At 61.9% G+C, this 54,970-nt stretch carries 50 protein-coding genes and 1 tRNA gene; 17 read left to right on the forward strand and 34 right to left on the reverse strand.

What is annotated here, in order from left to right:
- Positions 1–27: 27 nt before the first annotated feature.
- Both ACMLHZ_RS08340 and ACMLHZ_RS08345 read right to left on the reverse strand, forming a co-directional pair.
- Positions 28–816, reverse strand: coding sequence for a tyrosine-protein phosphatase (locus ACMLHZ_RS08340; RefSeq protein WP_418667293.1), 789 nt, complete (start codon positions 814–816; stop codon positions 28–30).
- A gap of 18 nt (positions 817–834) precedes the next feature.
- The gene (locus ACMLHZ_RS08345; RefSeq protein WP_418667294.1) at positions 835–2,817 is read right to left on the reverse strand and encodes a fructose-1,6-bisphosphatase; all 1,983 of its coding nucleotides are present in this window, start codon (positions 2,815–2,817) and stop codon (positions 835–837) included.
- A gap of 136 nt (positions 2,818–2,953) precedes the next feature.
- Between ACMLHZ_RS08345 and ACMLHZ_RS08350 the strand changes: the two genes are divergently transcribed.
- Both ACMLHZ_RS08350 and ACMLHZ_RS08355 read left to right on the forward strand, forming a co-directional pair.
- Positions 2,954–3,847, forward strand: coding sequence for a radical SAM protein (locus ACMLHZ_RS08350; protein WP_418667295.1), 894 nt, complete (start codon positions 2,954–2,956; stop codon positions 3,845–3,847).
- Position 3,848: 1 nt separating this feature from the next.
- Entirely contained in the window at positions 3,849–5,732 is a 1,884-nt protein-coding gene (locus ACMLHZ_RS08355) for a hypothetical protein (RefSeq protein ID WP_418667296.1), read from the forward strand.
- Positions 5,733–5,815: 83 nt separating this feature from the next.
- Here ACMLHZ_RS08355 and ACMLHZ_RS08360 read toward each other — a convergent pair whose 3' ends face one another.
- The 3 genes from ACMLHZ_RS08360 to ACMLHZ_RS08370 form a co-directional block, all read right to left on the reverse strand.
- The gene (locus tag ACMLHZ_RS08360) at positions 5,816–6,259 is read right to left on the reverse strand and encodes a DUF3788 domain-containing protein (protein ID WP_418667297.1); all 444 of its coding nucleotides are present in this window, start codon (positions 6,257–6,259) and stop codon (positions 5,816–5,818) included.
- A 35-nt stretch (positions 6,260–6,294) separates the two neighbouring features.
- Entirely contained in the window at positions 6,295–7,404 is a 1,110-nt protein-coding gene (locus ACMLHZ_RS08365; protein ID WP_418667298.1) for a THUMP domain-containing class I SAM-dependent RNA methyltransferase, read from the reverse strand.
- 201 nt (positions 7,405–7,605) lie between these two features.
- Positions 7,606–8,007, reverse strand: coding sequence for a helix-turn-helix domain-containing protein (locus tag ACMLHZ_RS08370; RefSeq protein WP_418667299.1), 402 nt, complete (start codon positions 8,005–8,007; stop codon positions 7,606–7,608).
- Between the two features lie 300 nt (positions 8,008–8,307).
- On the opposite strand from ACMLHZ_RS08370, the gene ACMLHZ_RS08375 reads away from it, so the two are divergent.
- Together ACMLHZ_RS08375 and ACMLHZ_RS08380 are read left to right on the forward strand one after the other, a co-directional pair.
- Positions 8,308–8,703 carry a BlaI/MecI/CopY family transcriptional regulator gene (locus ACMLHZ_RS08375; protein ID WP_418667300.1) on the forward strand — a complete coding sequence of 132 codons (396 nt, stop codon included), beginning with the start codon at positions 8,308–8,310 and terminating at the stop codon, positions 8,701–8,703.
- A complete protein-coding gene (locus ACMLHZ_RS08380; protein ID WP_418667301.1) occupies positions 8,696–11,035 on the forward strand; it encodes a M56 family metallopeptidase in 2,340 nt (779 codons plus the stop codon). Before ACMLHZ_RS08375 ends, ACMLHZ_RS08380 begins: the two co-directional genes overlap by 8 nt.
- A gap of 120 nt (positions 11,036–11,155) precedes the next feature.
- On the opposite strand, the gene ACMLHZ_RS08385 is transcribed toward ACMLHZ_RS08380, so the two are convergent.
- The 21 genes from ACMLHZ_RS08385 to ispF form a co-directional block, all read right to left on the reverse strand.
- Complete coding sequence (locus ACMLHZ_RS08385) at positions 11,156–12,136, reverse strand: Gfo/Idh/MocA family protein (RefSeq protein WP_418667302.1); 981 nt, start codon at positions 12,134–12,136, stop codon at positions 11,156–11,158.
- A gap of 120 nt (positions 12,137–12,256) precedes the next feature.
- Positions 12,257–12,775, reverse strand: a complete 519-nt coding sequence (hpf, locus tag ACMLHZ_RS08390) for a ribosome hibernation-promoting factor, HPF/YfiA family (RefSeq protein WP_418667303.1) — start codon at positions 12,773–12,775, stop codon at positions 12,257–12,259.
- A gap of 222 nt (positions 12,776–12,997) precedes the next feature.
- Entirely contained in the window at positions 12,998–13,459 is a 462-nt protein-coding gene (locus ACMLHZ_RS08395) for a S1 RNA-binding domain-containing protein (protein ID WP_418667336.1), read from the reverse strand.
- A gap of 156 nt (positions 13,460–13,615) precedes the next feature.
- Positions 13,616–13,915, reverse strand: coding sequence for an FtsB family cell division protein (locus ACMLHZ_RS08400; protein ID WP_418667304.1), 300 nt, complete (start codon positions 13,913–13,915; stop codon positions 13,616–13,618).
- A 48-nt stretch (positions 13,916–13,963) separates the two neighbouring features.
- A complete protein-coding gene (yabQ, locus tag ACMLHZ_RS08405; RefSeq protein WP_418667305.1) occupies positions 13,964–14,401 on the reverse strand; it encodes a spore cortex biosynthesis protein YabQ in 438 nt (145 codons plus the stop codon).
- Between the two features lie 42 nt (positions 14,402–14,443).
- Positions 14,444–14,752 (reverse strand): YabP/YqfC family sporulation protein, encoded by a 309-nt coding sequence (locus ACMLHZ_RS08410; RefSeq protein WP_418667306.1) that lies wholly within the window; start codon positions 14,750–14,752, stop codon positions 14,444–14,446.
- A 106-nt stretch (positions 14,753–14,858) separates the two neighbouring features.
- Positions 14,859–15,107, reverse strand: coding sequence for an RNA-binding S4 domain-containing protein (locus ACMLHZ_RS08415; protein ID WP_177565582.1), 249 nt, complete (start codon positions 15,105–15,107; stop codon positions 14,859–14,861).
- 101 nt (positions 15,108–15,208) lie between these two features.
- Positions 15,209–15,484, reverse strand: coding sequence for an HU family DNA-binding protein (locus ACMLHZ_RS08420; protein WP_177565584.1), 276 nt, complete (start codon positions 15,482–15,484; stop codon positions 15,209–15,211).
- Between the two features lie 41 nt (positions 15,485–15,525).
- Positions 15,526–16,335 carry a nucleoside triphosphate pyrophosphohydrolase gene (gene mazG / locus ACMLHZ_RS08425; protein WP_418667307.1) on the reverse strand — a complete coding sequence of 270 codons (810 nt, stop codon included), beginning with the start codon at positions 16,333–16,335 and terminating at the stop codon, positions 15,526–15,528.
- 253 nt (positions 16,336–16,588) lie between these two features.
- On the reverse strand, positions 16,589–17,011 hold the full coding sequence (locus tag ACMLHZ_RS08430; RefSeq protein WP_418667308.1) for a zinc-ribbon domain-containing protein: 423 nt from the start codon (positions 17,009–17,011) through the stop codon (positions 16,589–16,591).
- A gap of 115 nt (positions 17,012–17,126) precedes the next feature.
- Positions 17,127–18,053, reverse strand: coding sequence for a nucleoside kinase (locus ACMLHZ_RS08435; protein WP_177565588.1), 927 nt, complete (start codon positions 18,051–18,053; stop codon positions 17,127–17,129).
- The gene (hemZ, locus tag ACMLHZ_RS08440) at positions 18,019–19,461 is read right to left on the reverse strand and encodes a coproporphyrinogen dehydrogenase HemZ (RefSeq protein ID WP_418667309.1); all 1,443 of its coding nucleotides are present in this window, start codon (positions 19,459–19,461) and stop codon (positions 18,019–18,021) included. The genes ACMLHZ_RS08435 and hemZ overlap by 35 nt, the downstream gene beginning before the upstream one ends.
- 9 nt (positions 19,462–19,470) lie before the next feature.
- Complete coding sequence (locus tag ACMLHZ_RS08445; RefSeq protein ID WP_418667310.1) at positions 19,471–20,061, reverse strand: MBL fold metallo-hydrolase; 591 nt, start codon at positions 20,059–20,061, stop codon at positions 19,471–19,473.
- A 26-nt stretch (positions 20,062–20,087) separates the two neighbouring features.
- Positions 20,088–20,537, reverse strand: a complete 450-nt coding sequence (gene dtd / locus ACMLHZ_RS08450) for a D-aminoacyl-tRNA deacylase (protein ID WP_418667311.1) — start codon at positions 20,535–20,537, stop codon at positions 20,088–20,090.
- A gap of 27 nt (positions 20,538–20,564) precedes the next feature.
- Positions 20,565–22,730 (reverse strand): RelA/SpoT family protein, encoded by a 2,166-nt coding sequence (locus ACMLHZ_RS08455; RefSeq protein WP_418454254.1) that lies wholly within the window; start codon positions 22,728–22,730, stop codon positions 20,565–20,567.
- A gap of 6 nt (positions 22,731–22,736) precedes the next feature.
- On the reverse strand, positions 22,737–24,770 hold the full coding sequence (gene recJ / locus ACMLHZ_RS08460; protein WP_418667312.1) for a single-stranded-DNA-specific exonuclease RecJ: 2,034 nt from the start codon (positions 24,768–24,770) through the stop codon (positions 22,737–22,739).
- A gap of 7 nt (positions 24,771–24,777) precedes the next feature.
- Positions 24,778–26,064, reverse strand: coding sequence for a hypothetical protein (locus ACMLHZ_RS08465; protein WP_418667313.1), 1,287 nt, complete (start codon positions 26,062–26,064; stop codon positions 24,778–24,780).
- A gap of 52 nt (positions 26,065–26,116) precedes the next feature.
- Positions 26,117–27,709 (reverse strand): NAD(P)/FAD-dependent oxidoreductase, encoded by a 1,593-nt coding sequence (locus tag ACMLHZ_RS08470; protein ID WP_418667314.1) that lies wholly within the window; start codon positions 27,707–27,709, stop codon positions 26,117–26,119.
- Positions 27,709–29,007 (reverse strand): YbbR-like domain-containing protein, encoded by a 1,299-nt coding sequence (locus ACMLHZ_RS08475; protein WP_418667315.1) that lies wholly within the window; start codon positions 29,005–29,007, stop codon positions 27,709–27,711. The genes ACMLHZ_RS08470 and ACMLHZ_RS08475 overlap by 1 nt, the downstream gene beginning before the upstream one ends.
- Positions 28,982–29,875, reverse strand: a complete 894-nt coding sequence (cdaA, locus tag ACMLHZ_RS08480; protein ID WP_418667316.1) for a diadenylate cyclase CdaA — start codon at positions 29,873–29,875, stop codon at positions 28,982–28,984. Before cdaA ends, ACMLHZ_RS08475 begins: the two co-directional genes overlap by 26 nt.
- Positions 29,876–30,039: 164 nt before the next feature.
- Positions 30,040–31,152, reverse strand: a complete 1,113-nt coding sequence (ispF, locus tag ACMLHZ_RS08485; RefSeq protein ID WP_418667317.1) for a 2-C-methyl-D-erythritol 2,4-cyclodiphosphate synthase — start codon at positions 31,150–31,152, stop codon at positions 30,040–30,042.
- A gap of 198 nt (positions 31,153–31,350) precedes the next feature.
- On the opposite strand from ispF, the gene ACMLHZ_RS08490 reads away from it, so the two are divergent.
- Positions 31,351–32,544: a DNA glycosylase AlkZ-like family protein gene (locus tag ACMLHZ_RS08490; protein WP_418667318.1), complete on the forward strand. Its 1,194-nt coding sequence runs from the start codon at positions 31,351–31,353 to the stop codon at positions 32,542–32,544.
- Between the two features lie 85 nt (positions 32,545–32,629).
- On the opposite strand, the gene ACMLHZ_RS08495 is transcribed toward ACMLHZ_RS08490, so the two are convergent.
- Positions 32,630–32,989: a sporulation initiation factor Spo0A C-terminal domain-containing protein gene (locus ACMLHZ_RS08495; protein WP_418667319.1), complete on the reverse strand. Its 360-nt coding sequence runs from the start codon at positions 32,987–32,989 to the stop codon at positions 32,630–32,632.
- 143 nt (positions 32,990–33,132) lie between these two features.
- On the opposite strand from ACMLHZ_RS08495, the gene ACMLHZ_RS08500 reads away from it, so the two are divergent.
- Positions 33,133–33,327, forward strand: coding sequence for a hypothetical protein (locus ACMLHZ_RS08500; RefSeq protein WP_418667320.1), 195 nt, complete (start codon positions 33,133–33,135; stop codon positions 33,325–33,327).
- 55 nt (positions 33,328–33,382) lie between these two features.
- Here ACMLHZ_RS08500 and ACMLHZ_RS08505 read toward each other — a convergent pair whose 3' ends face one another.
- Positions 33,383–33,829 (reverse strand): sigma factor-like helix-turn-helix DNA-binding protein, encoded by a 447-nt coding sequence (locus ACMLHZ_RS08505; protein ID WP_418667321.1) that lies wholly within the window; start codon positions 33,827–33,829, stop codon positions 33,383–33,385.
- 204 nt (positions 33,830–34,033) lie between these two features.
- Between ACMLHZ_RS08505 and ACMLHZ_RS08510 the strand changes: the two genes are divergently transcribed.
- Positions 34,034–34,213: a CopG family transcriptional regulator gene (locus ACMLHZ_RS08510; RefSeq protein WP_177565611.1), complete on the forward strand. Its 180-nt coding sequence runs from the start codon at positions 34,034–34,036 to the stop codon at positions 34,211–34,213.
- A gap of 120 nt (positions 34,214–34,333) precedes the next feature.
- Here the strand turns inward: ACMLHZ_RS08510 and ACMLHZ_RS08515 are convergent, their stop codons facing one another.
- From ACMLHZ_RS08515 to spoIVB, 3 genes are all read right to left on the reverse strand, one after another.
- Positions 34,334–34,891 carry a hypothetical protein gene (locus ACMLHZ_RS08515; protein ID WP_418667322.1) on the reverse strand — a complete coding sequence of 186 codons (558 nt, stop codon included), beginning with the start codon at positions 34,889–34,891 and terminating at the stop codon, positions 34,334–34,336.
- Positions 34,892–35,060: 169 nt separating this feature from the next.
- A complete protein-coding gene (spo0A, locus tag ACMLHZ_RS08520; RefSeq protein WP_418667323.1) occupies positions 35,061–35,801 on the reverse strand; it encodes a sporulation transcription factor Spo0A in 741 nt (246 codons plus the stop codon).
- 193 nt (positions 35,802–35,994) lie between these two features.
- On the reverse strand, positions 35,995–37,215 hold the full coding sequence (gene spoIVB / locus ACMLHZ_RS08525; RefSeq protein ID WP_418667324.1) for a SpoIVB peptidase: 1,221 nt from the start codon (positions 37,213–37,215) through the stop codon (positions 35,995–35,997).
- Positions 37,216–37,410: 195 nt separating this feature from the next.
- Here spoIVB and ACMLHZ_RS08530 point away from each other — a divergent pair.
- The 4 genes from ACMLHZ_RS08530 to ACMLHZ_RS08545 all read left to right on the forward strand — a co-directional run bounded on the left by ACMLHZ_RS08530 (position 37,411) and on the right by ACMLHZ_RS08545 (position 41,771).
- Positions 37,411–37,493: transfer RNA gene (locus ACMLHZ_RS08530), tRNA-Leu, on the forward strand.
- An 854-nt stretch (positions 37,494–38,347) separates the two neighbouring features.
- On the forward strand, positions 38,348–39,874 hold the full coding sequence (locus ACMLHZ_RS08535; protein WP_418667325.1) for an AAA family ATPase: 1,527 nt from the start codon (positions 38,348–38,350) through the stop codon (positions 39,872–39,874).
- Positions 39,871–40,710: an HNH endonuclease gene (locus tag ACMLHZ_RS08540; RefSeq protein ID WP_418667326.1), complete on the forward strand. Its 840-nt coding sequence runs from the start codon at positions 39,871–39,873 to the stop codon at positions 40,708–40,710. The genes ACMLHZ_RS08535 and ACMLHZ_RS08540 overlap by 4 nt, the downstream gene beginning before the upstream one ends.
- 119 nt (positions 40,711–40,829) lie before the next feature.
- Positions 40,830–41,771 (forward strand): hypothetical protein, encoded by a 942-nt coding sequence (locus ACMLHZ_RS08545; protein ID WP_418667327.1) that lies wholly within the window; start codon positions 40,830–40,832, stop codon positions 41,769–41,771.
- 188 nt (positions 41,772–41,959) lie between these two features.
- On the opposite strand, the gene ACMLHZ_RS08550 is transcribed toward ACMLHZ_RS08545, so the two are convergent.
- Positions 41,960–42,829, reverse strand: a complete 870-nt coding sequence (locus ACMLHZ_RS08550) for a GyrI-like domain-containing protein (RefSeq protein WP_418667328.1) — start codon at positions 42,827–42,829, stop codon at positions 41,960–41,962.
- Positions 42,830–43,049: 220 nt separating this feature from the next.
- On the opposite strand from ACMLHZ_RS08550, the gene ACMLHZ_RS08555 reads away from it, so the two are divergent.
- Positions 43,050–45,293: an ATP-binding cassette domain-containing protein gene (locus ACMLHZ_RS08555; protein ID WP_418667329.1), complete on the forward strand. Its 2,244-nt coding sequence runs from the start codon at positions 43,050–43,052 to the stop codon at positions 45,291–45,293.
- 147 nt (positions 45,294–45,440) lie between these two features.
- Here ACMLHZ_RS08555 and ACMLHZ_RS08560 read toward each other — a convergent pair whose 3' ends face one another.
- Both ACMLHZ_RS08560 and ACMLHZ_RS08565 read right to left on the reverse strand, forming a co-directional pair.
- Positions 45,441–46,874: a M20/M25/M40 family metallo-hydrolase gene (locus ACMLHZ_RS08560; protein WP_418667330.1), complete on the reverse strand. Its 1,434-nt coding sequence runs from the start codon at positions 46,872–46,874 to the stop codon at positions 45,441–45,443.
- A 152-nt stretch (positions 46,875–47,026) separates the two neighbouring features.
- Positions 47,027–47,452: a metal-dependent transcriptional regulator gene (locus tag ACMLHZ_RS08565; RefSeq protein ID WP_418667331.1), complete on the reverse strand. Its 426-nt coding sequence runs from the start codon at positions 47,450–47,452 to the stop codon at positions 47,027–47,029.
- Positions 47,453–47,555: 103 nt separating this feature from the next.
- On the opposite strand from ACMLHZ_RS08565, the gene ACMLHZ_RS08570 reads away from it, so the two are divergent.
- From ACMLHZ_RS08570 to ACMLHZ_RS08590, 5 genes are all read left to right on the forward strand, one after another.
- Complete coding sequence (locus tag ACMLHZ_RS08570) at positions 47,556–47,792, forward strand: FeoA family protein (RefSeq protein WP_418667332.1); 237 nt, start codon at positions 47,556–47,558, stop codon at positions 47,790–47,792.
- Positions 47,793–47,810: 18 nt separating this feature from the next.
- Positions 47,811–49,961 carry a ferrous iron transport protein B gene (feoB, locus tag ACMLHZ_RS08575; protein ID WP_418667333.1) on the forward strand — a complete coding sequence of 717 codons (2,151 nt, stop codon included), beginning with the start codon at positions 47,811–47,813 and terminating at the stop codon, positions 49,959–49,961.
- Positions 49,962–50,112: 151 nt separating this feature from the next.
- Positions 50,113–53,040, forward strand: a complete 2,928-nt coding sequence (locus ACMLHZ_RS08580) for an EAL domain-containing protein (protein ID WP_418667334.1) — start codon at positions 50,113–50,115, stop codon at positions 53,038–53,040.
- Between the two features lie 97 nt (positions 53,041–53,137).
- Entirely contained in the window at positions 53,138–53,293 is a 156-nt protein-coding gene (locus ACMLHZ_RS08585; protein WP_177565640.1) for a DUF1540 domain-containing protein, read from the forward strand.
- Positions 53,294–53,485: 192 nt separating this feature from the next.
- On the forward strand, positions 53,486–54,910 hold the full coding sequence (locus ACMLHZ_RS08590) for a DUF6056 family protein (RefSeq protein WP_418667335.1): 1,425 nt from the start codon (positions 53,486–53,488) through the stop codon (positions 54,908–54,910).
- Positions 54,911–54,970 lie beyond the last annotated feature (60 nt).

Below are 54,970 nucleotides of genomic sequence, written 5' to 3' on the forward strand. Positions count from 1 at the left end.
TTTTTGATTTTTCAAAACAGCGGGCGGTCACTCAAGGCACGCCGCGCGCATGGCCGCAAGGTCGGCAGGGGTCATGCCCAGCTCGGCCTCAAAATACGCTTCCAGGCACGGGTAGCGGGCGTCGATGGCGTCCAGCGCCCGGGCAAGATTCGCCTCGTCCACCCCGCCCATCGCGCCCAGATACGGTTTTAACTCCGGGTACTGCCGCACCAGCGCGCCGTAGCTCGCCTCATATTCGGCCGCGGCCCGGGGCCGGCAGGTGTTGGTGATGAGAAAATCCTGCATCACGGTCTCGCGGGTGGCGCCCAGCGCCAGCAGGATCAGCGCCGCCGCCACGCCGGTGCGGTCCTTGCCCGCCGAGCAGTGGAACAGCAGCGGCAGCTGCCCCGCCCGGATCTCGGCGAACATGGCCCGGTAGGCGGCGTTGCCAAAGGGCAGCCGGGCATAAAATTCGCCCAGCATGCGGCCCAGGGTTTCCAGTGCTGCCCGGTCCATCTTCAAAAAGGAATGGGGGTCGAAGTTCACCTCACGGCCCTCCTCGTCCAGAATGGCCGAAATATCGTGCCTGCGCACCCCGGCAAAGGCCGGGTCCGGCTGGGCCGTGCGCTCGCCGGTGGAGCGCAGGTCGCAGATGACCCTTATCCCGAGAGCCCCGAACGCCTCCAGGTCCTCCTTGCTCTCCAGCTCGCACAAAGCGCCGCAGCGAAAGAAAAGGCCGTGCTTTACAGTTTTGCCGCCCGCGGCGGGCCAGCCGCCCAGCTCGCGGAAATTTTCGGCTTTGGAAAAGGGCAGTACCCTGCCCGGTTCAATGTGCATGGGTAAAATCTCTCCTTTTTAATTCTTTTCTTTTACCAGGCCCATCCGGTAGGCGGCCACCAGCAGCTTCAGATCCTGCACATTCCCCGCAAGCCTTCGGCCCTCGTCCGTGTCGGCCACCAGCATGCGCTTTTCGGTGGTCTCGAACACGTCCACGCTGGACACGATGTCCAGGTTTTCGCGGATGGCTTTTTCCATGGTCTCAAAAGGCTGATGCGCCCGCAGCGAAAGGCCACGGCTGTTGTAAACCAGGGTGTAGCCCGCAATGCCCGTTTTTTCGTGGTAGGCGCGGCAGAAGCCGCCGTCGATGCGGATCATACGGCCCGCCCCCTTCAGGGGGGTCTCCCCCTCTATCGCGCGCACCGGCACATGGCCGTTCACGATATGGCAGTGGGTCTGGTCCAGGCCAAACTCGGCCAGGATCGCCCGGTCCATCCGGGTATCGTTCACAAAGCGGTAGTAGGGGTTGCTCTGTTCGGTATGGGTCGCCGGATCGGCCACAAAAAGCCGCTCAAAGGTGGTCATTTTATCCCGCCCGTACAAAGGCGAGAGCCGCCCGCACCACAAATACCACAAAAAGTCGCAGCCGGACCGGCGCGCCTCGCTGCCCTCGGGGGCAAAAAAGGCCCTCCGCGCCCGCTCATCGCAGTAGTCCATCAGTGCGCGGCCCGCGTAGCCGTGCTTTTCAAAGGTAGCCACCGCAAAGCCGCCGCTCTCGGTCAGGGGCACGGCGCCGTGGAACAGCAGGTTGCCGTTTTCCATGTGGTAGATGCCGCCCTTGGCGTATAAAAAGCGCACATGCCGCTGCAGCTTTTCACTCTCGGTAAAGCTGCGGCACAAGGCGTCCATCACCTCCTGCTCGGCCGGGGTCATCCGGGCGGGGTCCGCGGGGTCCACGGTGGGAAAATCGTCGTCCAAAAGGGGGTAGCGCTTGCCCTCCACCAGCACCGTGCCCGCCCCGTAGTCAATGCGGCGCAGAAAGTCGCGTCCCTCCAGCTCAAAATCCGGGTTGCGGTCGATGACCCGGCATTCCAGCTTGAGCATCAGCAGGGTGATCGCCTTGTGCATGCGGGCCACCCGGGCCAGCTCCCCCCGGTGGTAAGGGCCGCGGCTCTCGTCCACATGGGGGTAAAAGTGGTGCACGTCACAGTCTTTATACTCGCTCTCGGCAAACAGGGCCAGCGGCCGCAGGTTGATGCCGTAGCCGTCCTCCAGCGCTTCCAGGTTGTTGTAGGCCAGGGTAGTGCGCAGCACGGTGGCGATGCACAGCGGGCTGCCCGCCGCCGCTCCCATCCACACCACGTCGTGGTTGCCCCACTGGATATCCACCGAATGGTGGGCCATCAGCTGCTCCAGGATCAGGTCGGGCCGGGGGCCCCGGTCAAAGATGTCCCCCAGCAGGTGCAGCTTGAACACGGCCAGGTTCTTGATCAGCGCGCACAGCGCCTCGATAAAATCGTCCGCCCGGCCAATGTCGATGATGCTGGCCAGGATCTGGTCGTAATAAAACTCCTTGTCGTGGTCCTCAAAATGGGCGTGCAGCAGCTCGTCCAGAATATAGGCGTAATCCCGGGGCAGGCGCTTGCGCACAAAGCTGCGGGTGTGCTTGCTGGACACCACCCTGCACACATCGATCAGCCGGTACAGGGTCTGGCGGTACCAGCCGTCCAGGTCGGTCTGGCGGGCCTTCAGCTCATCCAGCTTGCGGGCCGGGTAATAGATCAGGGTGGCAAACTCCGCCCGCTGCGCCTCGGGCACCGCCGGGCCCAGCACCCGGTCCACCTTTTCCTTGATCACGCCGGAGGCGTTGTTCATGATGTGGGTAAAGGCCTCGGCCTCGCCGTGCAGATCGCTCATGAAATGCTCGGTGCCCTTGGGCAGCTTCAGAATGGCCTGCAGGTTGATGATCTCGCTGCTGGCGCTGGCAATGTTGGGGAATTCCCGGGCCAGCAGGGTGAGATATTTCAGGTCGCGGCGCACCTCGTCGGCGGCGTATTGCATGGGCGGCGTCCCTCCTTTTGGCTTTTCGGCTTCAAAGGTTGCACGATCGGCAAAGCAACATCATTATAGCACACTCCCGCGGAAATATGGTACAATATCCACAGAAAATTTCCGAGGGCAAAAGGAGGCGAACGGCATGGAACTTCCGGCACACTGCGGGCTGTGCCCGCGGCGCTGCGGCGCCGACCGACGCGCCGGCACGGGCTTTTGCGGGGCGGGGGCAACCCTGAAAGCGGCCCGCGCTGCCCTGCATTTCTGGGAGGAGCCCTGCATCAGCGGCCGGCGGGGCAGCGGCACGGTGTTTTTTACCGGCTGTGCGCTGCGCTGCTGCTACTGCCAAAATTTTGCGGTGAGCCAGCAGGGCCTGGGCAAGGAGCTCAGCTTCCACCGCCTGGCCGAAATTTTTTTGGAGCTGCAGCAAAAGGGCGCGGCCAACCTGAACCTGGTCACCGCCACCCAGTGGCTGCCCTGGGTTACCGCCGCGCTGGACGAGGCGCGGGCGGCGGGCCTTCGCCTGCCGGTGGTGTGGAACACGGGCGGCTACGAAACGGTGGAAACCGTGCGCGCGCTGGCCGGGTACGTGGATGTTTGGCTGGCAGACGTAAAATATGTCTCGCCCGCCCTGGCGCAGGAATACTCGGCCGCGCCGGACTATTTTGAAGTATGCCGCGCCGCGGTGGCCCAAATGCTGGCCCAGGCCGGGCCGCCGGTGTACGATGACGCCGGCTACCTGACGCGCGGGGTGATCCTGCGGCATCTGGCGCTGCCCGGCGCCCTGGCCGACAGCCTGGCCGTGCTGGATTATATGGCCGGTCTGCCCAGGGGCGGCTTTGTGCCCAGCCTGATGAGCCAGTACACCCCTTTTTACCGCGCGGCGCAGCACAAATCCCTGGGCCGCCGCATCTCCACCTGGGAATACCGGCAGGTGGTAAACCGGGCGGTGGACCTTGGCCTCACCGCGGGCTACATGCAGGAAAAGAGCAGTGCGAGGGAGGAGTATACGCCCCCCTTCGATCTGGAGGGCGTGTGATATGCTTGGGAACCTTTTGAGCGTTTTATACCTGGCGGTCTTTCTGGCGGCCGGTCTTTTGCTGGCGCGGCGGCTGGCCCCCGGCCTGCCGCCCGAGGGCACGCTGGTGCTGGCGGCCGCGCTGGGCCTTGCCCTGCTGGCCGCCCTGCCGGCGCTGGCCGCGCTGGCGCTGGGCTTCACCCTGGCGGCGGCGCTGCTGGCCCTTGCCGCCGCGGGCGCCGTTCTGGGGGGCTGCCTTTGGGCCGAGGCCCGCGTGCCCCGGGCGCAAAAAAGCGGTGGCGCGCCCCTGGGCTGGCCCTTCTGGCTCTGCGTGCTGCCTCTGCTGGCGCTTGCGGTCTGGCTGCTGTTCACCCACACGCTGTATTTAAAGGGCGGCGCCTACTGGTGCGGCCAAAGCACCTACGGCGACCTGCCCATGCACCTGGCCTTCATCCAGTCCATTGCCCAGCAGGGCGATTTTCCGCCCCGCTATCCCCTGCTGGCCGGCGAAGGGGCTTACGGCTACCCGTTTTTGTGCGAAACGGTATCCAGCGTGTTCCTCTTGCTGGGCGCGGGGCTCAAATTCGCATGCCTTCTCCCCCAGTGCCTGGCGCTGCTGGCGGTGTTCGGCGGGGGCTGGCTGCTGGCCCACGCCCTCTTGGGCGGGCGGGGCGCCGCAAGCCTTGCCTATTGGCTGTTTTTCATGGGCAGCGGTTTTGGCTTCGCCTATTTCCTGGGGGGCGATAAGGGCAACTTTACCCGGATTTTCACCGCTTTTTACGAAACCCCCACCAACTACGTGCAGGAAAACGTGCGCTGGGTCAACCCGGTGGTGGATCTGCTGATCCCCCAGCGGGCCACCCTGATGGGCTGGGCGCTGCTTTTCCCCGCGTTGTTCCTGCTGGCAAGGTTTGCCCTGCAGGAGGAAAAGCATCTGTGGAAGGCGCTGGTGCTGCTGGCCGCCCCCCTGCCCCTTGTGCACACCCACTCGGCGCTTGCCCTGGTGCTGGTGTGCGCCGTGCTGTTTTTGCGCCAACTGGTCTGCGGGCCGCGCACCAAGGCCTCGCTGGGGCCCTGGCTTGCCTTTGCGGGCCTTGCGGCGGCCGCCTGGCTGCCCCAGATGCTCACCCAGGTGCTGCCCGCCACACAGGAGGGCGCGGGCTTTTTGCGCTGGCACTTCAACTGGGCGAACGAGGGCGACGGCTACTTTTGGTTTTACATCAAAAACATCGGGCTGGTCTATCTGCTGCTGGTGCCCGCCTTTTTGTGGGCGGGGCGCTCGCTGCGCTGGATGTACGGCGGGGGGCTTCTGATCCTGCTGGTGAGCGAGCTTGTGGTGTTCCAGCCCAACAACTACGACAACAACAAACTCCTGTTCGTCTGGCACCTTCTGGGCTGCATCCTGGTGGCAAACCTCTTGGTGGACCTTGCCCGCCGGGTGAGCAAAAAAAGCGTGCGCGTCTGCCTGGCGGCGCTGTGCATCGCGGCGGCCACCCTGGGCAGCGTGCTCACAGTGGGGCGCGAAGCGGTGAGCGGCTACGAACAGTTCAGCGCCGATGCCATCGCCGCCGCCCGGTATGCAAAAGAGCAAACGGACCCCCATGCGCTGTTTCTTACCGGCACCCAGCATGTAAACGCCATAGCCAGCCTTGCGGGGCGCAGCGTTTTGTGCGGCAGCCCCAGCTATGTGTTCTACCATGGCCGCAATTATACCGCCCAGCAAGCAGCCGTGCAGGAGCTGTACGAAACCCCCTCCGCCGAGGCGCTGGCCTGCTGGGGCGTGGAGTATGTGGCTGTTTCGGGCTGGGAGCAGGGTGCTTTTGCAGTAAACGAAGCCTGGTACCGGCAAAACTGTGAGCTCGTGTTCCAGCAGGGAGGTTACTCCATTTACCGCACACCCGGCTGAACCGCTTTTTCCCACGCATCACAAAGAACGCCCGCTTTCAAAAGCGGGCGTTCTTTGTGATGCGTGCCTGGCACAGCGCGCTTTTATTGCTGTGGGCTCTGCGTTTTTTTGCCGCTCTTCACCGGTACCCGCAAAGCCAGCAGCTGCTTTACGTCCCGCAGAACGGCCGGGCTTGCAACCTCGATCATGAGCCAGCGGGTGCCGCACAGCATGCCCGCATTCCAATAGGTTTTCTGCACGCTGGCGTCAAAGCTGCCCAGCAGGGCCTCGGCAGCCGGGGCAAGCTTTTGGCTCACCGCCACCAGTGCCGTAAAGCGGCCCTCGCCCGGGTAAAGGGTGCACAGGGCCTTGCCGCCCTTTTTGTACTTTACGTTCCAGCCCGGGGCGCCGGAGCATTTGCTGTACTCCACGCTGGGCTGCACGCCGTATGCGGCTTCAATGTAGCCGCACAACTCGTTCCAGAGCGGGCTTTTTATCCGCTCGCCGATCTCCTGAAAGGTGGGCTGCCGGGCATTTAGTTCGCTCATACAAAAGCTTCCTTTCTTTTTGTTGCACGCTCCCCTCAAAAATACATGTATACCTGGCAGGGGATCATGCCGTTGTACAGCTTGCGGCGGCGGTTGGCCTTTTTGCCGAAATGCTTTTCAAAATCCGCGTCGGCGGTGATGATATAGGCCCCGCTCACCGGGTGCTTTTCCAGTGCCGCACCCAATTCGCCAGCCAGGCGCGCGGCGGCGGCAAGATCGCCCAGCCGTTCGCCGTACGGGGGGTTCGCCAGCACGATCTGCTCCGGCGCCGGGGCAAAATCCTTCACCTCGGCCGCCTCAAAGCGGCAGCGGTCGCCCACCCCCGCCAGGCGCGCGTTCTGGGCGGCCAGCTCCACGGCCTGCGGGTCGATGTCGTAACCCACCCCTTCAAATGCGGCGTCCTTTTTCACCTCGGCCAGGGCCTTTTCCCGCTGGGCCGCCCACACCGCGGGCGGGCAGAAGCTGTAGTGCTCGGCTGCAAAGCGCCGCCGCAGGCCGGGCGCAATATTCATGGCCTTTTGTGCGGCCTCGATCACCAGCGTGCCGCTGCCGCAGAACGGGTCGGCCACCCGGCTGTCGCGCCGCACGCGGCCCAGGTCGGCAATGGCGGCGGCCAGGGTCTCCTTGATGGGGGCCCCGGTGGCATTGCGGCGGTACCCCCGCTTGTGCAGGCCGTCGCCGCTGGTGTCCAGCATGATTTCCACCTGGTTTTTGCGGATGGAAAAGCGGATCTTGTAAAGCGCGCCGGTCTCGGGCAGCATCACCACCCTGTGTCCCTTTTTCAGCCGCTCCACCACCGCCTTTTTCACAATGCTCTGGCAGGCGGGCACGCTGGAAAGAACGCTGGAAAGGCTGGATCCCTTCACGGGGAACTGGGCGTCGGCGGGCAGCAGCTCCTCCCAGGGAATGGCAGCCACCCCGTCGAACAGCTCGTCAAAGGTAAAGGCCCCATAGCTTTTCAGCAGCACCAGCACCCGCTCGGCGCAGCGCAGGTTCAGGTTCGCAGCGGCGATCAATTCGGCCCCGCCGCAAAAGGCAATGCGGCCGTCGGTCACCTGCACGTTTTCGGCCCCCAGCCGGCGCACCTCAAAGGCGGCGGTGCTCTCGGTTCCGAAATAGCAGGGGGCGATCAGATCAAATTTCATAAAAGGCAAACTCCTTTTTGCGCGGCGCGGCTCCCCTACGCCACGCCGGTGTAAATGTTCGTACCGCAATCATACCACGCTGTGCCCCGCGCCTGCAAGTAATTTAAGCGCGTCGCTTTTCCAAACGCGTTCACGCATCCATCAATTGTATCCCATAGCGCCGCTGCCCGCGGCTACAGGCCCGGCTGGTTTTACCGGCTGCTATCTTTTCATTCTCCATAGCCATTCTACTTCAGGTAACAGCAGATGTGCGATAAAGCTTATAAGCAGAGCCGCGATGATAAAAAATCCTGCAGCACACGCTATTTTCAAAAATTTGTTGACGTTGCTTTTTAATTTTTCAGTATCGCTGAACATTAAAGCGACCTTTTCATCCGTTAAAGTTTTTTCCCTCACTTCTTGGACATCCACATCTTTTATCAATTCGTCCACTGTCGTGCCAAAATAATCGCTCAAAATTACTAGTTTCTGAAAATCCGGATAAGATTGCCCTGCTTCCCACTTTGAAATGGTCTGTCGCGAGACCTGCAGCTCCATTCCCAATTCTTCTTGCGAAAGTCCTTTCTTTTTTCTCATGGACAAAAGTTTTTCGTGAAATTTCATTGTGATCCTCTTCCCATTAAAATTTGTTTTTTGTATCCCTTATCGTCTGTGTGGCCACAGCCCAAGTATAGCAGCAAAAAGGCGATCTTCTCAAGCAATCTCTCTTGGCAATCTGTCAATCGGCAGCAACATTTGGCAAAGGAAAGCCGGATGCCTGCCCTCTCCGCCGCTTTTGCCGCCGGTCTCGCGGCAGCGGTTTTACCAATCTCCCCCGGCAAACTTTGTGCGTCGCGTCTCTTGCTTTTCTTATTATGCAGTCGTATAATAATATTCACAAAGATAATAAAGAAGGAATGCGCCATGAAACAACAGGTAAAAAAGCTGGGCGACGCCGAGCTGGACATCATGCTGGCCATCTGGCAGGCCCCCGGGCCGGTCACCTCCACCTGGCTGCAGGAGCAGCTGCGGGGCAAGCGGGACTGGCCGCTCTCGGCCCTCATGACCACCCTGGCCCGCCTGGCGGACAAGGGGTTCGTTCTCTGCGACCGGTCCACCCGCACCAATTACTACAGCGCGCTGGTCAGCGAGGCGGAGTACAAAACGCGCGAGAGCCGCAGCTTTTTGCAGCGGCTGCACGCCGGCAGCCTGCCCAGCCTGGTGGCCGGGCTTTACGGCAGCCAGGCCATCGGCGACGCGGACCTGGAAGAGCTGCGCGCGCTGATCGACGCGCTGGAGGGGGGCAAAGCAGATGGCTGACGCCTTTTTGGCGGCGCTGGGCGTCTCGGCCACAGTGGGCCTGGTGGCGCTGGCGCTCGCCCTTTTAAGCCGTCCCATGAACCGGCATGTGGCGGCCCGCTGGAAATACTGGGTGTGGCTGGTGCTGGCGCTCCGCCTGCTGCTGCCCTTCGATCTGGCGCTGCCCGCCTCCCCCGCCCGGGTCGAGCTGCCGGCGGTGGTACAGCGGCCCCTGGACCTGGGCGGGCAGCCGCAGGCCGCCCCATCGGTCGCCCTGCCCGGCAAGGATGCGCCGCAGGCGCCCGCCGGGCAGGCAGCACAGCCCCTTCCCGCCGCGCCCGGGCCGGTCTCCACCCGTGATCTGCTGGGCGCGCTGGCGCTGGCGTGGCTGGCGGGCGCGGTACTGTGCGGGGCTTGGCAGCTGGGTTCCAGCCTGCGCTTTTACCGCCGGGCGGTCCGCTGGGCGCGCCCGCCTGCAGGCGAAAAGACCCGGCAGGCCTGGCAGCGCTGCGTCCAGTCTCTCGGCCTGCCGCGCGCCCGGCTGCTGGTGAACCCCGCGGCGCCCTGCCCCCTGGCGGCCGGCCTTTTGCGCCCCACCGTGCTGCTGCCCACCGAAGATGTGCCGCCGGCCGACCTGGACTGTGTGCTGCGTCACGAGCTCACTCATTTAAAGCGCGGCGATCTTTGGTACCGCCTTGTCTTGCTGGCGGCGGCCTGCCTGCACTGGTTCAATCCCCTGGTGTGGCTCATGCTGCGCCAGGCCTGGGCGGACCTGGAGCTCCGCTGCGACGACGAGGTGCTGCGCGGCGCGCCGCCCGCCGAGCGCCGCGCCTACAGCGAGGCCATCCTGGCCTGCATCCATCGGGGGCAGGGCCGCGCGCCCGCGCTGACCACCTATTTTCGCGGCGGCAAGGGCAGCCTTGCCCGCCGGTTCGCCAACATCCTTGCCCCGGGCAAAAAGCGGGGCGGTGCGCTGGCGCTGGCCGCGACCCTGGCCGCCACCGGCCTGCTGGGGGCGCTGGTGGGCTGCAGCGTGGCGGCCCCTTCCAAGCCCGCGGGCTCCGCCTTCCCTTCCCAAAGCCCCGCTCCCCCGGCGGGCTACACCCAAATCACGGTAAATTTCAGCGAAAACAAGGAGGCCAGCGCCCAGTTTTCCCGGCCGGGCGGCGATCTGCCCCAGGGCATCGTCTGCACCGTGCCGGACGGGCCGGATGTCTGGCACGAGGAAGAACCCACCCTCCGGCTCACCATGCAGCTGCCCGGGGGCTGGTCCGCCCGCCCCGCCGCAGCTGGCGAAGCCTGTTGGGGCAGCATGCTCAGCGCCCCCTTCAACCTGTACAACGAGGCCGGAGACCTTGCGGGCACCCTGGGCTTCGGCACCTATTTCGAGGGGCAGATCAATGGCGGCGACGATTTCTACGGCCACGGCTACAAAGCCCGCTATTACTGGATCATGAGCGGCTTTGTAAACTGGAACAACGCCTACACCCCCGTGGCCCAGAGCGAATTTACCGAGAACGCGCTGTGCCGGGTGAGCTATTCCGCCGAAGTCTCGCCCACCGGCACCCCCTTTGAAAACGACGGCATCCTGGCCTGGGACGACCGGCTCATGCGCTACGCGGCCCTGGAGCTGGCAAGCGGCGCGGCCACGCCGGAGCAGCTTGCCGCCATGGCCTCCAGCCTGACCCTGCTGGAGGACCCGCTGCCCGCCACCACCCCCGCGGCGGACCCGGCGCCCGTGGTGCCCGAGGGCTTTGCCCGCCACAGCATCACCATGCCCGCCTACGGCGGCTGGCAGACCCCCTACAACGGCTCTGTCTACAACGTCGATCCCTTCGTGGTTACCCTGGCCCTGCCCGAGGGCTTTGCCTTTCAGGTCCCCGCCGACGCGGCCGGGGTCGATGAGGCGGTCGAGGACTCCGCCCTCTGGGGCAAGGTTCCCATCGTGAAGGAAGGCAGGGCCGTGGGCGCGCTGCTCTACGATGTGTATGAACCGCTGCCCCCCGGGGAGCGCACGGATAACCCCCGCGAGGTGTACGCCATGATCATGGTGCCCAACCACATGGGCTGGGAGTTTGAATACACCGAGGTCAGCCGCACCGCCACGGCCAGCAGCGCCACCTGCCTCGCGGGCTTCCACTCCCCGGTGCTGCCCGCCCCCGCCGACCCGGACACTTATTTGTGGCAGAGCGGCGGCGAAAGCGGCTGGGACATGTGGTATAAAAAGGGCGTTCTGAGCCATGAAGACACCCTGGGCGTCTTCATCGCCATGTATTTTGACTACAACGCCCTCACCGACGGCGAGCTGGCAGCCATTGCCAAAAGCGTTCTTCTCGCCCCCGCCGCCCACTGAAACCGGAAAAAGCGGATCACACAAAAAGGCGCCCTTGAAACTGGCTTTCCCGCCGGCTCCAAGGGCGCTTTTTGCGCGGATCTTTTCCCGCAAGCTATTTTGCGGCAGTTCCCCTTTCTCTCACAGGGCTTCTCCCGGGTATTGCAGGCCCCACTCCCGGCGCAGGGCGGTCATCAGGGCCATCACGTCGGTGGTCAAATCCAGCCGCATGGCCGCCGCCCCGCCGGTCAGGATCGCCCGCTCCATGGCCTCCACCTCGTATTGCAGCGCGCGGGCAGCTTCGCCCGCCGTGAGCACCTGCCGCGCCCCGGTGGCCGCGTCCACCACCAGCGCCCGGTCGGCCCGGGGGTAGTCCAGGATCTCGATATAGCCCTTTTCGCAGCTGATCACCGCCCGCTTTGGCTGTTTTGCGTGCAGGCTCAGCGCCAGCGCCGCCATCTGCCCCTGGCCGTTCATCAAAAGGATGCCCGCCTGCTCGTCCACCCCGGTGGGGGCGGGGCGCATCTGGCTCAGCACCCGGTCCGGCTGGCTCTCCATAAAACTGCGGGCCAGGCTCAGCGCGTAGACCCCGATGTCCAGCAGCGCGCCGCCCGCAAGCTCCGGGGCAAAAAAGCGGCTTTGCATGTCGTATTCCTTAAAGCTGCCGAAGCTCAGGGTGATCATCTGCACCCGGCCCAGCTCCCCCCCGCCCACCATGCGCCGCAGCTCCTTATAAAGCGGCATGTGCCAGATGGTCATGGCCTCGGCCAGCACCAGGCCCTTCTCCCCCGCCAGGCGGGCCGCGCGCTCCAGCTCGCGGCTGTTCAGTGCGATCGCCTTTTCGCACAGCACGTGCTTGCCGCCCGCCAGCGCTTCTTCCAAAAAAGCGGCATGGGTGTTGTGGGGGGTGGCGATGTAGACCACGTCCACCGCCGGGTCGGCAAACATTTCCCGGCAGTCGGCATACACCTTTTGCGCGCCGTGCGCCCTGCCAAACGCCGCGGTCTTTTCAGGGCTGCGGCCGCCCACCGCGTACAGCGCCCGGCCCGCGGCCTTCAGGGCATGGGCCATCTCATTTGCGATCGCGCCCGCGCCCAGCACCGCCCAGTTCAGTTCCCTCATTTTTTCCTCCCCCTTTTCCTCCCCGTTCCTCCCCTTTTGGGGCGCGTACCTGCCGCCCCTTTTGCTCATTATAACACCAAAAGGGCCGCCCGGAAACCCGGGCGGCCCGAGGCCGATTTTTCAGTTCAGGGGTACCAGCACGCCGTACCCGCCGTCAGCCCGGCGGTACACCACCTGGATCTGGTCGTTCTCCACGCTGCGGTACAAAAAGAAGCTGTGCCCCAGCAGGTTCATCTGCAAAATGGCTTCCTCGGTGCTGCAGGGCTTCACGGCAAAGCGCTTTTCCCGAATGACGTCGTACACCTCTTCCTGCTCCGGCTCGGCGGCCCCCTCCACCTCAGCGGCGCGGGTCAGCTTGTCGCCCAGGCGCTTGCGGTTTTTCACCACCCGGCGGGTCAGCACCTCCACCGCGTCGTCCAGCGCGTCCTCCATGCGGTCAGCCGTCTTTTCGGCCCGCACGGTCAGCGCTGTGTCCCGCACGGTGACCTCGACCGTCTGGCGCGCCTTGTCCACCGTGACGGTGACCTGCGCCTGCGCTTCGCCGGGGAAAAACTTGTCCAGCTTGGAGAGTCTGGCCTCCGCCTTTTCCACAAAGCTGGGCTTCAGTGAGACCCTGCGGCCGGTACATGTGACCTTCATAAAACCATTGCCTCCTTTGGGCGGGCGCACAGCACAGGCTTTTGTACCTTGCGGCCAGCAGCCCGCCGTTTCATTGCTTTTATTATAGCAAATTTGCACAAAAAATACCAGGGGAAAAGCCACCCAAACTCGTAAACTTTTTGTGTTGCATCTGTTACAAAACCTGACAAGCAAAAAGAGGTCCGGGCAAATGCCCGGACCTCCCTGCCGCTTCACTTTGTCTCAGCGCCGGCGGGAATAACCGCCGCCGCGGCGGTTCTCGGTGACCTTTTTCAGGTCCGAGATCTTTTCCTCGCTCTGGCTTTTAAACCGGGACATCATGTCCTCAAAGCTCAGATCCCCCTGCTGCTGCGGCTGGGCCTTGCCCTGCCAAACACGGGGCGTGTCGCTGCGGCCGCGCCCGCCGCGGGGGCCGCCGGGCCGCGGCCCGCCCTGCTGCCGGGGCTGGGGGGGCAGCGTGCGCTTGATGGAAAGGGCGATCTTGCCGTCCTCGCCGATGCTGAGCACCTTTACCTTGACCTCCTGGCCCTCGGTGAGGACCGTGGAAAGGTCCTCGATAAAGCTGTTGGAAACTTCGGAAATGTGCACCATGCCGGTCTTGCCCTCAGGCAGCGCCACAAACGCACCGAACTTTTTCACGCCGGTGACTTTTCCCTCAAGAATCGCTCCTACCTCTAACTGCAACGCCATGTAACCCCTTTTACTATAAAAAAATATCGTTTCAATTGCTGCGCAACGAAAACCAAATGTTTGTGTGCGGCCCGCGCCGGGCCGCCGTACAGGGGGCCCGCAGGCCCGGCTGCCGCACGCCGGGCGTCCCCCGCCTTTTTCCGTCTTTGCCTATTTGCCCGTCACGTCCACAAAAACGCGCTCGTTGGGCTTTGCATAGCCCAGCTTGTCGCGGGCTACCCGCTCAATGATCTCCAGGTCGGTGCCGGATTCCAGCACGCGCGAAAGCTCATCGTTCTGCTGCTGCTGGCTTTCCAGCTGCGCCTGCACCGCTTCCAGCTCCTGGCGCTTGGAAGAGATCTGCACCTGATTGAACACCAGGCCGGCCACCAGGTACCCGCCCACCAAAACAAGACCCGCCTGCACCAGCACCTTGGGCAGAACAGGCGGACGCTTTTGCCGCTTTGCCACAAAGCAGGCCTCCTTTCGGTAAAAACGGGCGCAGTTTGCCCCCGCGCTCTAGTTATTTGAATTATACAACACCTGGGCTTTGCTTTTCAACTGTTTTTTCCGGCGTTTTTTGGCGCCTGCGCGCATTTTTTGCCCGGTAAGCCTCCAAAGCCTCCGCCACAGGCGCCCAAAAGGCCGCAGCGCCACCAGCCACAGCAGCACAAAGGGGCGGCTCAGCACCCATTTAATGGCTGTTTGCAGCGCCCGGGTGGCCGGGGCCAGCACAAAGAAATACCCCGCCAGGCCCGCCAGCAGGGCCGCCGCCATGTACCAGCGCACCACCCCGCTGTAGCTGCGGGAGGCGGCAAAGCTGTACAGCAGCACCGCCGCCGCAAGATACGCCCCCAAATCCAGCACAAAGCAAACCGGTTTGGAGCTGCCCAAAAAGAACCGGGCCAGATCGTAGACGGCCGCAAGCAAAAAGCCCAGCCCCAGGCAGCAGAGCATATCCGCTACCACATAGGGCGGGGCTGCAAGGGCGACCACAGGCTACCGGGCCAGGCGGCGGAAAAAGCCGCCCGCCGACTGGGTGGGCTCGGAATATTGCAGATATTCGATCTGGCCGAAGATTTTCAGCTCGCCCGTCTGGATCGACAGCTCGCTCACCTGTATCCCCTTGCCCCCAATAACCAGGGTGCCCTGCTGGGTTTCCAGCGTGGCGCTGAATTCGTCGTAACTCACGATGCGGGTGATGCCGGTGGCGGTGACCGACCGGCGGTTTTCCACAATGATGTTATGGGGCAGCCCGGCGGCTGCTTCGGCCGCGGGCTGCGCGGCTTCCATGCTTTTTGCCTGCATCCTTTTACACCTGCCTTTTTTGTAGCAGTATATGCGGGGTGCTGCAAAAGAATGCGCCGTGCGGCCCCCGGCTTTTGCGGGGCGCCGCACGGCGTTCTGCCCTGTGTTATTGTTCTTCCAGCACGCGGTACATTTCCCGCGCAACATCCTTGCCCGAGGGCGCCTCGGTGGAAAGCACCTCCACCCGGACCGGCTTGTTGCCGAAGGTGATCTCAATAAGATCGCCCTCTTTCACCGCATAGCTGGCCTTGGCTGGCTTGCCGTTCACCAAAATGCGGCCTGCGTCCGCCACCTCGTTGGCCACGGTGCGCCGTTTGATGAGCCGGCTTACCTTAAGGTATTTATCAATGCGCATGGGCCTGTTTCCTCTCTTTCTCCTGGGCCGCAAAAAAGCGGCCGGCGCCGCGCACCTGAAAGGCACGCGCAGACCCGGCCGCCTGCAATTGCACGCTCTGCTTACTTCGCCACAGCGTCCTTCAGGGCCTGGCCGGCCTTGAAAGCGGGAACGGTGGCGGCAGCGATCTGGATGGTCTCCTTGGTGCGGGGGTTGCGGCCGGCGTGGGCGGCACGCTCACGGGTCTCAAAGGTGCCAAAGCCCACCAGGGCAACCTTCTCGCCGTTGGCCAGGGCCTTGGTAATGGCCTCCACGGTGGCATTAACAGCCTTTTCGGCGTCCTTTTTGGTGATCTCAGCGGCCTCAGCAACGGCGGCGATCAATTCAGTTTTAGTCATATTCTTTTTTACCTCCAGAAATTTTTATCAGTACAAAGGAGTTAACCCTTTGATGACTGCTCTTCAAGTTTTGCCCGCTCCCAGCAGGCGGCCCGCTCCGGGCCGGTAAGTTCTTCCAGCCCGCTGCCGCGCCCGGCCGCCATGCGCTCACAGGCCTTGACCCGCTCTTTAAAGCGGCCCGTGGCCCCGCTCAGCGCAAGCTCGGGTTCCGCGCCCAGGGTCCGCGCAAGGCCTGCGGCGGCAAACAGCACGTCGCCCAGCTCCGCTTCGGGGTCCTGCCCCGCGGCAAGCGCGGCCTTCAGCTCGGCCAGCTCCGCCTCCACGTCCGCCAGGGCCGCGGCCGGGTCGGTGCAGCCGAAGCCATAGGGTACGGCGCGCTTTTGCGTTTTGGCGGCCCGCATCAGGGCGGGCAGGCTGGCGGGAACGCTGTCCAGCCGGCTGGCGGCGGTGGCGCGGCCCTTTTCCGTATTTTTAAGCTGTTCCCAATTGCGCAGCGCCTCGTCCGGGGTGGCTGCGGCCACATCGCCAAACACGTGGGGGTGGCGGTAGAGGAGCTTTTGGCAGATGCCGTTACACACTTCGTCAAAATCAAAGGCGCCCCGCTCGGCTTCCATCTGGCAGTGCAGCGCCACCTGCAGCAGCACGTCGCCCAGCTCTTCCTGCAGAAGCTCCGCATCGCCCAGGTCAATGGCCTCCACAGCCTCGTAGGTTTCCTCGATGAAGTTCTGGCGGATGGAGGCGTGGGTCTGCGCTTTATCCCAGGGGCACCCGCCCTCGGGCTGGCGCAGCAGCGCCACGATCCGCACCAGATCCTGTGCCGTATAGCGCGGTTTTTGCACAAACTCCACCATGGCCTATCACCTCGTGTAACTTTACCTATTTTACATTACACAAAGCGGCTTTGCAACCCCTTTTCCCCTATTTTTGCCACGGTGCATGTGTTTTCATTCGGCCTGTGCAAAAAAGTTTTTCTGCGGGGTGCAGAACCGTTCAAAACGCTGACAAAAGGCGCCCTGAAAGGGCGCCTTTTGTCAGCGTTTTCATTGTTTTTCGGGTTTTTGCAGGGTAAAGACCACCGCTTGCCCGGCTCCCTTTTCGCCCAGCTTAAAGCTGTGCCCCGCAGCCATTACAAAAAAGGGCATCCTCTTCCACCTCGGCGCCGCACTGGGGGCAGGTCTTTTTGGCGGTTTCGGCGCACGCTTCCGGCGCGGCCGGCGCTTCGGTTTCAGCCGGCGCTTCGCAGGGCTGCTCCTCTGCGGGAACCTCTTTCCGCAGCTCCTCGATGTCGGCCTCAATCGCAGCGATGGCGTCGATGTATTTCTTCACCAGCAGCTCGTTTTCCTCGCCGTTTTTGGCCAGGCTGTAAACCAGAGCGCCCAGCTGCCGCTCGGCCTTGCTCTTTTTCGCCTGGGCGTCCAGCAGATCCACCTGCTTTTTGCCCCTCTGGGCCAGCTCCACCGCGGTCTTTTTGGCGCTGTCCACTACCTTGGCGCCGGTTTCCAAAATCTTATCCACGTCGATATTCATTGATATGCACCTCTTTCTCATGGCCCCGCGTGGCGGGGAAAGTTTGGTTCCCCCGCTCAAATGCGGGTAACTACTCTCATTATAGCGCACCGCCGGGCGCGGCGCAACCCGCATATTAGCCCAAAAACTCGCGCAGCATGCTGTTTTCGGGCACCAGCGCCTCCGGAATCGGGTCTGCCAGCGCAAACCGCCCCGCCAGGCTGTTAAGCTGCTCGCACTGGGGGTGGGTCTCGGGCAGGCTGCCCGCCAGCGGCGCCATAAAGGGCGCCAGCAGGCAGATCTCATAACTGAACGAGGTATCCAGCAAAAGGTCGGCCTCGGCCTTGAACACCTTGATGAACTTGTCCTCGCCCATGCACACCCCGCCCCACATGGACAGCGTTTTTTCCAGGCTGTGGCCGCGGAACTTGCAGTCCCGCATCATGCGGCGCGCAAGGCGGATGTCCCGTGTGGGGATGACCCGCTGGCCCCGGTAGCTGTACTCCTCGCGCAGGCCGGCGTAAATTTTGTAAACGCTGCCCCGGGGCAGGCCGCTGGTAAGCTGGGGGTTCAGGGCGTGGATGCCCTCCACAATGCACACCCCGCCGGGCAGCGACAGGTGGGTGGTCTCGGCCCGGCGCATCTCGGTCACGAAATCGAACTCGGGCAGGTCGGTTTCCCCCGTTTCCAGCAGCTCGGAAAGGCAGCGCTCAATTTCGGCAAGGTCCAGGGCGGTGATGTTCTCGTAATCCTTGCTGCCGTCCGGCAGGCGGGGGTAGTCGTCGAGGTTTTTGTAAAAGTTGTCCAGGCTCACCACCCGCGAGGGGCAGCCCCGGCTGCGCAGGGCCGCGGCCAGCTTGTTGGCCGTGGTTGTCTTGCCGCTGGCCGAGGGGCCGGTGAGCATCACAATGTGGCATCGGCTGGCCAGCACCTCGCTGGCCGCCGCGTGGATGCGGCCCTCGTATTCCATTTCACAGTGGCGCACAAAGCTTGCCGCGCTCTCGGCGGCGGTGTTGATCAGGCTGATTTCAACCAGTCGTTTGGGGATCCAGATAGCCGGCATAAAATCTGCTCACTCCTTCCTTTCGTTTTAGGATGGTATCAAACCCGGTGATGTATTCGGCGGGATACTTGTAATTGAAAATGCGCTGAATGCGGCTGCCGCCGGGCTGGCACAGCTTGGTGGAGCCCCCCGCCCCGGCCGACAGGATCGAGTGCACCTCCTCCATGATGTAAATGTTGTAGCAGCCCTCGTAGCCGGGCTTGCACCAGCCGGTGTTTTCCAGGTTTTGCAGGGTGTTTTTCTGGCGGTACAGGTAGTAGGGCCGGTAACCGGCGCCGGCCAGGGCACAGCACTTTTCCAGCATGGCGGCCACGTCGGCATAGCCGCCCTCCTCGCTTTGGATGACCAGGTTGGAGGCGCGCTTCAGGGTCAGGGTGTGCACGGTGATGTTCTCGGGCGAAAGGGCAATCGCGGCGGCAAGGCTTTGCGCAAACCCCTCCACCGTGTCGCCGGGCAGCCCCGCGATCAGGTCCATGTTGATGTTTTGGTGCCCCGCGGCCCGCGCCTCGCGGTAGCAGCGCAGGATGTCGGCCGCGGTGTGCCTGCGGCCGATGCGCGCCAGCACCGCGTCGCTGAAGGTCTGGGGGTTGATGGAAATGCGGGTGGCCCCGTATTCCTTCAGCACGGCCAGCTTTTCCGCGTCGGTGCAGTCCGGGCGGCCGGCCTCCACGGTATACTCCTCCAGGCCGGAAAGGTCAAAGCACTCCCGCACGGTGCCCATCAGCTGGCGCAGCTGCGCAGCCGCCAGGGCCGTGGGCGTGCCTCCCCCTATGTAAATGGTCTTGAGGGCAAGCCCGCAGGCCGCGGCCTCCTTGCGCATGGCCTCCACCTCGCGGCACAAGGCGTCCACATAGGGCTGCATAAGCTTTGTTTCCCGCTCGGTGGAAAGGGACACAAAACTGCAATAGCTGCACCGCGAGGGGCAGAACGGAATGCCGATGTAAAGGCTGTAGTCCAGCGGTTTTGCCCGGGCAAGGATCGGGCGCTGCAGGTCTGCAATGCCCCTTGCCAGCTCAAACTTTTCGCGGGTGCAGTCGTAATGGTCCACAAACAGCTCTTCAATGCCCGCCTCGGTATTGCCGGCGGCCCGCTGGTCGTGAATGATGCGCACCGGGCGCACGCCGGTCAGCTTGCCCCAGGGCGGCCGGATGCCGGTCACCGCCCGCAAAAGCTCGTACACCAGGGCGGCCAGGGCGCACTCCCGCTCCTTTTCCCCTGTGGGGGCGGGGGCAAAGCGCAGGGTGCACACGCCGTTCAGGCGCACCCCCGCGGCCAGGCGCCGCCCCGCCCGGGCCAGCACCGCGTCGCCCCGGCCCAAAGCCTTTTCCAGCCGGGCGCCGGGGAAGAACATGCGGGCGATGTTTTCGGGCTCGTAAACCGAAGCCACACCCTTGATCACGATCTGCATACTCGCTCCTTACAATGCAAGATAGGGGTTTGTGTCCTTTTCCTCCCCCAGGGTGGAAAAGGGGCCGTGCCCGGGCAGCACCCGGGTTTCCTCCTGCAGGGGCAGGGCCCGGATTTTTGCAAGGCTCGCCCGCTGTGCGCCGGCGTCGCCGCCGGCAAGGTCGGTGCGGCCCACGCTGCCTGCAAAAAGGGTGTCGCCGCAGAACAAAAGGTCCTCGCAGCCCAGCAGCCAACTGCCGGGGGTATGCCCCGGTGTGTGCCAGGCGGTAAAGGTCAGTTCGTCCACCCGGATCCGCCCGCCCTCCGCATAAGGCAGGGTGGGCAGGCCAACCGGGTACAGCGGGGTGTCGCCCGCGTCCGCCGGGTCCATGTACACCTGGCAGGGCTGGGCCCCGCACAGCGCCCCCAGGCTGTACACATGGTCAAAATGGCCGTGGGTGAGCAGGATATGGGTGAGCTTTGCGCTGTGCTTTTGCAGCAGCTCTTCAATCTGCTCGGGCGGCGCCGCCGGGTCCACAACAACGCCGCTGCCCCCCTCGGTAATCAGTACAAAGCAGTTTGTAAAATAGGGCGCGGGGCCGGTGAGATGATAAACGGGCATACCTGCCTCCTTAAAAGCTCTTGAATTTACCATTCATCTGTGTCCAAAAGAATGGTGACCGGGCCGTCGTTCACCAAGGAAACCTGCATGTCGGCCCCAAATTCACCGTGCTTGACCTCCTTCAGGCCCTGCTTTTCCAGCTCGGCCAAAAACAGCTCGTAGGCGTCCACGGCAAGGGGCGGCTTTGCCGCCGCGATAAAGCTGGGCCGCTTGCCCTTTTTGGTGTTCGCATACAGGGTGAAATTGCTCACCACCAGGGCGGAATATCCAAGCTCCGCCGCGCTGCGGTTCAATTTTCCTTCCTCGTCGGCAAAAATGCGCAGGTGCGCGCATTTTTCAGCCAGCTTCGGCACAAGGTCCAAGGTGTCGGTGTCCTTTATGCCCACCAGCAGCGCCAGCCCCGGGCCAATAGCCCGCGCCTCACCGCTGTTCACGGTGACCGAAGCCCCGGCCACCCGCTGTAAAACCACTCGCATGGGGTGTATCTCCTTGTAACTCTATTATTAAATGCGGGTCACCGTGATCATGTCCTTCACCTTGCGCAATTTTGCCACCACGCTGTTCAGATGTTCGGTGCTGGAAATGCCCAGGGTGGCGCTCATGCTGGCGCGGCCATTGTCGGCCGAGCGGGCGGTGAGCGCGTAAATGGGCACCCGCAGCTCGCCCAGGGCCACCGCCACGTCGCCCACCAGGCCGTCCCGGTCCATGGCCACCATCTCGAGGGTGGCCTTGTAATTTTCCTGCACCTGCTCTTCCCAGTGGGCGTTGACCCACCGTTCCCGGTTCTCGGGGTTCGCCATGCTGGCCTGCGCGTTCTCGCAGTCCTTTTTGTGGATCGACACGCCGAACCCCCGGGTGATAAAACCCACGATCTCGTCGCCCGGCAGGGGGCTGCAGCACTTGGCAAACTTGACCAGGCAGTTGTCGATGCCCTCTACCACCACGCCGTCGGTGCCCTTGTGCTGGCGCAGCGGAATGTCCCCCAGCACCGCGGGCCTGGGCTGGGCGGCCCGCATTTTTGCGTATTCGTCCTTGATCTTGCCCATCAGCCGGCTCAGCTGCAGGCCGCCGTATCCCAGGGCGGCGTACATCTCCTCGGCGGTGTTGAGCCGCTGGCGGCGGGCGATCTCGGCCATAAAGCCGTCCCACTGGTCGTCCGGAATGTTCACCAGGTTGCGGCGCATCTCTTTTTCCAGCGCCTCGCGGCCCTGCTGGATGTTTTCTTCCTTGCGCTCTTTTTTGAACCAGTTGCGGATCTTGTTGCGTGCCTCGCTGGTGGTCACGATCTTAAGCCAGTCGCGGCTGGGGCCCTTGTCGGCCGGGCCGGTGATCACCTCAATGATCTCGCCGGTGGCCACCTTGTGGTCAATGGGCACAATGCGCCCGTTCACCTTGGCGCCCATCATGCGGTTGCCCACCGCCGAGTGGATGGCATAGGCAAAGTCGATGGCGGTGGCGCCGGCGGGCAGGTTGATCACGTCCCCCTTGGGGGTAAAGGCGAACACCTCCTCGGGCAAAAGGTCGCCCTTGATGTCCTGCAGAAGGCTGCCCGCGTCGTCGCTCTCGCGCTGGCTCTCCAGCAGCTGGCGCACCCAGGCCAGGCGCTCGTCCAGCTTGTCCGACCCCTGCACCCCCGCCTTGTACTTCCAGTGGGCGGCCACGCCGTACTCGGCCATCTGGTCCATCTCTTTGGTGCGGATCTGCACCTCAAAGGGGATGCCCTCGTGCCCGATCACGGTGGTGTGCAGCGATTGGTACATGTTGGGTTTCGGGGTGGAGATATAATCCTTGAAGCGGTTCGGGATGGGGTGGTACATATCGTGGATCACGCCCAGGGCGTTGTAGCACTCGGCCACCGTGTCCAGAATGATGCGCACGGCGTAAACGTCGTAGATCTCCTCAAAGTCCCGGTCCTGAATGAACATTTTCCGGTACACGCCGTACACGCTTTTCACCCGGCTTTTCATCACCGCGTTCGGCATGCCGTTTTCCGCCAGGCGCTCCTCGATCACGCTGGCAACGCCGGTCACGAACGCCTCGCCGCCGCTGCCCGCCAAAAGATCCTGGATCTCCTGGTAGCCCACGGGGTCCAGGTAGCGCAGGCTCCGGTCCTCCAGCTCTTCCTTGATGTTGCTGATGCCCAGCCGGTGGGCAATGGGCGCGTAGACCTCCATGGTTTCCAGGGCCTTGTCGCGCCGTTTCTGCTCGGGCCAGGCGTCGCCGGTGCGCATGTTGTGCAGCCGGTCGCACAGCTTGATGATCATCACCCGCACGTCCTGGCTCATGGCCAGCAGCATCTTGCGCAGGTTCTCGGCCTGCTGCTCCTCCACGCTGGAAAACTGGATCTTGGTGAGTTTGGTCACCCCGTCCACCAGGCGCGCCACGTCCGGCCCGAACGAGGCGCTGATCTCGTCCAGTCGCACGTGGGTATCCTCCACCACGTCGTGCATCAGGGCGGCGGCCAGGCTCTCGGTATCCATGCCCAGCTCCACCAGCAGCAGCGCCACGTTCAGGGGGTGGCAGATATAAGGCTCGCCCGAGCGCCGGTTCTGGCCCGCGTGGGCCTTGTCGGCCAGGGCATACGCCTTGTCCAGCATCTGTATGTCATAGGGGCGGCCGGTGTCGGCCACCGCTTTTTTCAGGTCTTCATAGGTCATATAATTCGCCATGTGTCGTTATGCCTCCAGCGCCTTCAGGATCGGGGCGGAAAAAAGATCCTTTTTGCCCGCCACGGGTGTGGGCGCAAATTTTTTGGCCCCGCCTGCCTCGCTGATCTCGATCAGGCCGAGCTGGGTCAGGGCCACAAGGCCCGCAAGGGTCTTGCCGGTCCGGTCGGCGCCAAGCTGCGCAAACAGGGGCTGCAGATCCCCCGCAAACACGCCCCCCTGCCGGATCAGCCGGTACAGCGCGGCAATGTGCCCGCGGTCGGGCAAAAGCAGTTGTTTTTGCCCGGCGGTAAGGGCTGCCCCCCGCTCAAAGGCGGTGAACAGCGCCGCCTGGGCCGGGGCTTCTGCGGGCAGGCCCGCGGGGCGCAGCTCCTTGATCCGGCCTGAAAGCTGGGCTCCGTTTTTTCCCTCGTAGACCGACAGGGTAAGCGCCGCGTCCACATGCTGGCCAATGGCATAGGGCAGCTCGGCGGGCGCCAGGCCAAAATACGCCGCGTACAGGCTGCCGCCTCCCTGGCGCAGCCGCACCCGGGTATGCCGCCCCTCGCTCACGGGGTAAACCCCCTCCACCACCGCGTCCCGCAGCAAAAACAGCGGCGCGGGGTTTCCGTTGCCGCAGGGGGCAAGGTAGCAAAGGCCCTGCACGTCCCCCACGGTCAGCTGATCCAGCCTTACCTCCACGTCCAGCTCCAGGGGCGGGGCCTCCGGCACCGGGTATTCCCGGGCCGCGAACTCGTTCAGCGCCTTTTGCAGCGCCGGAATGTTCTTTTCTTCCACCGACAGGCCCGCCGCCTGGGCGTGCCCCCCAAAGCGCACCAGCAGCGGCGCGCAGGCCGCAATGGCGCTGTGCAGGTTAAAGCCGGGCACGCTGCGGCCGGAGCCCTTGCCCTCGCCGTTCTGCACGCTGATCACCATGGCCGGGCGGCCGTAGCGCTCCACCAAACGGCTGGCCACAATGCCGATGACCCCCTGGTGAAACCCCTCTCCCCAAACCAGGATCACCGGGTCGTTCTGGCGCGCCGGGTCGGCGGCAAGCTGTGCCTCGGCCTCGGCCATGATCTGCTGCTCGGCCTCCTGCCGGGCGGTGTTGGCCGCCAGCAGCCGCTCGGTAAGCTGTTCGGCCTTTTCAAAATCCTCGCACAGCAAAAGCTGCAGCGCGGTAACGGCGGAATCCATGCGGCCCGCCGCGTTGATGCGGGGGGCCAGCGCAAAGCTGATGTTCTCGGCCGTGACCGGCTTCTCCGAAAGGCCGCAGGCCTCCAGCAGCGCCAGCAGGCCCGGCCGCTCGCTGTTTTGCAGCGCCGCCAGCCCGTGCCGCACGATGGTGCGGTTCTCCCCTGTCAGGGGCATCACGTCCGCCACCGTGCCAACGGCCGCAAGGTCGCCCGCAAAGTCCAGCAGGTCCTCGGGGGCGCAGCCGTCCAGCGCGGCGCACAGCTTGAACGCCACCCCCGCGCCCGAAAGCGCCTTGAACGGGCTCTCGTCGTCCGGCCGGGCGGGGTCCACCACCGCAGCCGCGGCGGGCAGCGTTTCCAGGGGCAGGTGGTGGTCGGTAATCACCATATCCAGCCCCAGCTCGGCCGCACGGGCGGCCTCGGCCAGCGAGGTGATGCCGTTGTCCACCGTGATCAGCAGCTTGAAGCCCTTTTCAGCCAGCGCTTCCACTGCGGGCACGGTCAGGCCGTAGCCGTCCTCCTCACGGCTGGGCAGCTTACACCGCACATTGGCGCCCATGCCCCGCAAATGGCTGTAGAGCAGGGCGGTGGCGGTCACGCCGTCCACGTCGTAATCGCCAAAAATAACAATGGGTTCTTCCTCGTTCACCGCCCGCTGGATGCGCTGCACCGCCTTGTCCATGTCGCGCAGGGCAAAGGGGTCGCCCAGGGGCGCGTCCTCCTGCAAAAAGGCCAGCGCGCCGGCAGGGTCGCAGATGCCCCGCGCGGTCAGGATGCGCGCCAGCAGCAGGGGCGCGCCGATGGCCCCGGCCAAGCGGGCCGCGGCTTTTTCATCAGGCTGCTTTACTTGCCAGGCGCGGTAGTTCATACGCAAATTACTCCTTGGAGATAAAATTTTCTGCCGACAGGCCGTCCTGCGCCAGCATGGTCTGCATGGCGCTGATCTCGCTGGAAACGTCCAGCGCGGTGTCGCTCAGCAGGTCCGCCTGCAAATTGTCAAAGGCGGTGTTCAGTGTGCTCAAAATGCCGCCGATGTCCTGCCGGATGCCGCTTGCAACGTCGCTCTGCTGGCCCTTCACGTCGTCGTAGGTGCGCAGCAGCTTCAGGGTGGTGGGCATGTAATAGCGCGCAAAGCGGCGCACCTTGCCCGCGCTTTGGGGGTGCGCGGCCACCCAGCTCATAATATCGCCCGCGGTGGTGCGCATGTGCTCAAGCTGGCCGCACACCTCAGGCTCGGCCCCGGTCGCCCGGATGTGCTCGTCCAGCAGGGTGATAAAATCCCTGCCCTGCTGCATCAGCTCGTCCAGCTCGTCCTGCGGGGCCTTGGGGGTGTCCTTGCCCGCGGCGGCGCGGGCCGCGGCCTCCTGCTTGCGCTGCAGGGCGCGGTATTCCTCGGCGTGGATGAAGAACACGTCCTCCTGGTCGTCCAGATAAGCGTTGGGCAGCCAGCCCTGGCGGATCATTTTCGAGATCTCCTTGCGCACAAAGGGCACCGGGCGCTGCACCGCCTCGGCCAGGCGCTGCACCGGCACCGCGGTCTCATCGCCCATGGCGGCCAGGTACCGGCGCATGCGCTGGCGCTTGGCCGGCACCATCAGCAGCCACCGCCCCATGGCCGAAAAGCCGCCGGTGAACAGCCCGAACACCAGGGTCAGAATGCCGCACACCAGCACCACATCGTACTCGGCACTCACGGCGGCCACCACGGTGCCCAAAAGGAGCAATACCATGGCAATGCCGCAGCCCACCGCGCCGCACACGCACAGGGTGCCGCCAAAAACGCTCAGGCCGCTGCGCAGGCTCTCGGACCAGCCGGCGCTGGCCATATTCACCCGGCTGGCCATCTGGTCGCCCATCTGCCGGGCCTGCTGGCGGAACTGGTAGTTGTAAGCCGCCCGCTGGCGCTGGCGCTGGGCGCCCGCCGCCGTGCTGCGGCGCACCTCGTCGGCAGCGCCCCGCAGGCTGCGGCCCACCTCGTCGGCAATGGTGAAGCCCAGCTCCTGGATGTTGCGGCGCAGCTCTTCCGCCGGGTCCGCCGGGCGGCGCGGGCCGCTGGGGCCGGGCCGCGGCGGCGGGGGCTGTGTGTGGCCCTGTTGTGCCTGCTGCATGCGCTCACGCAGCATCCGCTCGTACTGATAGGGGTCTTTTGTATTCTGAGGCATGGGAACTTCCCTCTCCTTCTATTGTAAAGCGCGCTTTTGGCGCGGAGTCTGTTCAGGTCTGGGGCGCATAGCGCCCGATCACGGCCGCGGCGGCCCGAAGCCCGTCCACCGCGGCGCTCATAATGCCGCCGGCGTAGCCCGCGCCCTCGCCGCAGGGGTAAAGCCCGGGCAGCGCCGCGCACTGCATATCCTGCCCGCGCGCAAGGCGCACCGGGCTGGAAGTGCGGGTTTCAAGGCCGGTCAACACAGCCTCGGGCGCGGTGTAGCCCCGCAGCTTTCGCTCAAAGGCCGCAAGGCCGGTCCGCAGGGCGCCGGCCAGCTCGCCGGGCAAAAGCGCCCCCAGGTCAGCCGCACGCACGCCCCGGTCATAGGTGGGGCGCACCCGGCCCACCTCCAGCCGGCCCTCGCCCCGCAAAAAGCTCTGCACATTTTCGGCCGGGGCGGCAAAGCCGCCGCCCCCCGCCCGGAAAGCCGCCTGCTCCAGCTGGCGCTGGAACGCCACGGCCCGCAGCGCATCGCCGCCAAAGTCCGCCCCGCCCACGCTCACCACCACTGCCGCGTTGGCGTTTTCGCCAGCCCGGGCGTGGTAGCTCATGCCGTTGGTCAGCGCGCCGCCCGGCTCGCTGGCCGCGGCCACCACCTGGCCGCCCGGGCACATGCAGAAGGTATAAACGCACCGCCCGCCCACGTGGTGGCTGAGCTGGTATTCACCCCGGGGCAGGGCCGGGTGGCCCGCCGCCTCGTGGTAAAGGCTTTTTTCAATCTCGGCCTGCAGATGCTCGGCCCGGAACCCCACCGAAAAGGGCTTGCATTCCAGCGGCAGGCCGCTTTCGGCCAGCATGGCAAAGGTATCCCGGGCCGAGTGGCCCACCGCCAGCACCAGGTCCGCGCAGGCAAGGGGTCCCGCCGTGGTTTCGGCCCCGGCCAGCCTTCCCTTTTTCACCGCAAGGCCGGTGAGCGCCGTGTTGAACAGCACCCTGCCGCCCAGCGCCTCGATCTCGGCCCGGATGGACCGGATGACCCCCCGCAGCAGGTCGGTGCCCACGTGGGGCTTTTGCCGCCACGCGATCTCGGGCGGGGCGCCGTGCTCCAGCAGGGTGTGGGTCACATAGCCGCACAGCGCGTCGCCGATACGGGTGGTGAGCTTTCCGTCCGAAAAGGTGCCCGCGCCCCCCTCGCCAAACTGGATGTTGGCGTTTTCGTCCAGGCAGCCGGTGGCGGCAAACCGCTCCACCGCCCGCACCCGCTCGTCCAGCGCGGGGCCGCGTTCCAGCACCAGCGGCCGGAAGCCCGCCCTTGCCAGGGCCAGCGCGGCAAACAGCCCGGCCGGCCCAAGCCCGCACACCACCGGCCGCTCCTTGAGCGGCGCTGCCCCGGGCGCGGGGGCAAAGGCGGGCGCCCTTGCTATAGCAACGCAGGGCGCGGCCCCGGCCAATGCCGGTTCCGCACCCTCGTCCTTGAGTGTGATGGCGATGGTATACACCAGCACGGGCCTGCCGTGCCGGGCGTCCACCGACAATTTTGCCACGCCTGTGGCCGCCGCCGCGCCGGGGGCGAGCCTCAGCGCCTGCAGCGCGCGGGCCGTGGCCTCCTGTTCGGGGGCGCAAACGGTGAGCGGCAGGCGGATGCCCCGCACCAGCAGCATCAGCCGCCCGCCCCGCTGACCTGGATGGAGCACTCGGCCGAGTAGCTGCCCACCGCAAAAATGGACGACGAGGACGGCACCCGGATCTCGGCCGCCACGTTCTCGGTGCCCTCGGTGATCTGCACGCTGCCCGCGTCGATCACGGCCGAAACCGCCGATGCGCTCAGCTTTTCCAGCTCTTCCTTGGGCCCCACCAGGACCACGTTGTTCAGCCGGTTGGTGTTGAGCTTGATCTGCATGTTCGCGGGCTGGTTGATGATCCGAAGGTTGCTCACGTTCACCGTTTTGGTGGTCAGGCCCTCGGTGTTGAAGGTCAGGGTCACGGTGGTGATGTTGTCCACGCTCTCCACGCCGTCGGGCAGCTCCACATTCAGCTGGTAGGCTTTGTCCAGCGCGAAGGAGTTCGCCAGGTCGAAATCGCTCACGGCCAGCTCGGTGAGCGCGTTGATCACCGACGGCCTGCCGGTCACGGTCATGTGCTGCTGCGAGAGGGTGTAATCCAGGGTGTTCACATCGAACCCGGAGGGCACGTTGATAAAGTTCACCTTCAGGGGCAGCTCAATGGTCTGGTACACGCTGATGTTCACATCCGCCAGGGTGTTGTCCATCGAGGCGTACTGCAACGCCACCGGCTCGTTGTCGGCGTCCCGGGCCTGCAGCTCCACGGTGGCCAGCTTGCTCTCGGTCAGGTCCTGCAGGCCGTCGCTGTAGCCCAGGGGGGCCACGATCCGGGAAATCTTGTCCAGCTCGCCCTGGGGGCCGCTCACCGTCACCTTGCCGGGCTTCGCGGTGGTGCCGTGCAGCACATAGCCCTCCGCCACGCTGATGCTGCCGTTCTGCACCTCCACCTCCACGTCGAAGGTCTTTTCCTCCACCGTGTCGAACACCACCGTTACCTTGCCGTCGGCGGTGGCCTCGATCAGGTTGTTCAGCTGGCTGCTCTTGAGCCGCACCTTCAGGGGCAGCTCGTATTCGCCCGCCCCCTTCACCGACGAAAAGTCCGGGTACACGATCATGTCGCCCGCGTCCTTGACGGAAGTCAGATCGCCCCCGTCGCCTTTCAGGGTCACCTTCACCCTGGCCTCGGGGCTGTTCACCATGTCCAGCCCCAGCTTGGCATAGGCGTCGGAATCATAGCCAAAATCCACCGGCACGCCGGAAATGCTGGTGCTCGAGCCCGGGTCGATGGCCAGGGTCACGATCATCCAGATCACCACCGCGATCAGCACCGAGAGCAGGATGCGCACGTTCCGGCTGTCCAGCAGGGACTTCTTATTGTCTTTGTTGTTCTTTTTCATGCTTTTTTCTCCAGAACGGTTGTTTTTGGTTCTCGGCGGTCTCGGGGGGCACCAGCTCCTCCTGCAAAAGGTTGAACAGGTTCTGCCGGTCCAGCCGCCGGATCAGCACCCCGTTTTTCGCCATGGAGATGATGCCCGTTTCCTCGCTGACCACCACCACCACCGCGTCGGAATTTTCGCTCATGCCCAGGGCGGCCCGGTGGCGGGTGCCCATGTCCTTGCCGATCTCCAGGTTGTCCGAGAGGGGCAGCACACAGCCCGCGGCCTTCAGCACGCCGTCCCGCACCACCACCGCCCCGTCGTGCAGGGGGGTGCCCTCGTAAAAAATGGTGCCCAGCATCTCCCGGTTCACGTCCGCGTTCAGCGGCGTGCCGGTGCGTATGATTTCAGACAGGTTGGAGTTGCGCTCCAGCACAATCAGCGCGCCGGTGCGCGTGTCCGAAAGCTGCTCGGCCGCGTCGCAGATGGCAAGGCAGGCGTTCTGCCATTTGGCCCGCAGCGAGGGGTCGTCCCTGCGGTTTTTGAACAGGGTGGCGGCCCACTTGTCGGTGCGGCCCATCTGCTCCAGCGCGCGGCGCAGCTCGGGCTGGAACAGCACGATCAGCGCCAGAAAGCCGATCTGAAGCACGCTCTGCATGATCCACACCACGGTGCGCAGGTTCATCAGGTTCGCCAGCCCGTACACCACCAGAACTACAACGGCCCCCTTGGCCAGCTGGGCGGCGCGGGTCTTGCGGATCACCACCAGAATTTCGTACACCACAAAGGCCACCAGCAAAATATCCACCAAATTCATGGGGTTCTGCTGGATGCTCTGGAAGTTGTTCCATATCTTGTTCAGCATGTCGTTTTCAAATAAGGACGCCAATCAAAAGCCCTCCCGTCTTGGGGCGGCCCTGGCGGGCCAGTTTGGGCGGCGGCCCCGCCGCCGCGAAAAAGGCAAAACTCATAACCTTTAGTATACCATACCCGCGCCCGCTTGAAAATAATTTTTTTCGGCACGGAGCGGCTTTTTCCACAGGCCCGCCCGGCTCAGCGGGTCAGCAGCGCCACCGCGTGGGCCGCAATGCCCAGCCCCGCGCCGGTAAAGCCCAGGCGCTCCTCGGTGGTGGCCTTCACGCTCACCGCCCCGGGCGGCAGGCCCAAGGCGTCTGCCAGGTTCCGCCGCATGGCCGGGATGTGGGGCGCAAGCTTTGGCGCCTGGCACAAAAGGGTTGCGTCAATGTTTTCCACCCGCCAGCCGTTTTGGGCCAGCAGCGCCGCCACCCGGCCGGCCAGCGCCAGGCTGTCGGCCCCCTTGTAGGCGGGGTCGGTGTCCGGGAAGTGGCTTCCAATGTCCCCCAAAGCCGCCGCGCCCAGCAGCGCGTCCATCACCGCGTGGGTCAGAACGTCCGCGTCCGAGTGGCCCAAAAGGCCCTTTTCATGCGGAACTGCGACCCCGCCCAGGATCAGGGGCCGCCCCTCCGTCAGCTTGTGCACGTCGTAGCCGTGGCCAATGCGCATGGCGCTTTCTCCTTTCAGGTCGTGGGGGGTGGTGAGCTTGCGGTTTGCGTAGTCCCCGGGGGTCAGGCGCACCGGCAGGCCCGCCCGCTCAAAAAGCTGGCAGTCGTCGGTCACAGCGCCGTCCGCGCCCTGCTCCAGCAGCCTTATGTACGCCGCCCGGTCAAAGCACTGGGGGGTCTGCACCGCCCACAGCGTTTCGCGGGGGGGCGTATCCTGCACAAGGCCCCCGGCAGCGCGCTTGACCGTGTCTTTTACCGGCACGGCCGGGGCCGCCGCGCCCATTTCCGCCGCGGCCTCCAGCGCTGCAGCGATCACCGCCCCGCTCACAAAGGGGCGGGCGGCGTCGTGAATGGCCACCAGCTCGCCCGCCGCGGCGCGCACCCCGTTTGCCACGCTGGCCGCGCGGGTGGCGCCGCCCCGCACCAAAGTCACCGGCTTCTGGCAGCGGGCCGCCTCGGCCCGGGCAAGCGCCTCGTTTTGGCCATACACCAGCACCAGCTCGGTCACAAGGGGGTGCCGGTCAAAGGCCGCAAGGCTTGCGCCCAGCACCGTGCCGCCCCCCAGCGGGCAGGCCAGCTTGTCGAACCCCATGCGGCTGGACGACCCCGCCGCCACCACCACCGCCGTGACTGTTTTGCCCATTTTCAGCGCCCCTTTCCCGGGTGTTGTAACTTGTGAACATTATACGGTATTTGCGCAAAAAAATCCACCTGCCGGGCCGCCGCGGCAAATTTTGGCCCGGGCGCTTTGCCCCCGCCCGCGGGATGCGGTATAATAGCGGTAGAATAAAAATCAAACCGCACCAACCGAACGCAGCCGCACCGCGGCAGGGGGAAACGGATGAACGCAGAACCGCAGGCCATTCGCAGCTACCGCCTCATGGCCCACCACCTGGATCAAAAACTGCCCATGGCCGGCCTGGAGCAGGCCGCCGGCGCCTGCGGGCTGCAAAATTCGCCCCCCGGCTCCTGGGAAACCGCGCTGTTCAACCGGCTGCAGGGCTGCACCCTGCAAAGCCTGCAAGATGCTCTGTACCGGCACAAGCGGCTGCTGCAGGCCTGGAGCTACCGGGGCGTGCCCGCCGTCTTTCCCACGGCCGAGAGCGATGTCTTCCTCTCGTCGCTGGCGGCGTTGCCGGGCGAAGAACCCTGGATCTATACCCGCGGCGTCACCGCCGCGCTGGACTTTGCGCAGCTTTCCTTCGGCGAACTGCTGCCGCTGGTCAAAAAGGCCGCCTCTTTTCTGAACGGCCATACCATAAAAAGCAAGGAAGAGCTGGACCGGGTGCTGGCGGCCCTGGTGGAACAGGACCTGCCGCCCGAAAAGCGGTCGCTCTGGAACGCCCCCTCCATGTACGGCAGCCCCGACCGGCAAACCGTGGGGGGCGCTGCGGTTTCGTTTCTTCTGCGCCCCTGTTCGTTTGCGGGGCTGGTGGTGTTTGGCGAGCGGCAGGGCGCCAGCCCCACCTTTACTTCCTTCCGCAGCTGGGTGGGGCACGATATGCAGCCGGTCGCGCACGCCGGCAATCTGCTGGTGCGCAAATTCCTGCACTGTTACGGCCCTGCGGCCCCGGCCGGTCTGGCCGCCTGGCTGGGCTGCTCCCCCGCGCAGAGCCGGCGGCTTTGGGGCGGCGTTCAGGAAGAATTGGAGCCGGTGCACACCGGCGGCAAAACCCGCTGGCTGCTGGCCTCGGACATGGAGCGCCTGCGCTGTGCGGGCGGCGGCGGGGGCCTGCTTCTGCTGGGCCCGCACGACCCCTATCTCGACACGCAGGACCGCGCCCTGCTGGTGGAGGACAAAGCCCTCCAACGGCTGGTGTGGCGCACCGTGGCAAACCCCGGCGTGATTTTGGAAAACGGCCGCGCCGCGGGTATTTGGAAGGCCAAAAGCCAGGGCGGCAGGCTGGAGCTTACCCTGACCACCTGGGCCCCCCTGCCCCTTGCCCAGCGGCGGCGGCTGGAAGAGCTGGCCGAGCGATACGCCGCCTTTCGGCTGGCGCGGCTGGATGCCTGCCGGTTCGAGCCGCTGCCCTGAGCGGCAGCAAAAAGCCGGGCGCTCAAAGCGCCCGGCTTTTTGCTGTGTGCGGCGTAAAGGCCCGGCCGGGGCGAAGGGGGCGCGCTCAAAACACGCGCCCGCTGCGCAGCCGCTCGGCCAGGTCTGCAATAAATTCGGAATTTGTGGGCCGGCCCCGCTTTTCGGAAATGGTGTGGTCAAAATAGACCTTCTGCACCATCTTATCCCCCTTTTCCCATGCGCTCACCAGGGCGCGGCGGATGGCCCCCTCTACCTGATGGGGCACCATCCCGAATTCGGCGGCCACCAGGGGGTACAGCTCTTTGGTCACCGCGCCGATCAGGGCGGGCCTTTCGGCCACCAGCAGCACCGCCCGCCGCAGCATGGGGTACCCGAACAGGCGTTTTGAAACGCTCAGCTCGGCCAGCATCCGGTCCAGCTGCTGCTCGTATGTTTGTTCGTTCACGCCGCCCACCCCCTGCGATATAATGGTGATTTTATAAGCATTTTAACACGCATAACACATTGTTTTCAAGTGTAAATAGCACTTTTGAAACAAGTGTATATTTCGCTGCTGAATTCACGTACACTGGACATGAGGTGATGCAGATGGCTTTTCGGGTGGAGAAAGAGGAATACGTGAACCGCACATTCCGTTTCAGCAAAAAGCTGCTTGCGCAGATGGAAGCCGTTTGCGATCAAAAGCACATTTCACTGAACCGGCTCACGGTGCAGTGCATCGAGTATGCGCTGAGCGAAATGGAGGAGGAGCCCGGGGCCCCTCCGGCGCCGCCCCGCAAATAGCGCCACGGACCTTTGTGCCCGCCGGAAATGTTCCGGCGGGCTTTTTTGGGTCTGCTTACTCCAAAAAATCTTCTTTGGGCGGCGCGCCGTACAGGGCCGTGTGGGCGCGCCGCAGCACCCCGGCCAAAATGCGTGCCTCGTAGGGCAGGTGGCCCTTCCAGTCGGTCCGGCAATTCCACGCGTTCACCGACTTGCCGATCTCCTTTTCCACCATTTGCAGGCCGCGCAGCACCAGGCGCAGCTCGCCCCGGGTGAGCGGAAGCTCCGCCGGCTCGTCGTTCCTTTCTTGCCAGGCGTGATAGGCGGCGCATTCCCGCAGCCGCCGCTCCGCGGCCTTGATATTCCGTTCGGCCCCGCTGGACGAAATGCCCATCGCCTCGCCCACCTTTGCGTAGGTCAGGCCCTGCTGGCGCAGGGTGTAAGCCATGCGCTGCCGCTCGGTGAGCACCGAGACGTCAGGCTGTTCCGCCCCCTGACCGGCCTGTTTTTGCATTTGCTTCATATTGAACTCCTCCTGCCTGACTTATTTTTTGTCCCTGTAACCCGTGTACGGGTAAGCCGCCGTTTTTTATGTGGTATGCTGTCCTTGACCTCATAAAACTATTATATGTTTCGACACAGCTCTGTTTTATGTTTAAAACCGGATAAGTTTTAGACATTTATCTCATTTCCAATTGATGTCATAATTGATACGGAGGCTGATGACATGGACGAACTTAAAATATCTAAAAAAACGGAACCCGTAATGTTCACAATCCGAATCGACCGCTCAATTTTAGATTTCTATGACGATCTCGCGCGCGTGACGAACCGAAGCCGCAACGAATTATTTGGTTTGGCATTGGACTATGCAAAGGACAAATTCATGGTTGAGGGCGAAAAATAAACAGCGGCCCGCCGGGGCAGTCCCGGCAGGCCGCAATTTCTTACTAATGATATGCAAAAAGTACAACATAAAAGGCCGATTTCTCCCAAGGAAAAACCGGCCTTTTGTTTATCGTTTCTCTCAGCCCTGTGCCGCCGCTTTGCGCACGATGTACAGCTCGTGGGCGGTGACCGTTTCTTCCAGCGAATCCAGGCGCTTTTCCATCCGGTCCAGCCGGTCGTTCACCTGCAGCACGCCGTCCGCTATCTGGCGGATGGCCGGCATAAGCTGGCTCTCGATCACCGTGTTCATGTGGGTCTTGGTGCGCTCCTCGCTCTCCTCGATCCTGGCGGTCATCCGCGCTTCACTCTCGTCAATCCGCTCGTTGATATAGGTTTTCAGCTCGGTCTTGGTGCGCGCCTCGCTCTCGCCGATCTGTTCGCCGATATAGGTTTTCAGCTCCGCCTTGGTGCGCTCCTCGCTCTCCTCGATCTTGGCGGTCATCCGCGCCTCGCTCTCGCCGATCTTGGCGGTCATCCGCGTTTCGCTCTCGCCGATCTGTTCGCCGATATAAGTTTTCAGCTCCGCCTTGGTGCGCGCTTCGCTCTCCTCGATCTTGGCGGTCATGCGCGTTTCGCTGGCGCCGATCTCGGTGCGCAGAACGGAACCAATGGCCTGCAGGTCCTCATTTGTGAGCAACGGTCTTTCCCCCTCGCAGCATTCTCGGTTGCCCTATTAGTATACCACAGCAAGGGATTTTTTCCATTGTAAAATCCGCCACACTTTCCCCCACGCTTTTCAGCGATTCTTCCAGAATCGACAAAAAAAGAAGCCCGCCCAAAAAAATTTGGGGGGCTGTCTTTTCGGTTTACGCATGGCGCAGTTTTTTGTCCAGCCGCATGCGGTCGGCGATCATGGCGATGAACTCCGAGTTGGTGGGCTTGCCCCGCAGGTTGTGGATGGTGTAGCCAAAGTAGCTGTTCAGGGTGTCCACATCGCCCCGGTCCCAGGCCACCTCAATGGCGTGGCGGATGGCCCGCTCCACCCGGCTGGGGGTGGTGTTGTTGTTCTTTGCGATCTCGGGGTACAGGCGCTTGGTCACCGCGTTGATGTACTCCGGGTCGGCGGCGGTAAGCAGAATCGCGTCCCGCAGGAACTGGTATCCCTTAATGTGGGCGGGCACCCCGATCTGATGCAGGATCTCGGTCACGGTAAGCTCGTCGTTGCAGGGGGCGGCATGATACTCGGCCACCGCGCCCATCATGTGGGCCACGCGCTCGGCAAAAGAGCGGGGGTCGAAAGGCTTGATAAAATAGTACGTAAAACCGTTTTGCAGCAGCTCTTCTTCCAGCTCTTCATTCTGGAACGCGGCTGTGGCAAAAAACTGTGCGCGGCCGCCCTCGGTGTTGAACTGCTTCTTCACGGCAATCGCGTCCATCTGGGGCATGAATACGTCCAGCAGCACGCCGTCCGGCCGCTCCTTGCGCAGGCTCTGCATCACGGCGCTGCCGTCCTTTTCGCAAAAGCACACCTCAACGCCCAGCTTTTCCAGGGCCTGCTTGCAGGCTTCACCCACGGCGCCGTTCTCCAGCATCAGAAACTTTTTCATTTTATCGTCCTCCAAAAAATCGTTATTCCCCTTAACGATGGCAATTTTACCATATATTGGAACATATTGCAAGGGGGTTTTTCAAAAAATTTTCCAACATATGGGATAATTTGGTTTTTCTTTGGAGAAACAACACTAGAACTTGTGTTCGCGCCCTGCCGAAAACCCCGTCAAAGCCGCTTGTACTGCGGTTTTACGCAGCTTTTTGTGCGGCCGCCGCGTCCGCCGAGGCGAGCATATTTTCCGCAAAAATCCCAAATCCGCGGGTGGGGTCGTTCACCAAAACGTGGGTCACGGCGCCCACCAGGCGGCCGTCCTGCACCACCGGGCTGCCGCTCATACCCTGCACGATGCCGCCGGTTTTTTCCAAAAGGCCCTGGTCGGTCACATGCAGCACCATGTTGCGGTTGGGGTCCTCCTCGGTGAGCGAAAGGCGCTCGATCTCCACATCGTACCATGCGGGTTCGCCGCCGCCGATGGTGGTCAGAATTTGGGCGGGGCCCTGGCGCACCTCCTGGGCCTGGGCCACGGTCATGTCCTGGCCCTTAAGCACGGTGCGGATGTGGCCATACACGCCGGTGCCGCCGTTGATCACAATATCGCCCATGGCAAGCTCGCCGGTAAAGCGGCCTTTCAGCTCGCCCGGGGTGCCCGCCGTGCCCGCCACGTAGCCGGTGATCGTCACCGGGGCGATCTCGCCCGAAAGCAGGGTGATGCTCTGCCCGGTGTCCGCGTCGCTGATCGAGTGGCCAAGCCCCCCGTATACCCCGATGGAATTATCCACAAAGGTCAGCGTGCCAATACCCGCCGAGGAGTCGCGCACCCACATGCCGGCGTGCCAGGCGGCGGTATCGGCGTCCTGCACGGGCTGCAGGGTGGTGGTGTGGCGCTGGCCGTCGCGGCTGTAAACCACCTCCACCGGCTGGCCGCCCGAGCCCTGGATGGCGGCGGACACATCGTCGTTGCCTGTGGTTTTCTGCCCGTCCACGCTGATCAGCAGATCCCCCATTTTAAGGCCCGCGGCCTTGGCGGGGTTTGCGTACCCATTGGCGGTGCGCAGGTCGGTAAAGCCCACCACCATGGCGCCGTCTGAGAACATTTTGATACCGAAGGGGGTGCCGCACACGGTCACGGCCCGGCGGTCCACCACCACGGCGCGCACGGTCTTAACCGGCACCTTGCCGAACAGCGACAGGGTGGTGTTGTAGCTGCTGCCCGCGGGCACGGCCTCGGCCGCGGCGGCGCCGCTCTGCTGCAGCGGCACCAGCCAGGGCATCTGGGCCAGGGTGAGCGCCTGCCCGGCAGGCACCATGAAGGTGCTGGGCAGGCGGCTGTACAAATAGCCCAGGCACCCGCAAAAAAGCGCCGCCGCGCAGAGCGCCAGGCCCAGGCAGCGCCTCAAGAATTTGCGCATATAAAAAAGACCTCCTCTGGCCCGGCATGCGCGCCCGGCCCTTGAACGTTTGGTGATTAGTATGCGCAGCCGCCGGCAAATTATCTGGCCCGCCGCCGGATTGACAAAATCCGGCCCGGCTGATACACTAAAACAGCCGCAAAGCCTTTTTTGCGGCGCAAAAAAGGCCCCGGCAAAAGCCGGGGCCCAAATCACGCGGGTATGGCGGAACTGGCAGACGCGCTGGTTTTAGGGTCCAGTGGGCAACCGTGCAGGTTCAAATCCTGTTACCCGCACCACTACGAATGACCCTCGAGTGGCTATAAGGACAAAGACAGGCTGATTTTATATCAGTCTGTCTTTTCCTTTTATTCAAATCTCATAGCACAAACCAAAAACATTTTGATATTAAATGAAACGAGGGGACACTGAGGTAAAGACAAATTAGCTATAGATAGTCTGTTTTTGTTTATTGTAAATCACGCTCTAATAAAATATTGTTTTGTTCAAATTGGGAGGATCAATTATTAGAATCATTTTTATATGGGTCAATACGCTGGCGAACAAATTCGCAAATGCTCACCTTCTAAAGAGATAGAATTGAACCAAAAAATTCACAGACAATTAGAAACAACTAATTTTAACAAATCAAAAACTCCTGAAATAATCTCCACAATATCCATTCAGAACAACAATCCCTTGACAATCGAATATATTGAGTATGAATTCTCTCAAGCCCTGAAAAGATAAGGCTATCTTTGTTGAAACACATTTGGTATAATATTCCTATAACTAATTTTATCCTGGTAAGGATGAGTGATGAAATGGGAAGCTAAAGTCAAAATCTTGTGAAGCTATGCAGTCACCACCGTAATAGAATACATCCGTGTAAAGCCCCATGATATCTTAGCGAAGGTTGCGTAAGAAAGGCCGTCTTCCAACTCCATCTATCTTCGTCTGTAAAAGGTCATCACAATAACATACCTAAAAATGCAGGAAACTGTGATGACATGAAATATATCACCACAAACCAGATACATTTAGGCAAACGATTTTGGCTATAAATAGCAAATATTTTGAATATGGGCAATCGCATCAAATGAGAAACATGTAACGAATGAGTTCCAACATTTTACGTGAAGAGGTGCATGCAATGGAATTCGGCGTATATTCGAAAGGCTTTTTCCCCAAAAATAGGAAAAATTTATTTTGTTTGTATCAAGATAAATGGGATGATTTTGGATATAAGACGACGTTCCATGCCTACTACTACGACAACTTCGGTATACAAAAAGAACTTAGTTCTGTACAGGTCGGGTTTGCAGGTATGGAAGAAGGGGCGGTCATTAATTCGCTTCCTCACACTTTTAGCACTCTCTCTGAAACATTCTTTTCTTTGGGTACTTCGGAAGAATATTATATAAAAATTGCATCGTTAGGTCCAACTATGTCTGAAAAGATTTTTGCAGCAATGAATGACATGGCATACAATCTTCAAATTTTCAACAAATACGAAGATGAACCTGTCGTTCAAACATCTTTTCTCCGTGATCGATCTGCATTCACGGTTAGGCAGCAGCTAAGCAGAATCGCTCGTGGTGGTGCACGATTAGATAAATATAATTTCAAGTATACTGCTCCTTCACCAAAAAGCGAGCAACAATTTCCATCAATATCATTAGAATTTAGTGTGATTCCGTTCTCTAATCCTCCTACCAACATTCATGTGTTGATCGGACGCAATGGATCGGGCAAGACCATGCTTATAAAGAACATGGTAAGAGCGCTTCAGTCGGGCAATAGTGAGTTTGGAAATTTTGAAAACCTTGATAATCCGTTTACTTCAGAACTGAATCTGTTTGCAAATGTTTTATGTGTGGCATTCAGTCCATTTGATGATTTTTCAGCGATCTCAAGTGTTTCCGAAAGTGCGCTCCCTTTTTCGTTTATTGGCCTTGATAAAGAAAGACCCAATTTGCTGTTTACAATACAAGAACAATTCATCCAAAGCTTTGAAGCGTGTATGAATAGTCGAAGCAAAAAGCTTCGATGGTCAAAAACAATAGAGATTCTTAATAGTGATCCTGTTTTTGAAGAATCTCAAATTAGCCAGTTTGTTTCCGAATGGGACCAAAGTGATTCTGAAAAGCAGCCAGCAAGGGACTTTATTAAAAAAACTTTTAGTTCGCTCAGTTCTGGACACAAAGTAACATTGTTGATTATTACGTCCTGTGTGGATAAGCTTGAAGAAAAAAGCATAGCCTTCTTGGATGAACCGGAGAATCATTTACATCCGCCGCTGTTGTCAGCATTTATACGAGCCCTTTCCTATTTGCTCACCGACAGAAATGGAGTAGCAATTATTTCAACTCACTCTCCCGTAGTTTTGCAAGAGGTACCAAGTATGTGTGTTTGGATATTGCAGCGAACAAATGCACTTCTAAAAGCCGAAAGGCTTGACGTTGAAACTTTCGGATCAAGCATTAGCTTGTTAACCACTGAGGTATTCGGATTGGAAGTAACTGATTCTGGATTTCACAAAATGCTGCGAGAGGCTGTGAATAATAATAAAAATTTTCAAGATATAGTTGACCAATTTAATGGGCAACTAGGTAACGAAGCTTTAGCAATCATTCGCGCTCTCCTCGCTGTAAGAGAAGAAAGGGGGCGCACAATATGAATTCATTGCCAAAACCAAGTATGGAAGTTTCAGCTGCGGAAATTTTCGCGCTGTGCGCTTCTGGCTTTTCTGATGAAACGCTTAAAAAGAACCTTTTGTCATGTGTTTCCTTTGTAGAGGAAGATTCGACACAGTTTGTTTCCTCTTTTGTTGATTCAATTCTCTCCATAGAAAAGAATCGCACATTGCCAAATAAAGTTTCTAAAAGTCAAATGGAAAAAATATACACCTGCAAATTTGCTTCAAAAGGCTCACCTGGGCGAAAATATTACGATTTACTCATGTCAGTGCCCAAAGGAAGAAGATGTCCAATTTGCGGTGAACGGATCGTGAGAAACCTAGATCACTATATGCCTAAATCAGTATATACCACACTAATTGTAACCCCGGAAAATCTAATTCCTGTGTGCAGAGACTGTAATTTTGATAAACTCACCTTTACAATTTCAAATGCTGAAGATGCGCCGCTACATCCCTATTTCGACAATATTGATAGTGAGATATGGCTATCTGTAAAATTATTGTCGAACCAAACAGCAATATATGACGTGACTTGTCCAGACACATGGTGTGCAACTTTAAAACAACGCGTTAAAAATCATTTGCGTCTGTTTAGTCTTGATGAATTCTATGGTATTAAGGCAGGACAAGAAATTGCTGATGAAATTTGGGGTTGGAGGAAAATACTTAATGAAAATGGTTCAATCCAATTATTAGATCATTTAAAAATGCGCTGTAAAAGCATAGAAAAGAATCAGCTGAATTCCTGGAAATCCGCATTATACCGTGGGTTAATAAACCAATATAATATATTTCTAAATTGGTTTATTATCTAATTTTCAAAAAGCCGCATTCCCTTTATATATACTATTCTATATCGTACCAAACGTATTCTAGCAGACTGATTTGCTGCAGTTTCTGTTATAAGCTGTAGACGTAAAGGAGAAAAGCTTTTGTGAAAGAAGTTAGTCGCAAGCGTTCCCAAGGGAATACCTGTCAAATCGAAAAAAGCTCTGAAAATATATCTGAAAACGTCAAAAAATTAATCGATGCACAAAATGAACAGCGTTTTAAGGATTTTTTAAAATACGTTGCCGATCATGCTGCCTTTTTCACATTACTGACGACATTACTAATTGGATTTACCTCTGTTTTAATAAAAGGACTAGTCTATACATTCATGTGCGGCAAATATGACGTTTGGAATATTAGCCATAGTTATATAAACATTTCTAATGAAAATACACTTTATGAAATATTTCTGTATGCTGCTTTGGCTATAATTTATATTGTAATCAATATTATTCCTTTCAAAATTTTAACGACCCTGGAAGCATATTGGAAACGGCTTTTCAAGCTTATCGGCGTAATATTGATAACTTCTGTTGGTATATTGTTTATAATCGTTATCAGTCTAATATTTCTGTATTCAATCGATAATTTAATTTTAATATTTAGACAAGTGCCTTACCTGCTGTTTCCTATAACGGGCACATCTATCATGATATATCTATTTGGCATCGTCTTGGGAGTTGTATTACCAAAAAGCAGCATGAATGCTAACAGCCAACCCAATAAGTCTAAAATTTTATGGCACAAATTTATTTGTCGTGGCATAGTCATTGCTATTCTTGCTAGTATTGCGTCTTATATAATTATTATTTATTGTGTTGGTCGAAACTATTCGTCCAACCAAAAAACGTATAAGATACTTTTCCCCGAAAATTCAAGTTATGCCGTTGTCTTTGAGAACGCAGATAATTTTATAGTTTCTAAATGCAAAATCGAAAATAACATCCTCAAAATTGATAGTAATCGCCAAAAACTGATTAATAAAGCCGATGTCGAAATTTCGATATGTACGTTTAAGCAGGTGGTATCGATGCCGTTGGAATAATGCGAAAGTCCTTTTGATAGCCATCAATTCTATTCATCCATCATATACATCACATATTGGCGCCAAAAGCGCGTATTTTTGCTACTTTCTAATTTTATAGCGAAAACAGCTCAACTTATATACCTCACCACAGCACACCGTGTACACCAGCTTCCCCCCTTCATTCTTTTTCCCGCCCCCCTATCCTTTCACCTCACCGGCACAAAAATCTTCACCTCATTGTCCGGATCGTCGAACGCGGTCACCGGGCGCTCGTAGAGCTCAAAATCCTCCCGCTCGTCCAGCTCTTCCCCGGCCGCCGGCAGCCAGGTGCCGAAAATATACTGGTAGGTGATGAACAGGTTCGCCAAGGTGCCCCTGTGGGTGAACACCGCGTATTTCCCCGCGCTCACGGTCTTGCCCACCAGCGGCGGGGGCAGGCCGTCCAGGCGTTTCACCGGGCTGCCTACCAGGGTGATAAACGCCACGTCCCCGTTTTTGGTATACACGGTCTTTTGCGTTTCGCACACGCCGTACCCCGGGCCCGGCGACCCGGGCCCCAGCAGCTCCGCGCGCAGGCCCAAAAACTGCCGCCACAGGGCGGGCAGACGGTTATCCGAGAGCGATGTGACGCCCCGGATGCCGGCCAGTTTTATTTCCGGCTGCCAAACCAGCTCGGGCGTGTGGGAAATGTTGTTCGCGATGTGCTCCACGTCGCCGGGGGCCAGCCCGCGCTTCGCGCTCGTCACCAGGTCCAGCCCCGCCCTGCGGTACGCCGCCGGGCTTTGGCCAAAGGCCGCCTTGAATGCCCGGCTGAACGCCTCCGGCGAGGCAAAGCCGCTGTCCAGCGCAATGTCCAGCACCCGCCGGTCGGTGTGCAGCAGCTTTTCCGCGGCGCTGTACAGCCTGCGCCGGTGAATGTAGCGCCCCACCGATTCGCCCATCACGGCCGAAAACAGCCGCGTCATGTGGCAATAGGAATAGCCCGCCGCGCGGGACACCTCGCCCAGGCCGATGTCCTCGTTCAAATGCGCCTCGATGTATTCCACCGCCCGTTCCAGCGGGGATAGCTGCTTCAAATTGCTCCCCTCCTCTCTCCACTTTCATTATAGCCTTTCCCCGGCCCAAAAGCAGCAAAAAGCATCATGAATATAATTGCTTTTTTTGTTATGCTATAGCAGTGACCCGGCGGCCAAACTGCCGGGGCTCCCCATGCGGGCAGCGTTCCGGGCGCTTTTCGGGGGCGACTGCCGCGCTGCTTCGGCAGGAGGAAAAACCAACAAAACGAGGTAAAAATGAATGGCGGATATTTTTGTGCAGGGGCTCACCCAGAATAATTTAAAGCACGTCACCTTTACGGTGCCCAAGGAAAAGATCACGGTGTTCACCGGCGTGTCCGGTTCGGGCAAATCCAGCATCGTGTTCGACACCCTCGCCGCCGAGGCACAGCGGCAGATGAACGCCACCTACCCGGCGTTTGTGCGCTCCCGGCTGCCCAAATATCCCAAACCGGCGGTGGAGCGGATCGACAACCTCACCGCCTCGGTGGTGGTGGACCAGTCCCCCCTGGGCGGCAATGCCCGCTCCACCGTGGGCACCATCAGCGGCCTGTATGCCAGCCTGCGGCTGCTCTTTTCGCGGATCGGCCGGCCCTATGTGGGCACCGCCTCCTACTTCTCCTTCAACGACCCCAACGGCATGTGCAAGACCTGTTCCGGCCTGGGGAAGATCACCAAGGTTGACGTGGAGGCCATCCTGGACCTGGACAAGTCCTGGAATGAGGGCTGCGTAAAGGATTCCCTCTACCGGCCCGGCTCCTGGTATTGGAAGCAGTATGCCCAGTCCGGCCTGTTCGATCTGGACAAGCCCATCCGGGCATATTCCGCCGAGGAATACAACCTCCTGCTCTACGGCTCCCGCGACGGCGAGCGTGAGCCGGAGCATCCAAAGGTGACCGGTTTGTACCACAAGTACACAAAAACGCTCCTGAACCGGGACATCAGCAATAAAAGCAGGCACACCCAGGAAAAGTCCCAAAGCCTGGTGGCCGAAATGGAGTGTACCCACTGCCACGGGCAGCGGCTGAACGAGGCCGCCCTGAACTGCAAGATAAACGGCTATTCCATCGCGGATATGTGCGCCATGGAGCTGACCGGGCTGCGGGAGGTTCTGTCGCAGATCACCGACCCGACCGTGGGCGTGCTGGTGCAAACGATCATCGAGGGGCTGGACCGGATGATTGAGATCGGCCTGCCGTACCTCCACCTCAACCGCGACACTCCCTCCCTCTCGGGCGGCGAGGCCCAGCGGCTCAAGCTGGTGCGCTACATGGGCAGCAGCCTGACCGGCATGACCTATATCTTCGACGAGCCCAGCGCCGGGATGCACCCCCGCGACGTGTACCGCATGAACAACCTGCTGCGGCAGCTCCGGGACAAGGGCAACACCGTCCTGGTGGTGGAGCACGACAAGGACGTGATCTCCATCGCCGACCATGTGATCGACGTGGGGCCGGGGGCCGGGCAGAACGGCGGCGAGATCGTGTTCGCGGGCAGCTACCCGGAGCTGCTGCAGGCCGGCACCCTGACCGGGCGGGCCATGCGGCAGGTCCTGCCCATCAAGGAGACGCCCCGCCAAGCGGCGGGCAGCCTGCCGGTACGGGACGCCTGCCTCCACAACTTGAAGCATGTGGACGTGGACATCCCCCTGGGCATCATGACCGTGGTGACCGGCGTGGCCGGGTCGGGCAAGAGCACCCTGATCTCCCAGGTATTTGCGCGGCAGTACGAGAGCGACGTCGTGATGATCGACCAGGGCCCCATCACCGCCACCAACCGCTCCACCCCTGCCTCTTACCTGGGCTTCTTTGACGAAATCCGCAAGCTGCTTTCGCTGAAGAGCGGCAAGCCGGACAGCCTGTTCAGCTTTAATTCCGCCGGGGCCTGCCCGGTGTGCGGCGGCAAAGGCGTCATCGTCACCGAGCTTGCCTTCATGGACCCCATCGTGACACAGTGCGAAGCCTGCGGCGGGGTTCGGTACAATGAGGAGGCCCTTGCCTGCACCTATAAAAGGAAAAACATCGTGGAGCTGCTGGGTCTTACGGCCTCCCAGGCGCTGGAAGTGTTTGAGGACGCCAAGATCAGAAAGCACCTGAACGTGATGGAGCAGGTAGGCCTCTCCTACCTGGCCCTGGGCCAGCCACTCAGCACTCTCTCCGGCGGCGAGCGTCAGCGGATCAAGCTGGCGAAGAACCTGGGGAAAAAGGGCGGGATCATCGTGATGGATGAGCCTACCACCGGGCTGCACCTGTCCGACATTCAAAAGCTCCTCAAGCTGTTTGACCTCATCGTGTCCCGCGGCAACACGCTGGTGGTCATCGAGCACAACCTGGACGTGATGAAGCAGGCCGACTGGATCATCGACATCGGCCCGGACGGCGGGAAGAACGGAGGCGAGGTGGTCTTTACCGGCACGCCCGCGGAAATGGCGCGCAGCGCAAACACCCTCACCGCCGCCAGCCTTCGGGCCTCGTGTTCCCCATAAAAAACCTTCGCCGGGGGCCCGCTCTTTCTCTCGGGGAAAGAGCGGGCCCCCGGCGTTTTTTCCTGCCCTGGTCCGGGTGCAAAAAGGGGGCGGGCCCCGCTTTGCAGCAAAGGCCCCCCTTTTTCATTCGGCGGCAAGGCCCACGCTTTACCGCAGATTTTCCAGCAGATAACGGTAAAATGCCACCGCGTCGGCCAGGGCCGCCACGTCCAGGTTTTCATCCCTGCCGTGCACGCTGGCGAACTGGGCCGGGCTCAGCCGGATGGGCGCGAACCGCAGCACCGAGCGGCACAGCCCCGAAAAATGCCGGGCGTCGGTGCCCGCGGGCAGCAAAAAGGGCGCGCAGGCGCACTGGGGGAACACCGCGGCCGCGCAGGCCTGCACGTAGGCCAGCGCGGGGCTGCCCAGATCCGCGGGGGCGTGGTACTCGTATTCCTCCCCCCGCTCCACCGTTATCCCATACTTCGCGGCGGCGGCGGTGAACGCCTGCAGATCGGCCTGCAGGTCCTCTTCCCGCACACAGCGCAAAAAGGCCGTGGCGCTGCAGGCATGGGCCTTTGTGGAACCCTCGACCCGGTTGAAAGCGCACAGTGTGCCCACCATGGCGCCCGCCTGGGGGTTCAGCCTGGGCATAAGCCGCAGCAGCAGCGGCGCAAAGCACCACAGGTTTGCAAACACCAGGCGCATGGGGAAGGTCATATAGGGGCAAAGCCCGGTGAACATGGCCCGCACTTCCGGGTAGAGCCTGCGCCGGAAGGGCGGCCGGGCCGAAATTCCGGCCATAAATCTTGCCATGCGCATAACCGGTGTGTCGGTTTTGCCCGCCAGGCCGCCGTGCCCCGGGGCTTCCTCGGCCCGGCATTCCAGGCTGCAGCGCCCCTTTTCATGCACGGCGATCATGGCACATTGGCACTGGACGCCCGGCATGGGCGCCGCTATGACCGCGCCGCCCTCGTCCAGGATCAGCTCAAAGCTCACGCCCTTTTGTTTGAAATATTCCACCGCCAGGGGGATGCCGTCCCCCGCGATCTCCTCGTTGTGGGAGGACGCCAGATACAAATCGCAGGGGGGCGCCCAGCCGCGGGCCAGCAGCTCCTCCACCGCCTGGAACTCGGCGTACAGCGGGCCCTTGGTGTCCACCGCGCCGCGCCCCCATACCGCCCCCTGCGCCACCGCACCGGAAAAGGGCGGGTGGGTCCACGCCTCCCCGTCCGGCACCTCGGCCACGTCGTGGTGGCTCATCAGCATCACCGCCCGGGCGGGGTCTGCGCCCGGGATGCGGTAAACCCAGCAGTCCGCGCCGAACACCTGAAATTCCGCCCGCTCGTGCACCAGCGGGAACAGCCCGCGCATCACCCTGCGCAGCCGCGCAAACTCGGCGTCGTCGTGCCCCTCTTTGCGGGCCACGGTGGCGCAGGCCAGCATTTGCCCCAAGCCCCGGGCATACTGCGCCTGCGCCTTTTGCGGGGCGGCGGGCAGGCCGGGGCCCGGCTTCGGGCGCCGGCGGCCCGCCCTTACGGCGTTGAACGCCAGCACCAGCACAAAAAGGCCCACCAGGGCAAGCAGCACAAAAAAGATCATAGCGTCAATCCCCTTTTCCCCGCGCGGCGGGTTTTGGATGCAGGGGCATAAGGGCGCGTCAGTGCCCCATTCCTCTGCCGGTTTCAGTGTAGCACAGGCGGGGCGGAATGTCGACCGCAAAAAGCAAGGGCGGCCTGGGCCGCCCTTGCTTTTTATCCTTTTTCCAGCCGCCGCACCAGCGATTCCAGGTTTTCCACGGTGCGCTTTTCCAAAAAGTGTTCCAGCTTTTCCACCTGCTCCAGCTCGTTGTCGGTGTGGTTCAGCAGGCACAAAAAGCGGTGCAGCACCTCGTGGCGGTACAATAAGTATTCCCCCGCTGCGGCCCCCTGTTCAGTGAGCAGCACCTCGCCGTACCGTTCCCCCCGCACCAGCCCGGCCTGCGCCAGCTGCTGCACCATTTTTGTGGCCGAGGAGGCCTTCACGTGCAGCATGCGCGCCAGATCGCTCACCCGCACCCGCCCGCCCTGTCGCGCCAGGCGGGCGGCCATTTCAAGATAATCCTCCATGGCGCTGGTCAGCCCGCCCTCCGTGTGGAGGGAATAGCCTTTCATTGTATAAAACCCGCTCTCGCGCTCCATTGCCTGCCCTTTCCCACGCGGCTGTCACCCCGCCGCGGTATGCGGAATACCATGAGGGAAGAAAGTTTCCTCAACCTAAATTTATTCGAAAGGTGTCAGTGCTATGAATCAACATCTTTGCCTGAACGATATCGCGCCCGGCCAGCACGCGGTGGTAAGCGCGCTGTGCTCCACCGGAAGCATGCGGCGCAGGCTGCTGGACATCGGCCTCGTGGAAAACGCCCAGGTGGAATGCCTGGGCCGCAGCCCGGGGGGCGATCCGTCGGCTTTTCTGATCCGCGGGGCGGTCATCGCGATCCGCTCGGAGGACTGCGCCGATATCCTTGTTCACAGATCCTGACAAAGGGGGAATAGGGCGATGGGTTTAACAAACAGCTCGGTGGGCCTTAAAACAATCGGCGCGGGGCTCACCGCACAGAAGCAGGCCCCCGGCGACAAGGTGGTGGCGCTGGCGGGCAACCCCAACGTGGGAAAGAGCACGGTGTTCAACGCCTTGACCGGCCTGAACCAGCACACCGGCAATTGGCCGGGCAAGACCGTGGCCAGCGCGCAGGGCCGCTGCGCCACCCGGCAAAACGCCTATATTCTGGTGGATATCCCCGGCACCTACTCGCTGATGGCCCACTCGGCCGAAGAGGAGGTGGCCCGCAATTTCATCTGCTTTGGCGGGGCCGACGCGGTGGTCGTGGTGTGCGACGCCACCTGCCTTGCCCGCAACCTGAACCTGGTGCTGCAGACCCTGGAGATCACCCCCAATGTGGTGGTGTGCGTCAACCTGATGGACGAGGCCGCCCGCAAGGGCATCCGGCTGGATTTGGATCTGCTCTCCGCGCGGCTGGGGGTGCCGGTGGTGGGCGCCGCGGCGCGCCGGAAAAAGACCCTCGCCGGCCTGCTGGGCACGCTGGACCGGGTATGCGGCGATCCCGGCGGCCGGGGCTGCGCCCCGCTGGCGGTGCGCTACCCCCAGGCGGTGGAAAACGCCGTTGCCCGGCTGCAGCCGGCGGTGGAAAAAAGGTGCGGCGGCCGGCTTTCCAGCCGGTGGCTGAGCCTGAAGCTGCTGGAGGGGGATCCCACCCTGGGCGGCGAACTGCGCGCCCGGCTGGGCCGGGACCCTTTACAGGACCCGGAGGTGAGCGCCGCGCTGGTAAAGGCGCGGGCGGAGCTTGCCGCCCAGGGCATTGACGGCGACCGTTTTAAGGATCTGGTGGTAGCCGCGCTGGTAAAGGCGGCCGACGGGGTGTGCCAGGGGGCCGTGCTCACCAAGGGGCATCCCTACACCGCCCTGGACCGCCGGCTGGATCGCCTCCTGACCAGCCGGCTGACCGGCTACCCGGTCATGCTGCTGCTGTTGGCGGGGATCTTCTGGCTTACCATCACGGGGGCCAACTACCCCTCACAGCTTTTGGCCCAGGGGCTTTTCTGGGTGCAGGACCGGCTCACCGAGCTGTTTTTATACCTTCACGCTCCGGCGTGGCTGCACGGCGCGCTGGTGCTGGGGGTCTACCGGGTGCTGGCCTGGGTGGTGTCGGTCATGCTGCCGCCCATGGCCATTTTCTTCCCGCTTTTCACCCTGCTGGAGGACGCAGGCTATCTGCCCCGCGTCGCCTACAACCTGGACCGGCCTTTCAAGCGGTGCTGTGCCTGCGGCAAGCAGGCGCTGTGCATGTGCATGGGCTTCGGCTGCAACGCGGCCGGCGTGATCGGCAGCCGCATCATCGACTCGCCCCGCGAGCGGCTGCTGGCGATCCTGACCAACAACTTTGTGCCCTGCAACGGCCGCTTTCCCACCCTGATCGCCCTTCTCACCATGTTCTTTGTGGGCGCGGCGGGGGGCGCCTTTTCCTCCCTGCTGTCCGCTTTGCTGCTGACGGGGGTCATTGTGTTGGGGGTTGCCATGACCTTTGTCATGACCCGCCTGCTCTCCAAAACCCTGCTGCGGGGGGTGCCCTCCTCCTTCACGCTGGAGCTGCCCCCCTACCGCAGGCCGCAGATCGGCAGGGTGCTTGTGCGCTCGGTGTTTGACCGCACCCTGTTCGTGCTGGGCCGGGCGGCGGCGGTGGCCGCGCCGGCGGGCCTGGTGATCTGGCTGATGGCAAACGTCACGGTGGGAGGCGCCAGCGTTCTGAACCACTGCGCGGCCTTTCTGGACCCCCTTGCCCGCCTGCTGGGGCTCGACGGGGTGATCCTGCTCGCGTTCCTCCTGGGCTTCCCCGCAAACGAGATCGTGATCCCCATTGTGATCATGGCCTACATGGCGCAGGGCAGCCTTGTGGACCTGGGCGACCTTGCGCAGATGAAAGCGCTGTTCGCGGCCAACGGCTGGACCTGGGCCACCGCCGTGAGCACCATGCTGTTCTCGCTGATGCACTGGCCCTGCTCCACCACCCTGCTCACCATCAAAAAAGAAACGGGCAGCTGGAAATGGACCGCGCTGGCCGCCGCGCTGCCCACGGCGGCAGGGACCCTGGCCTGCATAGCCTTTACCGCCGCCGTGCGGCTGATTGGCTGACCGCCCCGCCAAAGCCCCGTTTTTCCGGCGCCTCCCCTTTTCCGCCGCGCCCGCACAAACACGGGCGGGTTCCAAAATCTGCTGCGCAGAGCAGCAAAGAGTGCTATAATGGAAACCAGATCCAAGTGGAATCAAGGGGGAGGCGCATTCCATGCAGCAGGAATCCAGCGGGCTGCTTGCCCGCCTTACGCAGGAAATTTACGACCTGGGGCTTTTTGCCAGGGGCGTGGTGCGCGGGATATGCCGCATCCATCTGCTCTGCACCCTGCGGCCGGCCGAGGAATATTTTTTGGCAGCGCCCGAGGGTGCGGATGTGCCCCATACGCTGCGTGGGCCCCTGCGCGCCTTGGCCGGCGGCGCAGACGCCCCCCTGCCGGGCGGCCGTTTTTTTGCGTGCCGCCTTATCCTGCCCGGCGAGGCGCCGCTGGGCGCCGTCTGCTTCGAGCGGGCCTCCGGCGCCTGGGCCGGGCAGGAGCGCGCTGTGCTGGAAAGCATTGCCCTGGTGTACGCCCACGCCCTGCGGGCTGCCCGGGACCGGCAGAACGCCAGCCTGCAGAACTGGGTGTGGAACCACATGATGGACAGCACCCGCGCCTGCATCTATGTCACCGACCCCGAAACCGACGAGATCCTGTTCATGAACGGTTCCATGAAGCGCGCCTTCGGCCTTAGCTCGCCCGAGGGCCAGATTTGCTGGAAGGTGCTGCAGCAGGGCCAGACCGCCCGCTGCCCGTTCTGCCCTGTGCAGATGCTCCTGCAGGAAAAGGACGCCCACTCCTATGTGTGGGAAGAGCGCAACCCCATCACCGGGCGTATTTACGAAAACTTCGACAGCCTGATGCGCTGGACCGACGGCCGTCTGGTGCATTTTCAGCATTCCACCGACGTGACCGAGGCGCGCCGCCTGCACCGGGCCGCCACCGTCGATGAATTGACCGGGGCGCTCAGCCGCCGGGCCGGCAAGGAGCTGCTCACCCAGCTGCTGGAGGAATTTGCCGGCACGGGCAGGCCTCTTTGCGTGTGCATGCTGGATGTGAACGACCTGAAAGCGGTCAACGACCAGCACGGCCACGCCGCAGGCGACGCAGTGCTGGTGCAGGTGAGCGCGGCGGTGCGCGGGGTGCTGGGCGGCCGCGAGGCCCTGATGCGCCTCGGGGGCGATGAATTTGCGGCGGTGCTGCCCGGCGTGCGCAAGGCCGGGGCCTCCGCGCGCATGCAAGCGGCGCTGGACGCTTTTGAGGCGCAGCGCCCCGCCTTTGTGCCAAAGGGCGGCGTATTCTGCTACGGCGTTGTGGAGGTGCGCGAACCGCTTCCTCTGCGCGACGTTTTAGCCCGGGCCGACGAGTGCATGTACGGGCAAAAGCGCGCGCTGCACATCCATCGTGCCCAGGCGCTGCTGGAGCAGGCAGCGCCTGCCGGCGACGCCGGCTTCACCTACGACACCGCCCGCCTGTACGACGCGCTGATCGCCAGCACCGAAAGCTACATCTACGTGTGCGATATGAAGACCGGCGTGTTCCGTTACCCGCCCGCCATGGTGCGGGAGTTCGGCCTTCCCGGCGAGGTGGTGCCCAACGCCGCCGCTGTTTGGGGCGCCAAGGTGCACCCCCACGACAAGCGCGCTTTCCTGGAATCAAACCAGGAGATCACAGACGGCCGTACCAACCGGCACTGCGTGGAATACCGCGCCCAAAACGTGCGCGGCGAATGGGTGTGGCTGCGCTGCCGCGGCCACCTGGAGCGGGACGCCTCCGGCCAGCCCGTGCTGTTTGCGGGCTTTATCACAAACCTGGGCAAGAAGAACCGCATCGACCCGCTCACCGGTCTTTTCAACAAATTTGAGCTGGAGAGCGACGTCGCCGGGGTGCTGGACCCCGCGCAGCCCCACAAGCTCACTTTTATGATGTTCGACATCGACGACCTCAAGCGGATCAACTCGCTGCACGACCGAATCTTCGGCGACGAGGTCATCCGCATCACGGCGCATCACCTGCAGTCGCTGCTGCCGCCAAACGCCTCGCTCTACCGGCTGGACGGCGACGAGTTCGCAATCCTGCTGCGCGGTGCCAGCCGCGCGGCCGCCCAGCAGTTGTTCCGGCTGATCCGCACCGCTCTGGGCAGCCAGCAGTCGGCGGGCGGCAAAAAGTTTTACTGCACCCTGTCCTGCGGGTGCGCCTTTGCGCCGGATGACGGCGCCTCCTATGTGGAACTGGAGCGCTGCGCCTCGTACGCGCTGGAATGCGCAAAGCGGCGAGGCAAAAACCGCATGGAGCTCTACACCCCCTCCCTTGTGGCGGGCAGCCGCCGGGCGTTTGAGCTCACCGAGCTGCTGCGCGAGAGCGTGGAGCAGGACTTTGCGGGTTTTGCGGTCTGGTACCAGCCGGTCTTTACCACCGCCGGCCGTCTGGCGGGCGCCGAGGCGCTGGCGCGCTGGCAGTGCGCCAAATTTGGGCGGGTGGGCCCGGACGAATTCATTCCCCTGCTGGAACAGAGCGGCCTGATCCTGCCGGTGGGGCACTGGGTTTTGTGCCAGGCGCTGGCCGCCTGTGCCCGGTGGCAAAAACGCCTGCCCGCTTTTCAGTTGGGGGTCAACCTCTCCTGCGTGCAGCTCGAGGACGAGGGCTTCTGCGCCCTGGCGGAAGACGCGCTGCGCCGTTTTGCCGTGCCCCCGCAAAGCGTAGTCCTGGAATTGACCGAGAGCTATCTTGCCGCTAACATGGCGCAGGCGGAGGGCAGGCTCCGGCGGCTGCGCGCCGGCGGCCTGCGCATTGCCATGGATGATTTCGGCACCGGTTATTCCTCGCTGGGCATGCTGAAAACCGCCCCGGTCGACATTGCCAAGATTGACCGGGCGTTTGTAAAGGGCATCCAGTCCAGCGCCTTCGACAACACCTTTTTGCGCCTTGTGGTGGAGCTGTGCAGCTCCGTGGGCATCAGAACCTGCCTGGAAGGGGTGGAGAGCCAGGCCGAGTTGGACGCGGTCCAGCCCATGGGGCTGGACTACATCCAGGGCTTTTTGCTGGGCCGCCCCTGCCCGGTGGACAAATTCGAAGCAGAATTTTTGGCCCCCGGCCGCTGACCGCTGGCCGCCTCCCTTTCACTTCCAGCCGCTCCCTGTTTATAAAAAGGCAAAAGCGGGCCATACTAACAGCATCACGGCTAGGAGGTGATTTTCAATGGAGAATACCGGCGTTAAGTGTGATGTCTGCGAGTGTGTGCACAACACCGAGTGCAACAAGTGCAGCCTGCCCGAGATCGAAGTGACCCACAAGACCAACGGCCAGGCCGCGGTGTCCGTGCCCCACTTCTGCAAGAGCTACGAGCGCAAATAACCGCTGCAAGCCCAGGAGAGCTGCCACCCCAAACCCCACAAACGGGTTTTGAGCTGGCAGCTCTCGCTTTTTGCCTTTTTGGCGCCCCGCTGTAAGATAATGGTGCATCCCGGCGCCAGGTGTGATATACTGAATCATGCACAAGCCGTCGCGGGCGTGCGCGAGATTGAAACCTATAAGGAGGCGGCGTTTATGAACACACACACACGCACGGCGCGCCCCCTGGCGTCCAGGCTGTTCTGGGGCCTGGCGCTGGCAATGTTCTTTGTCATGCTGCTGCTCAACTGCCTGACCCCCCTCGTGGCAGACGATTATACCTTTGCGTTCAGCTACCTCACCGGCGAGCGGCTGCAAAACCTGGGGGATGTGCTGGCCAGCCAGTACCACCACTATTTTACCTGGAGCGGGCGTTTTATCATCAAATGCTTGGCTCAATGGTTCACCATTCCGCCAAAGCTCGTGTTCAACCTGTGCAACGCCGCGGTCTATACCGGGTTGGGCCTTTTGATCTATTGGCTTGCCATGGGCCGGCGCCGCGCCCGTGACCCCCTTGTGCTGCTGCTCATCTTTTTATCCCTGTGGGAAATTTCACCCGTATTCGGGCAGACCAATCTGTGGATGTGCGGTTCCTGCAACTACCTGTGGGCCAGCTTTTTTTGCCTGGCCGCCCTGCTGCCTTATGGCCTGTACCTGCGCGCGCCCTTCGCGCACCGCCGCTGGCTGCCCTTCGCCGCCCTTGCGGCGGGCCTTGCGGCGGGCTGGAGCAGCGAAAACACCAGCGCCGGGCTTTTGGTGGCTTTGGTGCTGGCGGTGGGCTTTGTGCTGTATACCGAAAAAAAGGCCCCTTTGTGGATGTGGACAGGCCTGGCGGGCACGCTGGCCGGGTTTGCGCTGCTGATCCTGGCGCCGGGCAACTACCTGCGGCAGGACACCGCCGCCGACCCCCGGGGACCCTTGACCATCCTGGCGGTTCGGCTGCTCACCGCGCTGGATCAGCTGTGGGGGCACGGCGGGGTGCTTTTGGTGCTGTTCGCCGTGCTGTATTGCTTTTTGTGGCTACAAAAGCCCGGCGCAAGAGCCCTGTTCTGGCCCGCTGCGCTCTTACTGGCAGGCCTTGGGGCCAACTTTGCCATGATCGCCTCGCCTGTATATTACGATCGCTCCACCCACGGCGTGTTCACCTTTTTGACCCTTGCCTGCGCCGCCTGTATCGCGCAGCTGACCTTGCCCGGCGCGCGCCGGTGCCTGTGCGCCCTTGCTGCGGCCGTGTTCCTGGTGGCCGGGGTGCACCTGGTACAGGCGACTTATGATATCAGCAGCTTCTACGTTATGCGCAGGGTGCGCGAAGGGCTCTGGATGGAGCAAAAGGCCGCAGGGGTACTGGACATCGAGACCTATTCCATCGAGCCCTATACCCGCTGGTGCGCCGGGCGCAGCCTGCCCGATGTGCGGGAGGATCCGGCGGATTGGGTCTGCGCCGACACGGCCCGCTACTACGGCCTCAACAGCCTGCGGGCCACCGAGGCCCATACCTTCCCCTTCCCCGGGCAGACCAACGCCACCTATGAAAGGGGCCTGCCCGAGGGCGAGCTCCCCTCCGGCGCCGGCCTTTCATAACAGGACGAAACGGCGGGGGCGGGACCCATTAATGGGTCCCGCCCCCGCCGTTTCGTCCTG

Origin of the sequence: Allofournierella sp. (assembly GCF_048388525.1) — a bacterium.
Classification (GTDB): domain Bacteria; phylum Bacillota; class Clostridia; order Oscillospirales; family Ruminococcaceae; genus BQOK01.

Coding starts and splice junctions, on each gene's coding strand:
- ACMLHZ_RS08340 (WP_418667293.1), bottom strand. CDS start 816: ATGCACATTGAACCGGGCAGGGTACTGCCCTTTTCCAAAGCCGAAAAT.
- ACMLHZ_RS08345 (WP_418667294.1), bottom strand. CDS start 2,817: ATGCAATACGCCGCCGACGAGGTGCGCCGCGACCTGAAATATCTCACC.
- ACMLHZ_RS08350 (WP_418667295.1), top strand. CDS start 2,954: ATGGAACTTCCGGCACACTGCGGGCTGTGCCCGCGGCGCTGCGGCGCC.
- ACMLHZ_RS08355 (WP_418667296.1), top strand. CDS start 3,849: ATGCTTGGGAACCTTTTGAGCGTTTTATACCTGGCGGTCTTTCTGGCG.
- ACMLHZ_RS08360 (WP_418667297.1), bottom strand. CDS start 6,259: ATGAGCGAACTAAATGCCCGGCAGCCCACCTTTCAGGAGATCGGCGAG.
- ACMLHZ_RS08365 (WP_418667298.1), bottom strand. CDS start 7,404: ATGAAATTTGATCTGATCGCCCCCTGCTATTTCGGAACCGAGAGCACC.
- ACMLHZ_RS08370 (WP_418667299.1), bottom strand. CDS start 8,007: ATGAAATTTCACGAAAAACTTTTGTCCATGAGAAAAAAGAAAGGACTT.
- ACMLHZ_RS08375 (WP_418667300.1), top strand. CDS start 8,308: ATGAAACAACAGGTAAAAAAGCTGGGCGACGCCGAGCTGGACATCATG.
- ACMLHZ_RS08380 (WP_418667301.1), top strand. CDS start 8,696: ATGGCTGACGCCTTTTTGGCGGCGCTGGGCGTCTCGGCCACAGTGGGC.
- ACMLHZ_RS08385 (WP_418667302.1), bottom strand. CDS start 12,136: ATGAGGGAACTGAACTGGGCGGTGCTGGGCGCGGGCGCGATCGCAAAT.
- hpf (WP_418667303.1), bottom strand. CDS start 12,775: ATGAAGGTCACATGTACCGGCCGCAGGGTCTCACTGAAGCCCAGCTTT.
- yabQ (WP_418667305.1), bottom strand. CDS start 14,401: ATGCTCTGCTGCCTGGGGCTGGGCTTTTTGCTTGCGGCCGTCTACGAT.
- ACMLHZ_RS08410 (WP_418667306.1), bottom strand. CDS start 14,752: ATGCAGGCAAAAAGCATGGAAGCCGCGCAGCCCGCGGCCGAAGCAGCC.
- ACMLHZ_RS08415 (WP_177565582.1), bottom strand. CDS start 15,107: ATGCGCATTGATAAATACCTTAAGGTAAGCCGGCTCATCAAACGGCGC.
- ACMLHZ_RS08420 (WP_177565584.1), bottom strand. CDS start 15,484: ATGACTAAAACTGAATTGATCGCCGCCGTTGCTGAGGCCGCTGAGATC.
- mazG (WP_418667307.1), bottom strand. CDS start 16,335: ATGGTGGAGTTTGTGCAAAAACCGCGCTATACGGCACAGGATCTGGTG.
- ACMLHZ_RS08430 (WP_418667308.1), bottom strand. CDS start 17,011: ATGAATATCGACGTGGATAAGATTTTGGAAACCGGCGCCAAGGTAGTG.
- ACMLHZ_RS08435 (WP_177565588.1), bottom strand. CDS start 18,053: ATGCCGGCTATCTGGATCCCCAAACGACTGGTTGAAATCAGCCTGATC.
- hemZ (WP_418667309.1), bottom strand. CDS start 19,461: ATGCAGATCGTGATCAAGGGTGTGGCTTCGGTTTACGAGCCCGAAAAC.
- ACMLHZ_RS08445 (WP_418667310.1), bottom strand. CDS start 20,061: ATGCCCGTTTATCATCTCACCGGCCCCGCGCCCTATTTTACAAACTGC.
- dtd (WP_418667311.1), bottom strand. CDS start 20,537: ATGCGAGTGGTTTTACAGCGGGTGGCCGGGGCTTCGGTCACCGTGAAC.
- ACMLHZ_RS08455 (WP_418454254.1), bottom strand. CDS start 22,730: ATGGCGAATTATATGACCTATGAAGACCTGAAAAAAGCGGTGGCCGAC.
- recJ (WP_418667312.1), bottom strand. CDS start 24,770: ATGAACTACCGCGCCTGGCAAGTAAAGCAGCCTGATGAAAAAGCCGCG.
- ACMLHZ_RS08465 (WP_418667313.1), bottom strand. CDS start 26,064: ATGCCTCAGAATACAAAAGACCCCTATCAGTACGAGCGGATGCTGCGT.
- ACMLHZ_RS08470 (WP_418667314.1), bottom strand. CDS start 27,709: ATGCTGCTGGTGCGGGGCATCCGCCTGCCGCTCACCGTTTGCGCCCCC.
- ACMLHZ_RS08475 (WP_418667315.1), bottom strand. CDS start 29,007: ATGAAAAAGAACAACAAAGACAATAAGAAGTCCCTGCTGGACAGCCGG.
- ispF (WP_418667317.1), bottom strand. CDS start 31,152: ATGGGCAAAACAGTCACGGCGGTGGTGGTGGCGGCGGGGTCGTCCAGC.
- ACMLHZ_RS08490 (WP_418667318.1), top strand. CDS start 31,351: ATGAACGCAGAACCGCAGGCCATTCGCAGCTACCGCCTCATGGCCCAC.
- ACMLHZ_RS08500 (WP_418667320.1), top strand. CDS start 33,133: ATGGCTTTTCGGGTGGAGAAAGAGGAATACGTGAACCGCACATTCCGT.
- ACMLHZ_RS08505 (WP_418667321.1), bottom strand. CDS start 33,829: ATGAAGCAAATGCAAAAACAGGCCGGTCAGGGGGCGGAACAGCCTGAC.
- ACMLHZ_RS08510 (WP_177565611.1), top strand. CDS start 34,034: ATGGACGAACTTAAAATATCTAAAAAAACGGAACCCGTAATGTTCACA.
- spo0A (WP_418667323.1), bottom strand. CDS start 35,801: ATGAAAAAGTTTCTGATGCTGGAGAACGGCGCCGTGGGTGAAGCCTGC.
- spoIVB (WP_418667324.1), bottom strand. CDS start 37,215: ATGCGCAAATTCTTGAGGCGCTGCCTGGGCCTGGCGCTCTGCGCGGCG.
- ACMLHZ_RS08535 (WP_418667325.1), top strand. CDS start 38,348: ATGGAATTCGGCGTATATTCGAAAGGCTTTTTCCCCAAAAATAGGAAA.
- ACMLHZ_RS08540 (WP_418667326.1), top strand. CDS start 39,871: ATGAATTCATTGCCAAAACCAAGTATGGAAGTTTCAGCTGCGGAAATT.
- ACMLHZ_RS08555 (WP_418667329.1), top strand. CDS start 43,050: ATGGCGGATATTTTTGTGCAGGGGCTCACCCAGAATAATTTAAAGCAC.
- ACMLHZ_RS08560 (WP_418667330.1), bottom strand. CDS start 46,874: ATGATCTTTTTTGTGCTGCTTGCCCTGGTGGGCCTTTTTGTGCTGGTG.
- ACMLHZ_RS08565 (WP_418667331.1), bottom strand. CDS start 47,452: ATGGAGCGCGAGAGCGGGTTTTATACAATGAAAGGCTATTCCCTCCAC.
- ACMLHZ_RS08570 (WP_418667332.1), top strand. CDS start 47,556: ATGAATCAACATCTTTGCCTGAACGATATCGCGCCCGGCCAGCACGCG.
- feoB (WP_418667333.1), top strand. CDS start 47,811: ATGGGTTTAACAAACAGCTCGGTGGGCCTTAAAACAATCGGCGCGGGG.
- ACMLHZ_RS08580 (WP_418667334.1), top strand. CDS start 50,113: ATGCAGCAGGAATCCAGCGGGCTGCTTGCCCGCCTTACGCAGGAAATT.
- ACMLHZ_RS08585 (WP_177565640.1), top strand. CDS start 53,138: ATGGAGAATACCGGCGTTAAGTGTGATGTCTGCGAGTGTGTGCACAAC.
- ACMLHZ_RS08590 (WP_418667335.1), top strand. CDS start 53,486: ATGAACACACACACACGCACGGCGCGCCCCCTGGCGTCCAGGCTGTTC.